Raw genomic sequence first — 55,667 nt, 5'->3', positions numbered from 1 at the left:
TACCCGTAGAATCAAAAGTGTACCGCTCCACAAAGAAGGAGGCCAACTTCATGATCATCTCCCTGCTTCAGCTGGATATAGCATTTGGCAAACCCCAGGTAAATTATGCTGCCGCAGAACGTAAAATCCGTGAAGCCGCAGCTCTGGGGACGGATGTTGTGATCCTTCCCGAATTATGGACGACCGGCTATGATCTGAACCGGCTTGCAGAAATTGCCGACCCTGAGGGGAATGCGACAAAGGCTTTGATGTCAGGACTGGCCCGCGAGCTCGGCATTCATATTGTAGCTGGCTCTATCGCTAGGAAGAACAGCAGCGGCATTACCAACACTATGTATGTGTTCAACCGGACCGGAGCGCTCGCAGGGAAATACAGCAAGCTTCATCTGTTCCGCCTTATGGACGAGCACTTATATCTTCATCCCGGAGAAACCAAGGGTCTGTTCACCCTGGACGGAACACGCTGCGCCGGCCTGATCTGCTACGATATCCGCTTCCCCGAATGGGTCCGTACCCATACAGCGCTTGGTGCCGAAGTGCTGTTCATCTGTGCCGAATGGCCGCTGCCGAGGCTTGCCCACTGGCGGGCGCTCCTGATCAGCCGGGCGATTGAGAATCAATGTTATGTCGTTGCCTGCAACCGCACAGGAAAAGACCCCGCGAACACCTTTGCGGGCCATTCGCTGATCATTGATCCCTGGGGTGATATCGTCTGCGAAGCCTCGGAAGGCGAGGAAATTCTGAGGGGAGAGATCGATTTGCACAGGGTGCAGGAGATTCGGGCGCAGATTCCGATCTTCACAGACCGGAGGCCTGAGCTGTACCGGTAATCCAAGAATGTGGCTGGCTTATCTATTACGACACGTTCATATATTGCCAAAAAAGTGCCGCAGCTGCTGAATCTATCAGTAGCTGCGGCACTTATGGGTTTGCCGGTGATGCTCCAGCACACCGGCTATGGTCCGTGCCGGTTCTCCTGGCCCGGCCAGGGTACAGCTTAGCGGGTGTAGCGTTCACGCAGCACCCGCGCCGCCTCCAGTACACGGGCATCTGTGTACTGGAGGTTATACCCTGCCGCCGCCAGCCCGGCGGCAGGCTGAAGCTTGACGCCGCGGCGGGCCAGGGCCTGGCGGAACCCTTCGGCGAACACGTCCGCCGAAGCCGGTCCGCCAAGCTCGGCGAGCGCGGCCAGGGTCTGCGGGATGACGCGCGGATAGTCCAGCGCGTCATCGCCATCCGCGGCGGTCTCATAGAAGCCTCGGATCCACTGGCCGCGCTCCCGCCCGGAGCCGGAGACGATCACGAACGCGTGCACGAAGTACGCGCTGCTCTGCCTCCGCTGGGCGATGCCGCAGAATTTGCGGCCGCCGATGGCCAGATCGAAGTCACCGGGGCAATACGACCCGGTGACTTCCCCTGCCCGGATCTGAGCCGCTGCCTGCGGATGGCTGACTGCGACGGCTTCTGTGATCAGCGATGCCAACAGCCGGAAATCATCATGAAAGTCCAGCTTGCCCGGACGTTTGCGAAGCAGCAGCGATACGTTGACGATGCCGGCATCCAGCGGCACAGCCGCGCCGCCGGAGTGGCGGACCGCTGTGCGGAAGCCCTGACGTTCCAGCGCGGCCATAGCTTCAGCTGCCCGGGGCAGCCTGCTGTCCCGCAGGCCAAGTGCCACTCCGCCTGGATGGCTCCAGAGATGAACAGACGGCGGAACGAGGCCTGCCCCCACATCCCGGCAGAGCGTCTCCTCGAACGCAAACGGGAGCAGCATATCACCGGCAACCGCCTCAGCCGTCGCCTGCATCGCCTTAGATTCTTCTGCATCTGCTATCCTTCCGGATGCTGCGATATCCGGCGATGCTTCCCCTCCCGCCAAGTGCTCAAAGAGTGCCATAACCGGCGGAAGTAAACCCTCCGCTGCTTGTCCGGAAGATGGCTCCTGCAACGGCACTGGACCCTGATCTTGCTTCTGAACTTGTCCGGGCTGAGACTTACGGGACTGCTCTTGCCCAAGTGCTTGCTCCTCCACTTGTCCTTGTTCCTCTACTTGTCCAATTGCTTGCTCCTCCACTCGCCCTTGCTCCTCTACTTGTCCATGCGCTTGCTTGTTGTATTCCCCGCTCATTCATAATCCCTCCGCTGACCATCGCTTTGCTCTTTTGCATAATTACAACATCTACGTACACTGGCTTCCTGCAGGCTGCCGTCGAACCATCCGTTTTCCTGTACCTTTTTATGATACTGGCAATATTCCCATTGTAACCGATCTGAAGTGCAGGAGCGAAACTATGGGCTGCAGCCTGAATTTGAAAAAGCAGGATGATAGCGTTATCCTTAGGATATAGAAGAACAATCGTCCCGCACCAAGCTCATGCTACACACAACCCTTAAGGAGTGAAGCCGCATGACTGACCTGCTAACAGTGAAGGACCGGCCCATCAGTAAAGCCAGGCAATGGGAGCTGGCATTGAACAAGCTGTATATCAATTTCCGTGACTATAGCAAAGATGCACTGAAGAAGTTCGATGATGAAGATATCCATCAGGCCAGAGTGAACTGCCGCAAACTGCTGACGCTATTGTCCATTCTGGACCCGGAGCATCGGGTTACAGAGAATCTGTACAGCACCTTCAAGAAATCGCAAAAAAGGCTAGGCAAGGTTAGAGACGCCGACGTGCTGATTGAATCCTTCAAGGATAGACGGAAGCAGGCTAAGGAAGCCGGAGCAACCAAAACAGCCAAGCTGCTCAAGGCAGTGATCCTGTACCAGAAGACTGAACGTAAGAAATACCGCAAGAAGCTGGCCCGAACACTGCCCAAGCTGAGCGGCATAACACTGGACGCCGAGTGGGAGGCATTCCTTAGCAGCGATCTTGAAGCACTGGCGGCCAAAAGAGATCCGAATGTCGTCATGCGTGAGCTTGAGGTCGCTTTCGAGCAGAAGAAAAAAACCTGCAAAACCTTGTTTAAGGGTCCTGAGGCCGAATCCAAGGAGGCTTTCGATGCGCTGCACGAGCTGCGGATTGCCGCCAAGGAATTGCGTTATACCGCTGATGCGGCTTCCTTTGCGCTTAACCAGAAATTTCACGCCCATGAGGAAATCTACAAAGAAATCCAGGAGCAACTTGGCGCTATCAACGATAAACGGGGATGGCTGGAAGTGATCCAATCCATTGGCCGTGATGAGCTGAAGGTTGGCCGTAAAGTATGGACTGAATTCACGGACAACCTGAGTGCTGAAGTGCTCGAAGCGCTGCATCATAATGAAGTAGTGCCGTTTCCGTTGAACTCGAAATAACTGCTCTTCCTTGCATTCATAATCCCGTCCCCTATCAAAAAGGCAGGAAGCCATGTATCATACAGCTTCCTGCCTTTCCTTATTTATCGTCTATTCGCATTCGCTGCGGTAAATTTGTCCAGCACACCCTGATAGGCCGATTTCGGGCGCAGTCCTACCAACTTTTCCATAGGCTGCCCGCCGTTATATACGATCACAGTTGGCAGGCCCATAACTCCCGCCTCTGCAGCCAGCTCGGGCAATTCATCGCAATCCACTTTGAGAATCGTGATATTGCCGCCATATTCCTCATCCAGCTCCTCCAGGATCGGCAAAAGACCCCGGCATGGTGCGCACCACGGCGCTCCGTAATCTACCAGTATGGTTCCGCCTTCCTGAAGTTGTCTCCGCACAGTATCGGCTTGCCCTGCATGAATAATCGTCATTGTTCACTCCTCCTTGTCAGCCTGTGAATCCTTTCAGGTCACTCTGATTCCTGCTGCTCCTGCTGTATGGAAGCCATCCGCTCCTCCAGATTCATCTTGATCTGGTTCAGCTGCAGGAGCTGGCGTTCAATATCTTCCAGCTTGCTGCGGTACAGCGGCATTACTTCTGCACAGAAAGCTTCTTTTTTCTTCAGTACACAATTCAAGAAGCCGGCGATTTCCTCGGTCGACAAGCCCAGATTCAAATACAGTTTGATCGTCTCCACGGTCTCCACGGCCAAGATCGAATACTCGCGGTATCCATTGGCCTGGCGGAGCGGAGTGATCAAGCCCTGGCGTTCATAATATCGCAGAGAACGGATGCTGACACCCGTCCGCGCTGCAAGCTCACCTATTTTCATGGTATGTTCTCCCCGGGGTTCATGAGAAATGGTCTGACCTTAGTATAAACCCTGACACTAGTGTCAGGGTCAAGGCTTTTATTACCGATAAGTCGCCAAACACCCAAAAAGAAAAAACCAACAGAAGCCTCCGCTGGTTTTCACACTATAATTCCCTATGAGTTCCTTTAAGTAAAATCAAGCACTACAGCAACCCTGCCGCCCATAGACCGCCTCTTGTAATCATCTGCCGGAACGGCTCTACCGAAAAGGAAGGAAGATGATGACCCGGCATCAGATAGACTACACGTCCCATCCCGAATTCATGGCACCAGGCAGCCGCATGATTGGCCCCCTCATGGGAATACTCGGCCAGAACCGTTGTTTCAAAATGGGGCTGCATATCAAAATAATACGGCTCGTCCTCGATCACAAAGTCAGTAATGCCCTGCATGATCGCATGCCCCGTAGCCGGAACGGTCATGTGAAGCTCGGTGTAGGCCGGATGATGTGTGAAATGTGCTCCCAGCATCACACCCAGCTCCTGGTTACGCTGCAGTGAAATCCCGTTATGCACCACCAGCAGTCCGCCGCCGTTTGCTACGTAGGAGAGCAAAGCCCCGCTTTGTTCAGGAGCTATTTTGTCGTCAGAAAATTCTGTATACGCTATCACAAGCTTGTAATCCGATAGGCTGACCGAATTCAGCAATGAATAATCTTCCGTAGATTTCACCTCCAGCTTTCCGGCAAACAGCTCCTCGAACACGCGGTCAACACCGGAGAACGGATGATATTTAACCTCTGAATAGCTCCCCAGCGCAAGTGCCTTCCATTCTGACATTTTTCATCCACGCCTTTCTTCTAAGTAAAAGTTGCTGTTACCAGGGCCAAGGGATTCCGTCCAGATCAAGAAAAGCCGGTTCCATGCCCATATGCGCCTTATGCTCCTGCACAATTCCCATGATTTTGCGGGCAGATTCTTCAGGGGTAACAGGAGCGGCCTTATTCTTGTCACAGTTCATACAGGACTGGAGCCAGCCTGGATGGAAGACCATCACCTGGCCGCCCATGACCCGCAAATGGTTGTGCAGCAGAGAAGACTGCATATTAAGCGCCGCCTTGGACATACAATAACCGTACATATTAATCCGCTGATTACGGCCAATGCTGCCAGCTTCGGAGGAGATGTTCACAATCAGTTTGTGCTTGCCCTGCAGCAGGAGCCCCATCAGCGAATTGCTGACCCGAAGAGCGCCAAGCGTATTCACATTATAAATGCGTGCCATCGCGGTGTCATTCATGTCTACCAGCATGGTGGCATCATCCGCACGATCAATAATTCCAGCATTGTTAATAATCATATCCAGATGCCCTGTGCATCCTGCAATGGTTCGTGCTGCACGCTTTACACTGTCACTGCTGCCGACATCCATCGGAACCAGAATTAACTGCCCCTTGTACTTAACTGCGAGTGCTTCCAGTGCTTCCGACTCCTCCATGTACCTCCCTGCAAACACCTTATAGTGATTCTCCAGCAGCCAGCGCACAAGGAAAAACCCGAGTCCCCGGTCAGCACCGGTAACACAAGCGACCTTTTTCATGGAATGGGTCACTCCCTTTTATTTGACATCAGTATACAGAAATCGCCAATTCCCTTCCACCTTAGCATGACAATTGTCATTTTACAACGTCCTCTGTTGGACTATCGGGCTATTCAGGGCCTGCTGAATCTTCTTTTTGATTTAATTTTGAACTATGTTACAATCAGGAATATCATTGCTAGCAACCGAATTGTTAGCAAAATAAACTGCCAGGAGCGTGACCTAAATGTCTATACAACAAATCCACAGTCTTGATGAATTGCATGAATACATTACCCAGCCCGGTAAAAAACTGCTCTTCAAGCACAGCACCACCTGCCCGATCAGCGCCAAGGCGAATGAAGAATTCCAGGCTTATGTCCAGAGCTCCGGCACTACCGCTGCTGTGGTTCATGTGATTGAAGACCGCCCGGTCTCCAACCAGATTGCCGAAGACTTCGGGATCAAGCATGAGTCTCCGCAAATCTTCCTGCTGGAAGATGGTGAGGTCCGCTGGAACACCTCCCACTGGAAAATCACCCGCGATGCCCTCAAGGAAGCTGTGAGCCAATGAGCCAGCCTGTGATCATTTATTCTACAGCCAACTGCAGTGACTGCAATCAGGTGAAGCAGCTGATGAAGGAGCAGGACATTCCTTTTGAAGTACGGGATGTAATGACCAGTACCGTTTATCAGGAAGAGGTTGAGAAGCTGGGCTTCATGGGCGTTCCTGTTACTGTATCTGGAGCACATGTCGTCAAAGGATTCAATCTGCCCGAGCTGAACAAGCTTATTGCAGCAGCCAAATAGATCAGATTCATTGGGCTAATTAGAGCAGCAAGATATCCGGGAGAAGTAGTCTCCCGGATATCTTTTTGTCTGGTGCATGAATGAATCCGCATTCATATCAGCGATTCCAAGCCTTATTATCCCCCAAATATAAAAACTGGCGTGCGAATGAGATAATGAGCCGATAAGTGGCAAGATATATGGTTTTACCTGTTTATTTCCTTTGAACTTTCCGATTTCAATGTGAAATTGACGGAACCACTCCCTTTTTCCCTTTTACAAAGATATTCCTGAAAGAGTATGATTCGTTTTGAACTTATTCATGGAAACCAATCAACGCTGAATTCCCGTCATACGGGAAACGGGGGAACCACCAGGCCAAAAGCCTACATGGGGTGAATCCAAAGGAGACTGCAGAGATGCGGCCTCACAAGGCAGGGCGACTCTCACCGCCCGAATCCGACAGCTAACCCCGTAAGCGTATAGAGAGAGAACTTGATCCGCCACGCTTTTGCGCCAGGTTTATTTGAACCTGTACGGAAGCCGCAGCAGAGGTCCTCCTCTGCTGCGGCTTTTTTGCGCAACATATTTGGGGAACGGGGCTTCGCCGGGGGAGCGGCTGGAAGCTGGGCGAACTGGTGTATCTAATCCGAGGAGGAAACTGGAATGGAATCGCGCACGGCGGCTTCCGCATCCGAATTTGCGGAATATGTTGAAAAGTACAGCGAAAATATCCTTACGCTCTGCAGTCTGCTGCTGGGACAGGGTTCTGAAGCGGAGACGGCTGCCGTGAAGAGCTTCACGGAGCTGTATGTGCCTTATCTGCGAAAAGGCTGCGGCCCGCAGAGCTTCTCCATTCTGGCCTACCGCGCATGCATCCGGTATTGCTCCCGGATTGCACAAGACCGCAAAGCCTGCCTTGCAGCCTGCCTGCCCTGGGAGGATCAGGTTGTGCATGCGCTCCGGTATGGCATGCGGCTCTCCTTAACGGAAATCAGTGAGATCCTCATGAAGAGCCTGCCTGAGCTTAAGGCGCAGCTCCGGCAAATGCGTGAACTGCTGGCGGCACATGAAGCTACACTGCCCACATCAAATTTATCTGCCGGATAAGATCGAATAGCATGCAGCATAGTGAATAGATATCATTCAAAAAAGCCGCGGCAACCTACCGCGGCTTCTGATTCGTTCTTATTCTTTTTTGCCCTTTTTGCTTCTTTTGTCTTTTGCACCATTGCCGCCCTTGGCAAATCTCAGGAATGCCATGCAGCATCCTAATAATCCTACACCAAGCAATAACGTCTGCAGCGCACCCAGCCAGGTTGAGCCTTCTGAATGAATTAGACTACTGATGATAATCAGCAGAATCGAAGCCGCAACCAGTAAGGGCGTTTGTCTTTTTTTCATCAACATTACCACTCCTTACTTACTAAGGTACACTATACAGCATGATTTCGCCAGATGAACGGATAACGGATGTCTGGCTTATTTCGCGTCTTTAAAGCCCTTGTTCTTAGCAAACGTCCAGATGGACAGCAGCATTATAGCTATCCCAGCTCCCGCCATTACTCCCTGTACAAAATCGCGCAGATTCGATCCGTCGGAAGAAATCAGCAAACTTCCGGAATTGAGCAGCATACCTGCAAACATCAATAACGCGAATGATTGTTTCTTTTTATCCATCCTGAACTCTCCTCACACAGTTAGTGGGTTCCACTCAAATCTTGTAAGCCTTCATCGCTTTTCTGATCTCCTTGATGCTTGGGCGTTTGCCGTACATCAGAACGCCTGTGCGGTAGATCTTGGCGGCGAGCCAGCCCAGTCCGAAGGTGGTCACGAGCAAGATGATGAGTGATACGGCAATCTCCCAGAACGCTACTTCCCCTATACCGATGCGCAGCAGCATGCTGAGCGGTGAGGTGATGGGCACAAAGCTCGCCACTTTGATAAGCATAGTATTAGGAGCTGAGATGCTAAACAACGGAATGTAGAAGGCCAAAAAGGTACACATCATTACCGGCATCACGGCCTGGCCCAGATCCTCCGTGCGGCTCACAATGGAGCCTACAGCAGCATACATCAGTGCATACAGGAAGAATCCAAGAATATACAGGATAAAACCGTATACCAGGATGCCATAATTCAATTGTCCAAGATCCAGGTCAAAATCAGTCAATATGCTGGCGTTATGCGGAAGCATCAGATTGATGGCGATACTTGCCGAGATAATAGCAATCTGCATCAGGCCGACCAGGAAGATCCCGATCACCTTGCCGAACATTTGCGTGAGCGGCGAAGCGCTGGTAATCAGAATTTCCATGATGCGGGAGCTTTTCTCTGAGGTTACTTCTGCCGAAATCATATTTCCAGTCATGGTAATCGACATAAAGAAGAGGATCAGAAGCACATAGACGATAACATAATTGATAGCTGGCTTCGATTTATCTGCTGCCGCCCCACCGTCTGTTCCATCCGTACTAAGCTGCTGGGTGCCGATGGACACCGGCGCGAACATCGCCGCTACCTGTTCCTGAGTCAGCTTATCACCGGCGATCAGCTGTGTATTGATCTGCTGCAGTGCACTCTGAAGGTAAGTCTGCACATCTCCATCCAGTTCCCCGTCCTTGCTGTGATAGGTGACTGGAGGCACGCCTTCCCCGCCTTTGGCATCAAAGGTAAGGTAGCCTTCGATGGTGTTGTCATCAATTCCCTTCTTCAGGGCAGCATCATCCGCCGAGGTAAAGGCCGTGAAAGCCACGGTGCCCTTATCTTTATCTTTATTTTTATCTGCATCCGCATCCGGATTCACAGGCGGCGCATATGCCAGCAAGAGCTCAGCGGTACGGTTCCCCTGTTCAGCCACAACACCGATCTGTGTGTTCTTGGCCCCATCATCCCCTTGGAATACCTTGATGAGATATGGCACGTTCATACCGATGCTGAGCAAGAGCACCAGAATCAATGTAGTAATCATGAAGGATTTGGTTCTGACTTTGTTCTTAAACGTAAAGCTGATAATTGTCCCCATCTTATTCATGAGATTCACCCACCGCTCTGATAAAGATTTGGTTCAAGGTTGGTTCCTTGATTTCAAAATGCTCAATTTCACTTACTGCCATCGCGTGCTGGAGAATACGCTGTGCTGCACCAATATCGCCGATGGAGAGCACATAACCCCGCTCCTGCTTCTGCACTGCGTTAACCCCAGGAATCTCATCCAGTCCGTTCACTTCTCCCACCGTCCGCAGGACAACCTCTTCGCGCGGGTACCCCTTCTTAATCTCACGAATGTCACCTTGCACTACTGTATTGGAGCGGTCAAGAATCGTGATATTTCGGCACAGCTCCTCAACATGCTCCATCCGGTGGGTGGAGAACAGAATGCTCGTACCTTGGTCACGCAATTCTTTTACGGTATCCTTAAGCAGCTCTACATTGACAGGGTCCAGACCGCTGAAGGCTTCGTCAAGGACGAGAATTTGCGGTTTGTGGACTACTGCGGCGATAAAGCCCATTTTTTGCTGATTGCCCTTGGAGAGCTCTTCAATCTTCTTATTGTAATAATCCGGAACCTCGAAACGGTCCAGCCAGAAGCGGAGGCTCTTATCCGCATCACTGGCCGACATACCGCGCAGCCGGGCCAGATAGATAATCTGATCACTCACTTTGACCTTCGGGTAGAGTCCGCGTTCCTCCGGGAGGTATCCCATCAGATGCTGTAGCTCATCACTGAACGTTTTACCGTTGTAGAGGATCTTTCCATCATCAGGGTAGATGAGTCCAAGCACCATGCGCATCGTCGTTGTTTTGCCGGCACCGTTGGCACCAAGCAGTCCATAAATTTCGCCTTGCTCTACCTTCAGGCTGATTCCGTTTACTGCGGTCTTCTCTCCATACTGCTTCACTACCTGTTCCAGCATCAAAGCTTCCATTCTTCTATTCTCCTCTCTCCTGGTCAATCAGAACGGGGCGATGCCCCTGTGTCCATAAGCCTAAGATCTCATCCAGCTCAAGCATCCGGCTCTTGATAACCTTTACGCCCAAATCCTGGATGCGTTTCTCATTTTGCTGTACTTGCGGGGTAATAAGTGATGCTACACCCGGTGTCTGCATTTCAAAGTGCAGTGCTCCCGTCAGCTCCTGCGCAAGCTCAGCCAGTTCCTCTTCAGTCTCCACCTGAACCCAAATTTCGCTCCAGGAGCCGAACAAGCTGTCCTTTTCAGCCATTCCGAGCAGGCTGCCTTGATGCATCAGCACAATATAATCCGCAAGCCGCCGCACTTCTTCCACAATATGAGTAGAGATCACAACGGTAGCACCGGTAACGTCCATGTACTTGCGCAGCGTCTCGATCATGACCTTCCAGGCGAAAGGGTCCAGCCCCGAAGAGGGCTCATCCAGCAGCAGCAACTGCGGGCGGGGTGCCAGTGCAGCGGCAATCTCGAACTTGCGGCGCTCTCCCTTGGACATCTTACCCAGCTTTGCACCCAGCGGTACTTCTAACTTCGCCAGCAGCTCCTCGAAATACTTCTGGTCCCAATCCGGATACCAGTGGCGGCGGAATTCAGCAGCCTCTCCGGCAGTCCAATATCTCTCTTCCACCTCCGTGGTTTCGGGCACGTAGGCCATGCGCTGGCGAAGTGCAAGCGGCAGGCCGTCCGCGTAAGGTTGCTCGAACCAGCGAATCTCCCCCTCATCGGGGAATGTCAGCTGCAGAAGCATTTGCAGCAGGGTGCTTTTGCCGGATCCATTCTGACCCACTAGTGCGGTAATATAACCTTGCGGGAGATTCAGATCAAGCGGTCCAATCGTCTTGCCCTTCCGTCGCTTCTTGCTTACATTACGAAGCTCTATGGCCTGCTGTACCATTGAACAACCCCACCTTTCAATCCTGTGATCCATATTTATGCTTCACAATTTCTCTGAACAGCTCCATTAGCTCCGCTTCAGAGCATTGCACCGACAGGCCGACATCCACAGCACTTTCCAGCGACTTACGGATAGCCTCCTTCTTGTATCCCTCCATCGCCCCTTCACCCACATGGGAGACAAAGGTACCTGTGCCCTGCCTGGTCCGCAGCAGACCCTCGTTCTCCAGATCCTGGTAGACACGGCGAACGGTGATTACACTGCATTTCAGATCACCGGCAAATTCCCGGATCGAAGGAAGAAGTGTACCCTCGGTGATGACTCCGCTGATAATCAGTGATTTGAGCTGGGTTTCGATCTGGTGGTACAACGGCTCCGCGCTATTCTCATTAATTTGTATCGGTATCCACATGATTCACACCCGCTTTCCACACTCCGGCCACCCGGAGATCCTCCTTGTGCTTCAGTCCCTTCATACGAGATCACGGCTCTTGAGCCGGTATAAGGTCCATTTGGAAAATAGCTGAACAGATACAGTTCCCAGCAGCAAAGTCGCCCACATCAGCGGGGAGGCAAAACCCCAATCCTCTGCAGATTGTAAGGTGTAGAGGAACAGGTTCCCTCCGAATTCCCCGATCAGGAGAGCCACACCCATGGATAGCAACGTAATGAGCATGAGTAGAAAGAAATAGATTTTACCGCTAACCAGCAATTCAATAAAAATGTACAGTCCCGACATCAAAAGCGCGAACCCCGTCCAAATGAGTGCAAAGGTGAGATAAGCGGTTATAGTCAGCTCGCTTCGAATCTGGCTGCTAGTAGCATAAATGAGACCGAAGAAGAGCATACCGTTCAGTGATAACGAGAACACAGCATGCAGCTTCCTCTTACACAGAATCACAGCAGCCGGGACCGGGAGACTCCGCATATAAGCGAGCATCCGGGTATACGAGTCCTCACTGAAATACTTCATCGTACGGCGGGAGAAGGTGAAGCCAAGCGTTGGAGTGATTGTCAGCAGCAGGATATCAGCCACCACCTTCCCATCTCCCGAATTCAGTACATCATCCAGAATCATTCCGCCAAATACGGACATATAGCCCATAAATACAATGGAGAAGACCAGAGTCCACAGCAGCTTTAGCTTATCAGCCCGGAAATCCCCCCGGACAATAACTAAGGCATCTTTTATCGTTGTCATCTCTTCAACCTCACTTTATGGTCTATAACGTGGTGTGCATCAATCATCATTTGAGTGTGCTTATTGTGTGCTTACTGTGTATATCTATATACACAGTATATGCCCTCTATTTTCCAGTGTCAACCCAAAATTATCCTTTCTTTTTCTTCGCAGAGACTGTGTATAGCAAAAAAGGCCTGTGCCCTGCACCCTTACGAAGGATGCAGCGACACAGGCCAATATCTTGTTTCAATTAAAACCCCAAATCGCTTCCCAGAAAGGTTTCGTATGTCCGCCCGGATAAAATATGTACAGCAGCACATATACCGCTACTCCTGTAATGGCTGTAATGAACCAGATCACCGCAGTCACTCTGCCCCATTTCCGGTGCTTGGCATATTGAGCCTTGAAGCCAAGAGTAAGCGTGGTAATCCCAAATACAGCCGCCACCGTTGCGAGCACAATATGAAAAACCAGAAAAACATGATACAAAAGCGACAGACTATCCGGACCGCCCCACGAAGTATTGCCTACAAATACCGTTCTTGACATATATACGATGAAAAACAGCGTTGCTGCGACAGCGGCGGCAATCATCGTCTTCTTGTGCGCCTCGCGTCTTCCTTTAATAATTAGTCTCCAGCCAATCGCTACCAGCACCGCACTGATTACGATGAATGATGTGCTGATCGTCGGAAACACTGTGAAAATATCCATGATTATCCTCCTCGGCGCTCTACCTGCTATACCCGGGTCAAAACACGCTCCTCCAGCTCGGAAGAAGGGGCGGAGAGTTCCGCATCGTCTTGCCCGTTCTCTTTTTTATACCAATGATAGAACACATAAGCAAGCATCGAGGCAAAAATAAATTCCTGGATGAACTTCATAGCGATCCCGCCCACCTGCTGATCTACCTTGGGTGAGAGCCAGCCGAAGAAGGCCGGACCGCCAAAAGTCTGCAGCAGTGCTGTAGGACTTCCAGACACACAGTACCCCATCGCCCGCGCCCAGGTCTGCGGATCACTGTAAGTGGCATATAGCGGCGCTCCAGCAAAAATAATCAGTCCGCAAGCCGGGGTCAGCAGCACCATGTTCAGAAAAATAAACCCGATCTGCCCCAGTCCGTTCAGGCCCCTCAGCTGCGGCAGCGGATTGATCAGGTTCCACCACATGAGTGCAGAAGTCAGGAACAGTACCGCATAGTAAATCCGATGCACAGCAAAATGCAGCATAACATAGTCATGAATTACAGGAATATGATAGAGCGAGAACAGGCCGTTGAACAAAAGTGCCGACACCACGGGCTGAGCCAAAAAGGATAGACGCCGCAGCGGGAATGGTAATGCCTTAAGCAGAGCCCGCCAGGCCCAGTCTGGAATGCCCAGCATGATCAGCGGTACCGCCACCAGATAGGACAAGGCCATGCTCACCATGTGAAAAGAGAACAAAATATGCCCCAGCAGACTGAGCGGCCCCCCCTGAGCCAGATACAGCGCCAGCATACCGATGACGAATGAGCTCCGCCGCCATAGCGGAACTGTGGATGAACCCGGAAAGCGCACGGCAAGGGGACCTATCCCTACAAAGTAGCCAGCCGACAGAAGCAGCATGACCGCAAAAAATAGCGGACTCCACAGTTCCGCAAAGCTGAAAGAGGATAATCCTGGCATGTCTCAGCCTCCTCGTACAGGATTTTTTGTTATTCAGCAACGTCCGCTCTCCTTATAGCAAAAAAAGGCGGCAGCGCCGCCCTGTTCCGTTAATCCCACCATACCCAGTACAGCGCCATCACGATGCAGGTTCCGGCAATAAAAAAGCCGCCCAGCATGAATATAATCGGCAGCAGGTGCCCTTTATCCTTGAGATGCATCCAGAAGCCCATCTGCAGAATAACCTGAAATACGGCCATCACCAGCAGCAGGATCACGGCAAATGTGGCATTGATCCCCCCGGCGGCTACAGCCGCAAAGGCGATTAGCGTCAGGACCACAGAGAGGATAAATACTACGATATGCCGCTGCGGCCCTTCATGCCGGTGACGGTGCTTCACCGCACCATCCGAAGTCGAATGCTGTTCTGTCGTCATGCTTACCCCACCTTTCCGAGCAGGTATACGACGGTAAAGATAAACACCCACACAACATCTATGAAATGCCAGTACATGGCGGACACATAGATTTTGGGTGCGGTTACGACCGTAAGCCCCTTGCGCGCCAGCTGTCCAATCAGTACAGAAATCCAGAGGATACCAAAAGCCACGTGGGCACCATGGAAGCCAACCAATGTATAAAATGCGGAGCTGAAGGCGCTCGTCGTCATGCCGAACTCCTCATGCCTTATATATGCGCTGAATTCGTAAATTTCGAGTACCAGAAAGCATAGTCCCAGAAGCACGGTAACCAGCAGCCAATTGCGCAGCAGCGCCGGTTTATTGCTGTGCATGGCCTGGATGGCAAACACACTGGTCAGACTGCTCACCAGCAGAAGGAAGGTTGCAGCCGCGACTAGCGGCAGGTGGAACAGTTCATTCGCCGAAGGGCCGTCATTGGTCTGATTGCGCAGCGCCAGGAATGTGGCAAATAATGTGCCGAACAGTACGGACTCTCCGCCCAGGAACAGCCAGAAGGCCAGCACCTTGTTACGTCCTTCCAACGTTGCTTTTTCAGGTTCGTGCGGAAGTGTCCCTGCCGCTGATTCAGCATGTGCTGTTGTCATGTGTGCTCACCTTCCTTCCAGCTCTTCAGGCTCGATATGCCAGCCGTGATCATCATAGAGGGACCGTACCAGCATCGACCCGAAGGTAATTAGCAGCCCTAAGCCCGTAACCAGATAATTATTGAATATAAAGCTCATGAATGCATTCCCGAAGTCATCACGGCTGAACATGAAGCCAAATCCGGCAATAAAGATGCCGACCGACATCAGGAACGGCAGGATCGTCGCCGATGGCATATGAATCGGACCGACTGGTTCGGCAGGTGTCATCGCTGTATGTCCAGAGGTTTTTTCCTTCCAGAAGGCATCCAGACCGCGTACCAGCGGTGTTTGCTTGAAATTGTATTCCGGCGGCGGCGAGGAAATAGTCCATTCCAGCGTGCGGCCGTCTTCCCATGGATCGTCCGGCGCATCCGCCGGTCTTCGGGAAGTAAGGAAGATATTCGTGAGGAAAATAAGCATTCCCACACCCATCAGTCCCGCACCGATTGTACTGATTAGATTCAGCAGGTCAAACTGCTGGTTCGGCAGATAGGTGAATACACGCCGCTGCATCCCCATAAGTCCCAAGAAATGCTGTACAAAGAAGGTAAGATGGAAGCCGATAATGAAGGTCCAGAAGGTCCATTTACCCAAGGTTTCACTCAGCATCCGTCCGAACATCTTCGGCCACCAATAGTGTAGTCCCGCGAACAGTCCGGATACCAGACCTCCGACAATAACATAATGGAAATGTGCAACGACAAAATACGTATCATGGAACTGGAAGTCTGCAGGCGCAGAGGCCAGCATAACCCCGGTTACGCCGCCCATCGTAAAGGTTGGAATAAAGCCGACAGCGAACAGATTAGGACTCGTAAAACGAACCTGACCACCCCATATGGTGAATAGCCAGTTGAAGATTTTGATCCCGGTCGGCACGGCAATCAGCATCGTTGATACCGAGAACAGCGCGTTCGCTACCGGGCCAAGGCCCGTTGTGAACATGTGATGCGCCCAGACCATGAAGCCCAGGAAGGCGATCAGAATTGTAGCGAAAACCATGGAGCTGTAACCGAACAGCCGCTTGCGCGCAAAGGTCGGAATAACCTCCGAAATAATCCCGAAGGCAGGAAGAATCAGAATATACACTTCAGGATGACCGAAGATCCAGAAGATATGCTGCCAGAGTACCGGGTTGCCGCCAGCCGAGGTCTCGAAGAAATTGGCACCGAGAATCCGGTCGAACGTGAGCAGCACCAGCCCTACTGTAATAGCGGGAAATGCAAACAGGATAATCGCTGAGGTGATGAAGCTGGCCCAGACGAACATCGGCATCCGCATGAAGGACATGCCCGGTGCGCGCATCGTAATGATGGTAGCCAGAAAGTTAATACCTCCGATCAGTGTTCCAAGACCGGCAATCTGCAGCCCGATAGTGTAAAAATCAACGCCATGCGTTCCACTGTACTGAATAGTGGATAACGGGGTATACGCGGTCCAGCCTGCATCAGGCGCCCCACCCATGATCCAGCTCAGGTTAAGCAGGACGCCGCCGAACAGGAAGGTCCAGAAGCCGAGTGAATTCAAAAAGGGAAAGGCTACATCGCGGGCACCGATCTGCAGCGGAATTACTGCATTCATCAGTGCGAAAATCACAGGCATGACGCCCAGGAAGATCATGGTTGTGCCATGCATAGTAATCAGTTCATTGAAGGTCTGGGCATCCAGAAAGGTATTCATCGGCTTGATGAGCTGGATACGGATCAGAATGGCCTCAAGTCCGCCGATTCCAAAAAATAAGCCTCCGGCCCACAGGTACAGAATCGCTATTTTTTTATGATCGACGGTAGTAATCCAGTCCATCAGTCCAGTATGACGCTTCACGCTGTGGCCATGTCTCAAAGGTGGTGATGGATTCAGGGACTGCGCTGCTTGAGCCAAGGTTCGTACCCCCTTTTCAGATATGCTGCTTCGATTGCAGGTTGTAAGCTCTAGTCCAGCGTATAGCCGGCCAAATACTCCGCAATTCCGTCTATCTCTTCATCGCTCAGGCCCATATCCTTCTTGGGGTCAGGCATCCTGTTGCCCGGCTTAACACCCTTGGTATCATGCAGCCAGGTCTTGAGATTCTCCAGCACCGGTGCGCCGTCCACACCTGTATCGTCATTCAGCAATATCCCGGCCACTGATTCGCGGGAACCAATCCCGGTCAGGTTCGGGGCACTCGACAGGTCCGGCATATCCCCTACTGCATGGCAGGTTAGGCACTGGGACTTGAACGTCTTCGCAAGGGCAGGATCTTCCGGCAGCACCGATGGAGCTTTCATGGAATTGACCCATTCCTTAAACGCCGCTTCGCTGACCGATTTCACCTTGAACTCCATGAATCCATGGGAAGGACCGCACAGCTCCGCACACTTGCCCCGGTAAACGCCTTCATTTGGAGCACTGAAGCTGAAGCGGTTCGTCGATCCGTCAGGGTTAGTGTCCATTTTGCCGGCGAGTGAGGGTACCCAGAAGGAATGCAGCACATCCTTCGTGCTGAGTTCAAAAGCGATATCCTTCCCGGAAGGAATCACCAGATCCTGCGCTGTGGTTACACCGTAATCGGTATACTCGAATTCCCACCAGTACTGGTGTCCTGTCACCTTAACATGTATCGCATTTTTGTCTTCCGAATGATCATTCCCGGCGGCAAACACCGCTTTCACCGTAGGGACGGCCAGCACAACTACGAGAATCAGTGGAATGACTGTCCAGAGCACTTCGAGCTTGAAGTTGCCTTCCACCTGCTCGGGCATTTCCCTCTGTTCCGGTTTACGGCGGAAACGGATCAGTACGTAGGCCGCTATAGAGAAGACGATCAGCAGCACAACGATCATGATGGTGATCGACAGCTTCATCAGATCGAACGAGCTTTCCGCCGCCGGTCCCTGCGGACGAAGCACCGACAGGTCCTCCCGCCCACATCCGGCAAGAATGAGTCCAAGCGCTGCGGTCATGGGGAGAAGCCGCTTTCCAGCCTGCCACGTTTTCATCATTGATCTACCCCGCTTTTCCCGAATTCGTAGTTTAGAGTATTATCCTGTCAATTATAACAATCACTATTAATATAAGTTTGAAGGGTTGTTTTGTCAATCGTTCACAACAAATTCACATATTGAATAAATCATCAGGAAGTGTTGTCCTTATTGATTTTAAAAGCGCTTTCACAAATTGATATATATCTGATATAATAAATAAAGCGCATTCATATCTAATTGTGTCTATTAATTCATTTGACTATTTTAGAAGAATTGTGACGCTACCTGTAATTGGACATACAAAAAAAACCGATTCCTGCGGCAGCAAGCCGCCCGGGCACGGTTTATGAGAATCCTCATGGATGTATTGCTTAATTCGATGTCTTTCGAGTAGCAGCAAGCTTAGAACCACTGTCCGAAGTTCAAGAGACGGATGAGTTCATTCTCACCAGTTCATGCTCCACGACCATAGTCAGCTCTTCTTCATAGCCTCCCGTAATCCGATACTTCCGGACGTACTCCTTCACAAATTTCTTGGGATCTTTGGGCCGGAAAATTCGTGTCATTTCCCGCAGACTTTCCTTAACTTCGTTATGACCTTTACTTGCCATGATCAGTTCCCTCCCAAAACATTGAAAATGAATGCTCCGATAGTAGAGAATGCATGATGAAAAGTTCGCCGTAACCTTGAATGCAAGTTCAGAAACCATACACATACGTGGCTTGCATTATCCGCCAATACCATCATTCCAAAATAGGAACTCCGTCTTGCCGGTGAAGCAGGTTCGTCGTGATTTGGGCTGAGAATAAGGATTGCCCAACAAAAGGGACCCCTTAGACACTTTAGTTACCCGAAGAGCCACTTGCTGAATCACTCCTTTCGGGCCTTATCGTTATATTGTATCATATTCCAGTCCAAGTTCCACCTTTCCATGTAAAATGTACAAATGGATTTTTTTTATTAATTTTACCTTCCCATGCAGAATGGGGGGGGAGATTATTGGACTAAATCATGATTCTCAGGCATTGACTGGTATGCACAGGCGTTTAGCTATATTAGTTATATCGGTGTTAACCGGCAATCCTCTTAGCTATTCCGGGCTGGCATCTACATACTTTGTACGAACCCCTCATAAGCTTGTAAGGAAGCAGGAATAGGGCAATTGCCCTATTCCACCAAGCCCGAGGAGAGTGAACTCTTGTCCCCTATCAAATCCTCCACCGGATTACCGGATCATATCGCTGCTGCCCTCTGTTACTTTTGTCCATTCCTTGGCGGGATTATTTTTCTCGCTCTTGAAAAACGCAGCCGCTACGTGCTGTTCCATGCGCTGCAGTCGCTGTTCGCCTTCGGTGCGCTGATGATTGCCCATGTGCTATGCGGGTTCATTCCGCTGCTGGGTTCCTTCCTCGCCGCCCTTATCTCCCTATGCTCGTTCGCGGTATGGCTGCTGATGATCTATCACGCACTAGGAGGAAGATGGTACAGGCTGCCCTGGGTGGGGGATATTGCAGAAAATCAGCTTCGCCAGCTATAACGGCGCCCAGGCTGCTTGCCTTAACGCCAGCGGGTCTTTGCTGATCCCCGCTAAAAAGATTCCCTTTTGCTCCACTCCTCCGTACAATGGAATCAGGACATACAGGAATCTGCAGGCTGGAGGAACATTCATGTATTTATTCATTATAAATCCCCGCTCCGGAGGAGGGGCAGGACGACGGACCTGGCATGCCGTGGAGGCTATGCTTCAGGCTCGCGGAACCGCTTACGAAGCACTGTTCACGCAAAGCGCGGACAGTGCGGAATCCCAGGTTCTGCACGCGCTCGTGCACCGCGAGGACTGGCGCGCCGCTATCGTGATCGGCGGCGACGGCACGATTCACAGCGTGCTGGGCGCACTGCGGCGCAGAGGTGTAGCGCTGGCGGTGATCCCCGCCGGCTCCGGCAACGACACGGCCAGGGGCTTCGGCATCCCGCTGGCCCCAGAGGCCGCGCTGGACGCCGCGCTGCAGGACCGCTGCCTGACAGCGGACCTGCTGTCAGGCGAGGACGGTCTGACGCTGACCGCCGTGGCCAGCGGGTTTGACGCCCAGGTGGCCGTCAATGTGAACCGCAGCCGCTACAAGCGGCTGTGCAACGCCATCGGAGCCGGCCAACTGGCTTATCTCATCGGCATTGTGCATACGCTGATGACCTTCAAGCCCTGCCGCGTCAGCGTGACCTGCGACGGTAAAGAGCAGGCCTTCGAGACAGCGTGGCTTGTCTCGATCTGCAACCTGCCCAGCTACGGCGGCGGGCTCCTGATCTGCCCGCAGGCGAAGGCCGATGACGGCCTGCTAGACGTCTGCGTCGTGCACGGGATCAGCCGCGGGCAATTGCTGCGGCTGTTCCCGACGGTCACAAAGGGCAAGCATACTGCGCTGCCCTACGTGACCATGCTGCGCGGACGCAGCGTAGCCGTCCGCTTTGACGAGCCTCGCGAGGCTATCGGCGACGGCGAGGGTCTGGGCACGGCGCCGCTCGCCGTGCGCTGTGAGCCGGGCGCGCTGCGCGTGCTCTCGCCGCTGGCCGCAGCGCAGGCCGCCGATGGCGAAGCTAGCTCCTGCACCGCGAGCGGTTAAGCGGGTACGGCTGCGCAGCGACACCCAGCCGCACCCGTCAAGCGGATGGCGCTACGAACCACGGGTACTCCGTAGCATTGCAGCTTCTATGCTTAACAAACAAACGAACCCTATTCCACGGTAAAGTGGCGATAGGGTTCGTATTGGTTTGTTGCTATTTATGCAGTATTGGTATGGTTTGATCATCCGCAAATACCTCAGTCCGAGAGCTCTGCATCCTCTTCTACAAAAGTGATGACACCCTCATCCAGCGAAGCAATGCGCACGAGCGATTCCACGCGGTAGCCGGCTTCCTTAAGCAGGCGGTTGCCGGGCTGAAATGCTTTTTCGATCACGATGCCGATTCCGACCACGGTTCCGCCTGCCTGCTCAACGATCCGGGCCAGCCCGAAGGCAGCCTCACCATTGGCCAGAAAATCATCTACGATGAGTACCCGCTCACCTGGAGTGATGAATTTTTTGGAAACCGTGATTTCATTACTTTCTTTTTTCGTAAACGAATATACTTTTTCCACGAATATATCTTCCGTCAGGGTCAGGGACTTCTGCTTGCGGGCAAAAATCAGCGGGACTTCAAGCTCCAGTGCAGTCATAATGCCAGGCGCAATCCCGGAGGATTCGATGGTCAGCACCTTCGTCACTTCTTCCCCTGCGAAACGGCGGGTAAACTCGCGGCCAACCTCCCGCATCAGAAACGGGTCCATCTGGTGATTCAGAAAAGAATCCACCTTGAGCACACCCTGTCCGAGAACAATTCCTTCACTGATGACCTTTTGCCTCAACAACTTCATCTGTGCTCCTCCTTCTCTCATCCCTTGGACCCGTATTCTTATGACTTACAGCCCCGTAGGCTTCTGCGGTAGCAGGTTCCCAACAATCGACTTCAGATCATGATCCTCTTTGCTGTCCGTCTGTCCATTATCAAAGCTGGTGATACGGATCTCCGAGTAGGTTTCTCCGGGATTTACAGGCTTGAAGATCAGCTTCTCACGGTCATCCAGCCGCACATCAAATTTCATGTCCTTGAACATGTCTACCAGCTCTTTCTCTCCGGGGATCTGTCCCTCGTCCAGAAATAGAAGGCCTCGCAGCGACTTGGGACCTTCCGCATGATTTACCTCAAAATGAACGATACACTCCATGCTTTTCACCTCCCTAAGCTAATATCTCCGCAGGGTCTGCTAATCGGAATCATCCTCCGACCGTATTTCCCCCGCTACCTGCTCTGCAGGCAAATCCATTTCTTCTTCACCATCCTGGTCATGCAGTACATATTTACCGAAAATGCGGCTGTAACGTTCACCATAACGTCTGGTCAGTTCCGTCCCCATATCTTCTTCCAGTTCAAATAGCACCATTTCCTGTGTAAAGTGGTTCAGCAGAAGCTCCACCAGCACCGGATGCTCTGTGACCACCGCTTGCGCGGACCCATCCTCATAGCGCATGCCCAGCATGCACCAACCCCTGTCGATCACAAAAGAAAACTTGCGTCCTCCGCTTCCCGGCAGCTTCCCGCCAAGCGGGGGCCAGGCCGGATAGGGAGCAGGAACCGAATTACCGCCGTCAAAAGCCCACAGCAGCTTCACTCCGCGCAGTTCCGCCTGCTCAAGCTCCTTGCGCAGCAGCGAAGCCTCCTCGCGCCATACATCGACTACGATCTCCTGCCGGGCGAGATTCAGCTGGCGGATCAGGGCCCCCATCACATTGCGGTCTCCCTCGACATTGTAAAAGGACGGGCTTACCGGCCCGCCGCGGGGCATTTCACTTTCCATATAAGCCAGCGATGCCTGTACCCGGCCGGAAATCATTGTCGCCAGCTCCTCTGGGTCCAGTACGCTGTAGCGTGCCGGTTCCCCTTCACCGCATCTTACATATCCTTGCTGAGTCAGGCGCTGCAGCGCCGCATATACGTTGGATCTGGATACTCCGAGTTGTTTGGCGACTTCGTAACCCGAAGCCTGGCCTTTGGTGGCCAGCTCGATCATGATCTTGGACTCCATCTCCGTGAAACCCAAATTGCGCAGATGCAGCAGCAACTGTTCCATCTATGTTGTCCCCCTAAGCTGTCTGTGACTCCTGTCTATATTTGCTCTGAACCGCAGCGCGGGCACCACATGGAACCCTTGGGCAGATCGGCCCGGCAAATCTGGCATTTCACGATGTCACGCACACCACTGTCTTCGCTGACCGCCGCTTCTTCCGGTTCACTCGCCTTCCAGTCCCGGATTCGGCGGTCCAGCTCAAGCTGCCGTTCGCGTTCACGCTCTAGTTCATCGGCTTCACGGCGGCTGCGTTCCTCATTCTGGACATTTCCGGCATAGTTCTCCAGAGGGAGCTCTTCCTCTTCATGAAGCACCTCCGTATACACAGCGCGTTGTTCGTGTCTCATCGCGAGTTCTTTCTCTTCTTCCGTCAATTCATCCTCGCCGTAGTATTCATCCTCTTCCTCTTCGTGCTCATGAACGGTATGTACGTTCACTGCCGCCGCTTCTTTTCGAGGGGAGGGTTCCTCCAGTTTGCGTCCGCAGTGCGGGCAGAAATTAGCATCCAGGGCGACTACATGGCCGCAGGCGCAGAGCCGTTCATTCTTCAGCTCGGCAATCCGTGCACGCAGCTCGTCGATCTGCTCCTGATACTTGAAGCAGCCCCGCGAGAGTTCCACCATTTTGCCTTCTGCCACTGACATATCCCTTGAACGGAAGCCATCGTAGAAAAGCTTGCCCATTTTCATGAATTCCATTTCCATCTCGCGTTCGATATCCGATATTTGACCATTCAGCTTACCGATCTCCACCGAGCTTTGCGCTTTTTCGCTCACCCGGCTGGCACCGTCCTTAATCCGTTGCAAAAAATTCATTATAAGTTCCTCCTTCTCCAGAGTGAGAACAGGGCTGATTGCAGCCTCGTATAGTGTAGTTAACCCTTTACGCTCCTTGCAGAAGCGGAATTGTCCTTCTATCATACCAAATGTCCAGGCCAGATTCATTATTTGTCATCCTGTGTATAATACTAAGTGAAAATAGCTTCTCTGTCCTTTACCGTGTCGAACCTTACCTTATGATGGAGGGATTATACTTGAATGGCGATGACAAGAAACGCTATTTCGTGTCCGTGACTCACGGCCTCATTCAGGATGTGCGCAATGACTCTGGTGAATATGAAGTTCTGCTTACCGCAGAAGAGCTGACAGGGCTTCAGGACATCCTTAACGGGCTGGCCAAGGAGGATGAGTATGCCTTCCGGCGTGCTTTCGTACCCTATAAATCAGCAGATCACGATGAAGCCATTAACCAGTTCGACGATCAGACCATCCGGGTATTCCAGTACCTTCACCGTTACGGCACTGCAGAGACCCGTCAGACGATAGAACAGCTGCATGTTCTGCCGAAGCTTGACAATACCGGCTATGAGGATAAAGGCTATGGCGGAGGCTCGCCTACCAACAAATAACTACGCGCCCGCCTAAAACTTTATGTGTGCTAATACGCGGATGACGCCAAAATGTTTCTGCATAACTGGCCACGGGCTGCTATTCTCTAATTTCAGGACAGGGATTCTCCGGCATTCTGCCAGAGGGACCGTGTCTTTTTTTTGCTTCAAGGGCTCTATATGGGTTAAAATATAATCAGGAACCAGTCACAAATAATATAAACCGGGAGAGTCTCAGTGGAAGAAAATGATAGTACGCAGGTTACGCTGAATCAGTTGCAGGTACATGTCAAGGATTTGAAGAAGTGGCAGACGAGCGAGGATTTCGCCAAGCAGATGGAAAGCTTCAAAGCACTGCCGGCACTCTACCGCCATGCGCTGAATGAGCTTGAGAATAAAATTGATATCATTAAGACAGAATGGCAGGTGCGCGACGGCTTCAGTCCGATCGAGCATATCAAGTGCCGGATCAAGGAGCCTAAGAGCATCCTGCAGAAGATGGAACGCAAAGGGCATGAATTCACGCTGGACAACATGGAACAGCACATTCATGATATTGCCGGCATGCGGATTGTCTGCGCCTTCGTGAAGGATATCTACCGTCTGGTCGATCATCTGTGTGCGCGCGAAGATATGCGGGTGCTGGAGATCAAGGATTATATTGCCCACCCCAAACCCAATGGTTATCAAAGCCTGCATCTCATTGTGGCTATGCCGCTGGTGCTGCTGGATGGAACCCGCTGGGTAAAGGCCGAAATACAGCTACGCACACTTGCCATGGATTTCTGGGCCAGCATGGAGCATATCCTATATTATAAATTCGACAAGCAGCTCCCTCCGCATGTTGCTGAAGAATTGAAGGAAGCGGCCCGCGCCGCCGATGAACTGGACCAGAAAATGCTCCGCCTCCGCAGGGAGATTCTGGAGCTGGCGGAAGGCCCCTCCACGAATTAAACTCTCTGTTTACACACAATACGCTCTTATCTCTTCTAAAAAAAGGCAGCATATGAACAGCGGTAACCTGTTCATATGCTGCCTTTCATTCATTTCAGCATCACTGTTACATCTTGCTTAGACCGGCTGCCCGGCGGGCTGCGGCGTCAGCCACTTCCCGCATGATCAGCGCCAGCCCTTCGGTCGCTCTGGGGGTCTGTGGAAGAAGAGACTTCCAATCCTCCGTAGGTACGGCTACCACCGGGGATACCGGAAACGGGCGGGCGGCGATTTCGTGAAACAGCGGCCCCGGCTGGTGAAGCGAGCCCTCGGCAGCAGCTTCGGCCAGCCATTCTCCTGAGGTGACCGCAGGACCTTTGCGCTCCAGCCGGGCAAGCTCCGCCGCCAGCGTACCAGAAGCGTCAGGAAGCGCCGCTTCTTCATCTTCAGTGCCTGCTTCGGCCCACAAGGCAAATACGCCTGCCAGCAGCTCTTCCTTACCCAGGCCTCGCAGCGACAAAGCCAGCAGCGGTTCTTCGCTCAGCCGCTGTGTCAGCAGGGTCTGCAGCTGCGCTCTGTCTGCAGCCCCGGGCTCTTGCTCGAAGACCGCAGAGGCAAGCTCATCCTCTGCCGGAAGCAGACCCAGCCCGGCAAGTCTTACGCTAAGCTCTCCTTGCAGAAGCCCGTACAGCTCTCCCGGATGCTCCGCCAGTTCTTGCAGAACCGCCCTTTTCTGTTCAGCCGTCCATGGCGGAACTTCCAAAGAAAGAACTGCTGCGGCTTCCGGCTCCTGAACGGCCGCCGCCGCTTTTCGCATACTCTTTACTTCTGGTGTTGTCCCGGACTTTTGAAGACTTCTTGCCTTTACCATACCAGGCTGAACGTCCAGCCGCAGTTCAAGTCCTCCGCTCATTGCTCATTCCTCCTTCATTCCGTCCTTCCCGCTACATCCAGTCCTGTCCCTGCAGCTCGATGAGCTCTTTAAGCTCATGATTCGACATCTCGGTCAGCCAGTTCTCGCCTGAGCCGACGACCTGCTCTGAAAGGCTTTTTTTGCGTTCAATCAACTCATCAATTCTCTCTTCAAGCGTTCCCTGGCAGATCAGCTTATGCACCTGCACATTCTTGTGCTGCCCTATCCGAAAAGCCCGGTCGGTTGCCTGATTCTCCACTGCCGGATTCCACCAGCGGTCATAATGCAGCACGTGGTTGGCCCGGGTCAGATTAAGCCCTACACCTCCGGCTTTGAGCGAGAGGACGAAGAAGGCAGGGCCTTCCCCCTCTTGAAAAGCATGCACCATTTCATCGCGCTCCCGCTTGGGAACCCCGCCATGCAGAAAGAGCGGAGCTTTACCATACCTTCTCGCCAGCCTGCTGACCAGAAGTTCGCCCATCGCCACATATTGGGTAAAGATAAGCGCAGATTCTCCTAGCTCGGCGATACTGTCCAGCACCTCGAACATGATATCCATCTTCCCGGATGCCTCACTGCGTTGTCCCCGCCCCTCATCCTTGCGGAACAGCTGCGGATGATCACAGATCTGCTTCAGCTTGGTCAGGGAAGACAGCACCAGCCCCCGGCGGGCCATGCCCGAGCGTTCTCCGATTACGCCAAGCATCTCATTGACGACTCCCTGATACAGGGCTGCCTGAGTTTCCGTGAGCGTGCAATACTGCTTCAGCTCCAGCTTCTCCGGCAGATCCTTGGAGATATCCGGATCACTCTTCAGGCGCCGTAGCAGGAAAGGCGATACCAGTCGGTGAAGCTCACGCAGCCGGTCCCCGCCTTCAGCGGAAACATAACGCTGGCGGAACGAATGATATGTCCCCAGGTATCCTGGATTCAGGAAATGAAAGATGGACCACAGCTCACCCAGCCTGTTCTCCACCGGTGTGCCCGTCATGGCAATGCGGTGCGGCGCCGACAGCTTCATTACACTCTGCGCCTGCTTGGTACGATGATTTTTGATGTACTGCGCCTCGTCCAGGACAACCGTCGACCACCTCACACCTGCCAGATCCTCACTATCCCGTCCCGCGAGATGATAAGTGGTCAGGACGATTTCGTGACTGTATGCAAGCTCTGCAAAACCTTCACCGCGAATCCGGCGACCTCCATGATGAATGTGCACCCGCAGGGAAGGCGCGAAGCGCTGAAGTTCCCGCTGCCAGTTCCCCAGCAGTGAGGTGGGGCACAGAATCAGCACAGGCTCATGTTTTTGTTCAGGCTGCGCTGTGAGCGCACGGTCCAGCAAACAGGTAATGACCTGCACCGTCTTCCCCAGACCCATGTCATCCGCAAGACAGACACCGAACCCCAGCCCGCTTAGCGAGGTCAGCCACTGAAACCCGCGTTCCTGATACGGTCTTAGCGTTCCGTGCAAGGCAGGAGGGACCGGACGCAGCGGGAGATGCCGCAGCATGTCTCCCTGCATAAGCGAAGCCAGCAGGCCGGAAGTTTCCATTCCGGTCACCGACATCCCCTTCCACAGCCGTTCCTCACCGGCTTCGGCTTCCAGACGCATCCAGTCCGCCGCCGACATCTCTCCGCTCTCATTACGCTTCATATACCTGAGCACCTGGCGGAGCTCCTTCGGATCGATCTCAATCCATTCTCCGCGGAAGCGAACAAAAGGTATTCCCGCTTCCACCAATGCGTTCAGCTCGTCCTCGCTGACATCCGAATCTCCCAGCGAAGCTTCGATCCGGAAGGAAATCAGCTGCTCCATACCCAGCGCTGCCTGGGCGGGTCCGTCGTTTCCGCCAGCCGGAGGCTGCATCTTCATCTTCATTCCAATCCGCCGCCGGCCCTCACGGCTCCAGCGGGATGGCATTTGCACAGTAATTCCCCGCTCCCGCAGCGGCTGTACACTTTCCTTCAAGAACAAATAGAGCTGTTCCGGCGTAAGCCCCACACTATCCGGGGCAGGTGTAGCCAAGGCCCTCTGAATATCCGGAGACAACTTGCCTGCCCGGCCTAGCGCAGACAGCAGCTGCTGCTGAATATTGCGGTACCGCTTGCCCCAGAGGGTGAATTCACGTTCACGGCTGCCCCAGATAGCCGCGGCCGGAAGCCAGAAATCGCCTTCCTCGCGGTTTTCCACCCAGAAGGACAGGCGCCACTCTTCATTCTCGTCTGCAGGCGGCTCCAGACGAAGCCCCAGACTCAGCTGTCCGCTGCGCGCTTCCTCCGTCTCTGCGTGCGGAACTTCATTGCCGGCAGTCCCATTCACTGCAGCCAGAAGCTCCTTCACTTCGGCCTGTGTGCCCTGTACCGGAATATCCCGGCTGCCTGTGAGCAGGCTGTTCCACCACAGCTCTGTCAAAGGGGAATAGCCGCGCCGGTAGTTCGCTTTGTACGGTGCAAGCTTCCCTTCGTTCTGCGCAACAACCCGCTTGATCTCGGCAGTCATTACCGACTGCAGGAAGGAATAGAGCACGTACGCTCCGGCATCTTCACGGGAAGACAGGTCGCCCTCCTCTGCCACATGCGTTCCGAGTGCCAGCACCGGCATGGACGCCGCCATTTGCAGGAACAGTTCCTTGTCTGCTTCCTGCCGGAATGCCGGAGACCAGGCAGCCGATGCTGCTTGCTCTCCTCCCCGGCGGCGCGAGCCTATGGGCCGCGGCGGCAGCGCACCCGGCACAATACCGCCTGTGCCCATCAGTTCCAGCGCGAACCGGGCGGCGGCGGCCCAGTAACGCAGCTCACCGCCAGGTTCCAGGCCCTGGCTGCGGCAAAGTTGCTCGTCCCAAGCGAGCAGCAGCTCGAACGCGTCCTTGGGCGCGAGGGAGAGCCCCTCGAGCGTCCGGCCCGGTAAACCGCGCCGTCCCGTTTTCCCTTCCACAGAGGCGGCAACGGGATATTTCACTTCCGTGAGCCTCAGCGCAGCACCCGCAAAAGGACGCCAGCCGCTCCGGAGCTCCAGCCGTTTGACCACACGCGTCCATGCGTCTACCTTGGGCTCCGAGGTTTCGCCGGAGAAGCAGAAAAATACGTCCCCTAACCATATTGCATACAGATGCTTAATCATTGATGATCTCCATTCTTTTTGAGCAAACAGAAAGAGCCAGTCCGTCTCCCTAAGGACAACGAAACTGAATCCTTCTCCGCAAGAAATATAGTTACAGGTAAACCGGTGAGTCTGAAGGAACGGCTCCCGGATTGCCAGCTGTTTTTTTCTTCATCCCTTCATCTTATACGAAAAAGACGATATTTAAAAACCCTTCTGTATTTTTTCTGCAGATTTATCTGCTTTTTGCCCATTTATCCGCTCTTCTTCGGTCGAACACCTCCCTTCTAGTCCAATTCATGCCAAAAAAACCGCCATTTAGCGGTTAAGTTGGCATTGCTTCTTTGAACCTATTCCTCCGAGGCCAGAATACGCAGCTCCCCGCCATCAGGGTCATCATTCACCTGGATAAGGAGTGCGCCATTTCCGCCGTTGCGTGCCCAGCCTGTACGGCCCTCTTCCAGCTGCTCCAGACTGATCTCAGCAAGCCCGTCTACTGAAGCGGCAGCGAATTCCGGATAACAGAGCGCAAAGCGAAGCATTTCCCTGCGCGGCGCATACTCACGGACCGTATAGGTCCAGCCCAGGCGCAGCTCACCCTCTCCGCCCTCCGCATGTACGCTGATCTCCGAGTAATGCCCTTTCTTGTAGCTGAAGCTATGTCCATCGTCCTCATAGAGGGAAAAGGAGGCCAAGAACCCGTTCTGTGCCCTGGCACCATACAGGTGAAAGATCATCGTCTCCGCCGTATCCTCCAGCGCATACTGCTTAAGCGGGCCTTCGGCCACAAAAGTCCCGGCCTTGATGTACATCGGCATAATCCGCAGCGGGGCAGCGGCCAGAATATGCCGTCCGCCTTCATGAACCTCCCCATCCCAATAGTCGATCCACAGCCCCTCCGGCAAATAAACGGAACGGTGGTCTGTATCCGGGCGGTACACAGGAGCAATCAGCACATTCTCTCCCAGCAGGAACTGATCACACAGATTCGTAACATGCGGATCACGCGGGTATTCCAGAATCAGCGGGCGGATCACGGGCATGCCCGTCATTTCAGCTTCATGGAAAAGATTATAGATATGCGGCATCCAGCGATACCGCAGTCCGATGAACTCCCGCAGAATTCCTTCCACCTCTTCCCCGAACGACCAGGGCTCCTGGCGCAGCGTGCCGATGGAAGAATGATTGCGGCAATACGGGAAAAACACACCCATCTGCGTCCATCGTACCAGCAACTGGGCAGAAGTGTGGTGGGCGAACCCTCCGATGTCCGGTCCAGCGAAAGCGAGACCGGACATCCCCATGTTGAGCACCATCGGCATAGCCATCGCCATATGCTCCCAGAAGCTCCGGTTATCCCCGGTCCACACGGCGGCGTAACGCTGAATTCCCGCATACCCGGCCCGTGTCAATACAAAAGGGCGCTCGCCGCCCATATGCTCCGCCAGCCCTTCATAGGTCGCCTTGGACATCATCATTCCGTACAGATTGTGGTATTCCTCATGCGTGACTGGGCGGCCGTTGTTGAAATGCATCACATCGAGGTCCATGGTCTTCGACTCATTGAACACTGCAGGCTCGTTCATATCATTCCAGATGCCTTGAATGCCAAGGTCGGTATAGTATTTGTGCAGATCGCCCCACCACTCGGCAGTCCGGACATCACTGAAATCAGGGAACGCACTGATCCCCGGCCAGACTTCACCGAAGAAGATATCTCCCTCCAGAAAACGGCAAAAGTGTTTCTCTAACACTCCTTGCTTGTACACTTCATAGTTAGGGTCTTTTTTGACACCGGGATCTACAATCGGCACAATCCGCACCCCTAGCTCGCCCAGCTCGGCAATCATCTTCTCAGGCTCGGGGAAATTGACCGGATCGAAGGTGAACACCCGGTATTCATCCATATAGTGAATATCCAGATAAATAACATCGCACGGAATATTCTTCTCACGGAAGGTCCTGGCAAGCTGAAGCACTTCCTGCTGATTCATATAACTATAGCGTGACTGGTGATAGCCAATAGCCCATTTGGGCGGAAGTGCAATCCTTCCGGTCAGGGAGGTGTATCTTTTGACCACATCCTTCATTTCGGGGCCGTTGATAAAATACACATCATAGGCGCCCGTAGAGCAGCCAATGGTAAACGCCACCCCGTGGGAGCGCATATCAAAATCACTTCTGCCCGCATTGTCCAGAAAGAGGCCATAGGACAGCTCGCCGTGCATATGGATAAGCAGCGGGATAGACTCGTATAGTGCTTCAATTTCCGGCAGATGGGGGGCAAATACATCGGTGTTCCAGTTGGTGTAGCGTTCCCCGCGTTTGTCCAGAAAGCTTGCCTTCTCCCCCAGTCCGTAAAAGTGGGAATCCGGCTGCATATCATATTCAGCATGACTCGCACCGCGCGGATTCCAGCTCGTCAGATTCTGCTGCATAACAACCTTTCCTTCCGTGTTCTCCACACGCAGCAGTAGGGAGGTTTTCTCGATGATCAGCTTGATGGCACTGGTCGTAAAGGTCAGCTGATCGTCACTCTCCTCCACAGGGAACAAGTGCGGGATACATCTCTCAGCCAGCACGGCCGGCGTCGTCGTCAGATCAGGCACCTTGTCCCGAAACACCTTCATCCTGAATATGTCATCATTCAAAAATACAAAGACAATTCCTCCGCGTTCTCCCCGGACAATATATATGTTCTCAGCGCGTTCCCAGGATACAAAGCTTCCGGGTGTATTCCAGGTCTCCTTCATAACCAGCGGACCCATTTTCTCGGGACGAATGGCTTCACTGCTCTCCATGCTTGCTTTCCCCCTTCAGCTGTCACAGCTTCTACTTTTAATACATATTACCCAGGGGGACCGGACTGCTATCCGCAAACTTTATGACCCCCAGGTCATTTTTTTGCCCAAAACGGTCTGATTTGCAGTGAATGCGGGTATATTCTATATAGACGTCGGCCTCAGTACCAAATAATCAGGTTTAGGGAGTGGATAATATGAGACAGAATAATCCTTATAAATGGTGGAATCTGCTGTTTTTCCTTGGTGTACTCCTCGTAAACACACTATCGGTGGCTCTGCCGCTTGGCGGGAACAGCACCGGTGAAATTTCGGACAGGTATCATACATTACTTACACCCGCCGGCTACGCCTTTTCCATCTGGTCGCTGATCTATCTGCTGCTCGCCGGCTTCATCGTGTATCAATTTAGGCAGGATACCGGCTCACGGGAATCCGTGCGCTCGATCGGCATCTGGTTTGTGCTCAGCTGTATTTTTAACATGGGCTGGCTGTTTCTCTGGCATTATCTTTATATTGAGATGTCGCTCGCAGTTATGGTGCTTATGCTGATTACACTGATTGTCATCTACCGCAAAACGCGCAATATCTCTGACCCCACTACGGGCGAGAAATGGCTGGTCAAGCTGCCGTTCAGTCTTTATCTGGGCTGGATCTCCGTTGCCACGATTGTTAATGTCAGCGTTGTTCTGGAAAAGAACCATTGGGACGGCTTCGGGTTAAGTGATCCTACCTGGGCCGTAATTATGCTCTGTGTCGGCACCTTGCTTGCGGTTATTGTCAGTTTCCCTTACCGGGACAGTATCTATCCACTGGTCTTCGTCTGGGCCTTCATCGCCATTGCCTTGGAGCACAAAGATACCGGCAGCGTATTTATTACCGGCCTAGTCACTGCCGGCTTACTTCTGCTCTACTCCATATGGCTGCTGCTGACACCTCGCCGGAGCAAATATTAAAGGTTTATTTCTCTATTTAGACGTCAAAAATCCCTGAGCGCTTCCTTCCTACGGAAAACACTCAGGGATTTTCTTGTTTACCAAGCTTATTTCTTACGAGCTACCGCTTCAATCTCTACCAGTCCATCTTTGGGCAGACGCGCAACTTCGACAGCACTGCGTGCCGGATATGGCTCTGTGAAGAATGTACTGTATATCTCGTTCACAGCCGCAAAATCATTCATGTCCTTCAGGTACACGGTTGTCTTCACTACATGCTCCATGGATGCGCCGGCCTCTTCAAGAATCGCCTTCACATTGCTTAGCGATTGACGTGCCTGCTCTTCAACGCCTTCTGCCAAAGCTCCTGTCTCCGGATTCAGACCCAGTTGACCTGATGTGTATACCCAGTTCCCGGCCATGATCGCCTGACTGTAAGGGCCGATTGCACCTGGAGCTTTTTCGGTTGCTACCTGTTTTTTGCTCATGTTCTCCTCCTGTTTGCTGTACAAAGGCAGTGATCACGCTATGTACGTATGATTATGTCCCATTGTACGACCTGAGCCAAGCTTATTGCAAACCTCAAGCCTTCACTTTGCCAATCACATGAATCACTTCGTTCGTATAGACATGCACACCGTGCGTATCGGCAAGGGCAATGTTCATCATTGCTCTTGCCACCTTCGCTGCGGGTATTGCCCGGTACTTGGCCGCATTTCCGACCATGGCGAAATCCAGCGCTTTCATCACGACGGACGCTGCCCGCTCGCCAAACCTGAATTCTTCACGTTCTCCCAGCAGGAGAGAAGGGCGGAACAGATGGAGTCCCGGAAAACCTGCAGCTATCAACCCTTCCTCCACTCTCCCTTTGGTTCGGGAATAGAAATTGCGCGATTTGGCATTTGCCCCCATCGAGGAAACCGCCAGAAACTGCTTCACACCGCAGGCTTTGGCCAGCGCCGCAGCAGCAAGTGGATATTCCAGATCCACACGTTCGAACTGTTTCTGCGAGCCGGCTTTTTTGATGGTTGTTCCAAGACAGCAAAAGACGGCAAAAGCACCAGCAAATTGCTCCTTGTACTGTGCGAGCTGCTCCCAATCAATGATCACCTGCTTCAGTTTGGGATGCTCTAGCTTCAATGGATGACGCACCAGCACGCGTACCTCATCCCAATCGCCGTTCAGCAGATCTTCCGTTAACGCCCTGCCTACAAGGCCCGTAGCCCCCAGTACTACTGCAATTCTTGTCATTGAATGATCTCCTATCACGCGAAGTCAGAGGAAGGCCGGGCCTTCCTTTGCATTTAGTCCCTTAGAATACGCCGGCCCAGCAGCAGTGCCAGAACAAGCATCAGCAGACCAACGATAAGCTGCATCCCGTATACCTGCATCCATTGCGGCCATTCCTGTATCCACTCATAGATCCGCCCTCCGATAAGCGGTCCAAAAAATGCGGCAAGTCCTGTCAGCGCCGCATACATTGCCATGTACATAGGCCGTTCTTTCTTCGGCGTATCGCCAATGATGAAGTTGAAGGCCAGCTGGTTAAAGCCCCCCACACCTACACCGAACACAATATGGGCGGCAAAGAGCACAAGCAGCATCGGCAGTACAGACAGCAGTCCCCAGAGCAGCGAGGATATGGCGATAATCGGCAGTGTCCAGAGCAGCAGCCGCTTATTGCTGTACCTGGCATTCAGATTTCCCCATACATAGAAGCTCGCCATCATGAAGATCGTCTGCGATACGTTCAGCAGGGACAAGGTCTCATAATTGATATCCAGCAGTTGCAGCATGACATAGGAATAAAGCGGAACCGTCAGGTTCTGCAGCAACAGCCATGCGGACAAGAACAATGTAGATTTCATGAACAGCGTATCATGCAGAGGCTTCTTCAGCATCGGCAGAAAATCCTTTTCCTCCGATTTCTCAAACGGCACGTCCGGATAGAAAAAGAACACGATGATATTGGAGATGGAAAAAATCCAGACCACAATATACAGAATCAGAAACCCGTGTCCTCCGGGATAACGGTCAAGTATAAGACCGCCGCCATACATTACCAGACTTCCCAAGGCATTCAGAACCGTATTGCGGATTCCAAAATAACGGCCCCTTACGCGTGCAGGAACCAGGTCGCTGATTACAGAACTCCACAATACACCACCTGCTGTATTGGCAATGAAGGCAATCGTATATAAAACGATAAATGCGGTGACCCAATACTCTTGCGGAAAAATAAACGGGACCAGCCCGGTTGAGCCCCAGAGCAGCCTGTGCAAGCCGATAAAAGTCACCATGGCCCATTTGCGGCTTGGCAGCTTTTGAATCAGAAAAGCTACACCTATCTGCGCTACATTCACCAATGTAGTAAGTGCAATCACAAAACCGATCTGACTGGAGCTTGCTCCAAGATATAACAGAAAGCCTGTCAGGAACTGCCCTTGGAGCAGTACCTGAAATATCGTTGATGGTACCCCCTCAAACGTAGCGATCTGCAGATTCTTACGATGTACCGAGGCTTTGCGGAGAGGTTTTGAACTCGAACCGCCAAGCCTGTTTCTCATGATGTTCATGGGGGGAATTACACTCCTTTGATGCGGCTTTTGCTTCATTCTACTCTGCATCAAGCTCCTGTCAATACGCCAAAATCACAAATAAAATTGGATTCCCATGAACTTTCCTGTCCTGACAATTAGAGTGGTAAATATAGGGAAAATAAGCTTCCATGTTCTTCCTTGCTGGATAGTGTAATGAATCCGCCCAGGAGCTTGGCCAGATCACTGCTGATGGATAGTCCGAGGCCTGTCCCTCCATACTTCCGGCTGATGCTGCTGTCCGCCTGCTGAAAAGCCTCAAAAATGATCATATGCTTGTCGGCGGCAATTCCAATCCCGCTGTCCTGCACATCAAAGACCACCCAGCGTTTCAGGACAGGTCCTTCTAAGCGCTCAACCAGCCGAATATTCAGCGATACAAAGCCGTCCACCGTAAATTTAAACGCATTGGACAACAGATTGCGGAGAATCTGCTGTACCCGCTGAGGATCCGAATGAATCACCTGTGGCACGTTCTCGCTGAGTGTAATATTGAATTCCAATCCCTTCTGTCTGGCTGCTACTGTAAACTGAAGTGCGAGCAATTCTGGAATCTCACTGACATTAAGCTCCTCATTAACCACATCCAGCTTGCCCGCTTCTACCTTGGAGAGATCCAGAATATCATTGATCAGCGCCAGAAGATCATTGCCGGACCGGTGTATGATTGCGCCATATTCAGCGATCTCCTCCCGGGCAAGCTGCAGATCATTTTCTTCAATAATCTGCGATAAATTAATGATACTGTTAAGCGGTGTCCGCAGTTCATGCGACATATTAGCCAAAAACTCCGATTTGAATTGGGAGGCCAGCATCAGCTGCTTCGCCCGTTCCTCCAGTACAATCTTATTCTTATGCAGCTCTTCCGCCTGTGCGGAGAGCAGTTCATTTGCCCTTACCACCTGTCCGGTGCGCTGCAGATCAAGCTGAAAATCACGGATGATCAGCGAAAACAGTATGCTCAGAGCGATCCCTGCAGGTAACGTGGCAGGCATAATGTGCGTTAGGTACACTTGATCCGGTATCACTCCAAATACAATGATATTCACCGCATTCAACAAATTAACAACCAGAATAACTAGGAGGCCCTTGCCCACAATCGTAACCGTCGTACGGCGCACCCAATAGCTGAGCCCGGCACACACGAATCCCAAAATCGATAAATTCAGCACGCCTGCCACCGCCGCCTCGTTCACCCCGAAGAAGAGACGGGTCAAGCCTATGCCCACTCCAATTATTATAAGAATAAAGGGCTGGGGAAATGCGAGGGTGGAGATAATCAGCGGCACAAACCTAAGATCAAAGATGGCATTCTCATGCAGTCTGTATCCAAACAATATGGTGATCCAGCCGGCAAAAATGGAAAGTATGACCCAGCTTACCTTTTTGACAGTCTCTGGGGCATGAGAAATCGTATGTTTATATATTAAATTCGCCAGATAAGCGACAGTAATCAGCAGAGCTGTGTTCACAAAAAAACTCTTCAAATACTCCATAGCACACTCCTTCGATAGTACAGGTAGGTAATTCTTAACAATCATAGTACCATAATAAGTAGAATCAATACATGAAATCAGAGTCCTAATAGTTCATGTGAACCAGGCATAAAAAGAGCGCAAATCAGATACGATTTGCGCTCTTTTTATGCTGCGGAAACCAAGGCCTCATAAGACTCCAGCGTCTTTTCATGCTCCGGTCTCCGCTCTGCTTATGCAATATCATTACAGACTCCTCTTTCAGGTCACATTCCTCAGGTGTCCATGTCTCAACATCCGGAAGCATATAGTACCGGGGATGAAAGCTGCAGAACATCTCACCCTGTTGTGTAAGTACCCGGTCAGTGTTGATCTCGATAATCCTGCCGCTTACAACATGGGATTTATACATAGACATCGCCTCTCCTGCTCATGTGATTATCCTGTTTTGAGCCTGTTCTGAAGGTGTGCTTTTATATTAGTGGCGGATCGATTGTTCCCAATTGCGGTATTCCGCTTCTGCATCATCTTTGGTATGGCCATAGCGCTCCTGGAGTTTGCCTACCAGCTTATCCTTCTCACCGTCGATAACATCAAGGTCATCATCCGTGAGTTGTCCCCATTGTTTCTTGGCTTCACCTTTAAGCTGCATCCACTTACCTTTGATTACGTTGTTATCCATTACATGCTCATCTCCTTAGGTGTCTTTTTTAGTAGTGACCAGAGGCTCATGTCTTAAAAAAACATTACCCCTGTTCCTTTAAATTGAATCTAATACCGTCCGCAGAGGAGAACAGCAGATTACGTCGTTTTTTGTCACATAATAGTCTCTTAAAACCGTATCCAAGTATTTTAAAATTTGATATAATTCATGTGTTGATAAATTAGTTTACTTTCAAGTGATTTTTTTCACTTGTCTATTGGTTTAAATATGCTAGAATGCCACCGGAGATAAAACAAGATAATTAAAATTTTTTCTATTATCTGTCGATATAAGTCATATAGCGGATACAAAAAGGGTCTTAAGACCGATTCAAAAGTGATATATGTCATTTATAAAGTGATTTTTATCACTTCCAACAGCTATTAAAATGTTTTACATTTTAATATATATATTTTAAACTATTTCTTTGGAGGTCACATTAAAATGAAAAAAGCTTCTGTAATTTTGTCGAGTGCTCTTGTACTTGGTACTTTGCTGGCAGGCTGCGGCAACAACAATGACGGGAAGAACGCGGCGGCTACGAATGCTCCTGTAGAATCCACTGCACCTGCGGCAACTGATGCCGGCACTGCAACTGCTGAAACAGGTAAGTATCAAGATGGAACATATTATGGAACAGCACCTGCTGATGAAAAAACCGGCTGGCAATCGTTCGTTCTGCTGACTGTAGAAGGCGGCAAAATCACCAAAGCGGATTGGGACGCTTTCAACGTTAAAAACGCTGGCGACCTGAAGAAAAAAGTATCTGAAGATGGAAAATACGGCCTGGTATCCAAAGGTGGCGGCCAAGCAGAATGGCATGAGCAAGCAGCTAAAGCTGAAGCCTTTTTAATTGAAAAACAGGATCCTGCAGCAGTGGTTGTAAATGCTGAAGGCAAAACCGATGCAATCTCCGGCGTTTCCGTTGGTGTAAGTGACTTTGTTGCTGCTTCTCAAGCCGCTCTGGCTGCAGGCCCTACAGAAGTTGGTCCTTACAAAGATGGCGGATACACTGCTGAAGGCGAAATGGATGCAGAATCCGGCTGGAAATCTACTGTCGCTATTACGGTTGCAGGCGGAAATATCGTAGCTGCTAATTTCAGCGGCGTGAATGCTGCCGGTGACGACAAGAAACAATATTCTGTAGACGGCAAGTACGGCATGAAAGCCGGCGGCGCTGCTGCTGAATGGCACGAAGAAATCGCTCTGGCCGAAAAATACTTCCTTGATAACAAGGGCGCTGCTCCTACTATGGATGCAGAAGGCAAAACCGACGCTATTTCCGGCGTTTCCATCCATGTTGGCGAATACTTTACACTTGCAGAAAAAGCACTTGAAGGCGCGAAATAATATTCGCTTCCCTCTTGCAGCTAATCAGAAGAATGAGGTGAGTTTCCCTTGAAGAAAATAGTCATTTTGGGCGGCGGCTACGGCGGCGTACTCACGGCTAAGAAACTGGCAAAGAAGTATAAGAATAATAAAGATGTAGAGATTAAGCTGATTGACCGCAATCCTTATCACACTCTCTTGACTGAACTGCATGAGGTGTCCGCGAACCGCGCGCCTGAGGATTCAATCAAAGTGGATTTGAAGAAAATTTTTGCCGGCCTGAAAGTGGATGTTGTACTGGATGAGATCAGCAATATTGACTTCAAAAGCAAGAAGCTTAAATCTGACAAAGCAACCTATGCTTACGATTACCTGGTAATCGGCACAGGCAGCAAACCCACATTCTTCGGAATTCCCGGAGCGGAAGAGAATACCTTCTCCTTCTGGTCGTATGATGATGCGGTTGCGCTCAAACGCCAGATCCGCGATATGTACACCAAAGCCGCCAAGGAGAAGAACCCTGCTGTACGCCGCGCAATGTTGACTTTCGTCATCATCGGTGCCGGATTCACGGGTGTCGAACTGGTTGGTGAAATGGCCGAGCAACGCGAAGAACTGTGCAGAGAATTCTTCATCGATCCTTCCGAAGTGCGTCTGATCGTTGCCGATATGGCTCCGAAGATTCTGCCTATCCTTCCGGATAAGCTGATTCAGAAGGCTGAAGCCCGTCTGCGCAAGCTGAACGTCGAAATCGTTACCGGTGCCAAGATCACTGAAGTAGGTAACGGCAGTGTAGCGCTCGGCGAGAAGAACATCGTAGATTCCCAGACTATTGTCTGGACTGCCGGTGTGGAAGGCTCCGAAATCGTTGGCGGCCTTGAAGTACAACAACAGGGACGTAAACGCATCGTTACCAACGAGCATTTGGAAAGTGTTGACCACAAGAACGTCTACGTAGTTGGGGACAATATTTTCTATATTCCTGAAGGTGAAACCCGTCCGGTTCCACAGATGGTTGAAAATGCTGAACAAGCTGCTCCGGTCATTGCCAACAACATTGCTGCAGACATCAGCGGTACCGCCAAAAAAGCCTACAAACCAGGCTTCCACGGCACGATGGTCTCCATCGGCAGCCGGTACGGTGTTGCGAACGTAGGTCTTCCAGGCAAGTTCTTCATGCTTACCGGATTCATGGCAATGCTGTCCAAGCATTTTATCAATATGTTCTATCTTTCTCAAGTAGTAGGTTTTAACAAAGTATGGACCTACATGATGCATGAATTCTTCCATGTAGAGAACCGCAAGAGCTTTGTCGGCGGCTATTTCTCCAAACGTTCGCCGAACTTCTGGCTGGTTCCGCTCCGTATGCTGCTTGGGGGCATGTGGTTATATGAAGGTATAGACAAGCTCAGAAAGATCTGGGAAGATCCAAATAAGATTTTCCTGATTCCTGCTCCTGCACATCTTACGGATGCTGCCTCCTCGGCCAGCGTTGCCGTCGATGCCGTCAAAGATACAGTAGATGCACAGTCCGCAGCCTCCGCAGTATCAACTGCCAAGGAAGCGGTTGAAGCTTTGTGGGTTCCAGGATGGATTTATGATATTACCCACTGGTTTATGAACTTGATGTTCTATAACAGTGGCGGAACAGATTATACAGCACTGGCAAAATGGTTCCAAATCGGCATGGTATGTGCCGAAATCGTCTTCGGCGTTATGCTTATCGTGGGTCTGTTTACTGCGATTGCTTCAATAGCGACCATAGCAATGGCCGTTATGATCTGGTCTACCAAGATGGCTTCTACAGAAATGCTCTGGTATGTTGGAGCAGCTATCGCGTGCATCGGCGGATCCGGCAGCGTCTTCGGTCTGGACTACTATGTCCTGCCTTGGCTCAAAAAGCAGTGGAAACGAATCCCGCTTGTGCGCCGGTGGTATTTATATACCGACTGATATATATACCCGTTGTTTCGCATTTCTAACATCGTGTAATCAATAATATCAGCAACTTATGTGTATTGTATGTTGTTTCAGCTGAATATGATGTTCTTAAGAGTAATGTGTCCGTTGGACACATTACTCTCCTTATTTATTAAGGTACTAGCATAATCCATCGCAGATTTGTTTGGATTTTTAACAAAGGGTTTTGTAGGGATAATCAAGGTTATGGTTTCTTCCGGCAAAACCGACAAGAAGGAGAGAATCTTGTGAACAGAAAAATCATTGAAAACAGCATCCGGTTGCTTCAGGCTGAAATGTCCCCGATCGCCGGAATTCAGCTGCGTCTCTCTCCGGCAGAATGTGAGCAACTGCTCTCGGTACTGGAACGCCATGATCTGGAATATGACCGCAAAGTCCATTTGCTAGGTATATATATCATTCTTACTGTAGCGGCTGAGCGCCATATGGAATGTGCTCCACATCATCCTGACCTTACCCGCAACATTTTGGATGGAGATTATTTGTACAGCTTTTATCTGCAATTTGCGGTGAAATGCCGTGAACTGGACCTTGTTGCTTATCTGGCTCCTTCGATTAAAAAAATGCAAATCGCGCGGTCAAATGGAGACTTCGCAGAACAAAATCCGGCGGCGGGCATTGAAGAGTTCCTGATTCAGGAGCGGAGGCAGCACAGCCGTACCAGCAAAGCCATTTGACAGGTGGGAACCATAAAGATGAAGCTGCACGAAGCCTTAAACATAGACCTGAATGAAATTAACCATGAAATCCAGAATATTGTGGTCCGTGATAAAGATGTACCCAAAAAGTCACAGCTGGCCCAGAGTATCCTGGAGCTGACCGGCTCCGGAGGTAAAAGGCTCCGTCCGCTGATGGTCATCGTCGGCAGCCGCTTTGGACCCAAGCCTGTGGGCCGCAGAACTCTTCAGTTATCTGCTGCTGCTGAATTTATACACGCCGCCTCACTAATTCATGATGATATTATTGACAATGCTGAACTGCGCAGGGGGGCTCCGGCCTTGCATACCAAGACTGGCGTACTCTCCGCGGTGCATATCGGGAATTATATGTCCGCCCGCGTAATTGAGCTGCTCAGCAAATACACAGGTGACAAAAACCGTTATGTTCATGATCTATCAGCCGTAGCTACCGCTCAACTATGTCTGGGAGAATACCAGCAGATGGAGCATGCTTACGATTACAACCTTACCCACGAAGAGTACCTGGAGAAATCCCGGAATAAGACTGCCCTGCTGATGGCGACCTGTTTGCGGGTTGGTGCGCTGTCTACGGAGAGCACCAAAGACGTCGCGGACCTGCTCTATAGCTTTGGTGAAGCGCTGGGGATGTCCTTTCAGATCCAGGATGATCTGCTCGACTTCACCCAGTCGGCTGATGTGCTGGGCAAGCCTGCCGGAAGTGACCTGCGCCATGGCCAGGTTACCCTCCCTGTACTCTTTGCCCTGCAGAACCCCGAACTGGCTCCAGTGATTCGTACCATCGGTCCCTCTTCTTCCGATGAGTCGGTCGCTCATGTGCTGGCCCTGATAGGCCGCAGTGACGCCCTGGCCCGTACGGAGGAAGTTAGCCAGGATTATCTGAAGCAGGCCGCTGGAATCATCCAGCAGCTCTCCAGCTACCCGGCACATGCTGATCTGGAGACGCTGCTGCAGTATTTTGCCGGCCGGGATCGTTAAGGCTGCTTGGAATGGTGTAGTTGGTACTGCATAGGTGCTTTTTGCAACTTGGAAGATGGCCAGCTAGGTAGCTAATTCCAAGCCAAACGCTGAAGAGTAACCACAGGCTGGCTCATATGGGGTCGTTGTCAAAGACAGACAGCCAGCGATCCACCGCGGCCCGCCTAATAACGCAAAAAGAAGGTCCAGTTAGTCTGGGCCTTCTTTTTGCGTTTTCCTAATCCTTTGCTTATTGGTATTTTCCTTTTTGCGTTTAGCATTCTTCCGTTAGAGCCTCTACAGAGGAGTGCGAAGGGTTAGATGATTGCCTTTGCCTTGCCTTGCCTTTGCCTTATTTCGCTAAACAGCCGAACGCAGCGAAGCGCCCGTGAGTAAGTTTAGCTCTATTGTTATGTGGTTGTGGTTGATGTTGTTGGAGTTGATCTTTCTAGCTCTTAGCTGTTTCTCCTTGAACCATGGCCCTAGTGGGACTGAGTTCACGGCAATGACTACCAAGCCAAGGAAAGCCGCGTAAGCCAGCTTTCCGCGCCAGTGGTTCGTGCCCGCCCCCTGCTGGGCGGGCATGTTGTCTTTTTTGTGTTAGTTTTTTTGGGGTGGGCCCAGCAAGGTTAGGACTTCGCTGCGGGGAAGTTTGGAACTGTAGGAGCGATAGCGTCCGCCTTTGTCTCCAGATGTTATCGCTAATAGCGATCTAATCCAAAACATCTGGAGACAACAGCGGCCGGAAATCCAAACATTCCCCGGAGCGGAGCCTCTCCTAACCGCGCCCTCACACACCCCTAACGAACATAAAAATAATCAATCATCGTGCACAGCAATATCACCATACTGATCACCTGATTCAAATTATAAGAAGCCACCTTCATCAGCCGCCGGTTATGAGGCTTAATAATGCGGTGCTCTGTCATCAGCAGCAGTGTAGCAATGCCGATGCCTACCAGGTACATCCAGCCCAGATCACGCCAGAGGTACAAGAACAGCAGCAGCATAATCATAATGAAATGCAGACCTTTGGAAATACGCAGCGCATTCTCCAGCCCGAAGAAGCTGGGAATCGACCAAAGGCCGTTCCGGCGGTCAAAATCGATATCCTGCGTACCATAGATAATATCAAACCCGGCGATCCAGAGCATGACAACCGTACCAATCACAAACGGCGTGAACGCAATATTCCCCGTCACGGCGAACCAGGCACCTATCGGCGCCGATGCAATGACAAAGCCCAAATACAAATGGCTTAAGAACGTGAATCGTTTGGTATAGGAATAGGATGAGATTAGAACGATAGCTACAGGCGACAGCAGCAGGCAGAGCAGATTCAGCATACCGGAAGCTACAATGAACAAAGCATAGTTGATGATGATGAAGAAAATGACTTCCTTCTCTGCAAGCAGCCGCTGCGGGAGATGACGGTGTGCGGTACGCGGATTCTTACCGTCAAAGGTCCGGTCAACCAGACGGTTAAAGGCGTTAGCGCCGTTCCGCGCACCGATTAGAGCAATTAGCCCCCACAGCATCATGTGTCCGGATGGCCAACCCCCTGCCGCCCAGACCATCGAGATGATAGCAAAGGGCAGCGAGAACAGCGTATGGGAAAACATCACCAGCTCGCTGAACATTTTCAGCTTGAGTGCAGAGGTTTTGACAGCATTTAAGATGGCCATATTATTCTTCCTTTTCTGTAGAAACTTGTAGCAATACTTCATTCAAAGCAGTCAGCATGCCGTCAATATCCTCGGCTGTAATAACCAGAGGAGGCTGGAAGGCCAGCACGTTGCGGCCTATACCATTTTTACCGATCAAATACCCGCGGTCCTTCATCGCTTCCAGCACATCGTCGGTCAGCTCAGCCGAGCCGGCAGCATTTGGTGCCGCCAGCTCTGCGCCCAGCATCAGGCCGGTGCCACGTACATCAACGATCATTCCAGGATAACGCTCCTGAAGGGTATGAAGGCCTCCCTTGAGACGAGCTCCCAGCTCGGCTGCACGCACCGGCAGCTGTTCGTCGCGGATATAATCCAGCACCGCCAGCGCCGTAGCTGCAGACACCGGATTGCCCCCGAAGGTCGAAGCGGAAGGACGGTTCAAGGACGCCGCAATGTCATCCGTAGTCGCAAAGGCAGCTACCGGAACCCCGTTGCCCAGCGCTTTGGCCATACTGATAATATCAGGCACAACGCCAAAATGCTCCATAGCGAACATAGCTCCCGTACGGCCGTAGCCTGTCTGAATCTCATCGTCGATCAGGAGCACCCCGTACGCGTCCAGCAGCGCTTTGACCTCCCGGAAATACCTGAGGGCAGGCATAATCATGCCACCGTTCCCCTGAATCGGCTCTACGATCATTGCAGCGATGGTGTGGCCTTTTTCCTTCAGCACCCGTTCCAGGCTCTTCAGAGAAACGACCGCAGCCTCCTCCAGCGTAAGCTCCGGATGATAGGGCCGCTCAATAAAGGTTACATCTTCATCCAGGTACTGATCCGTTCTCCACATGGACAGCCCGGTTACACTCATCGTCAGATTGGTACGCCCGTGCAGCCCGCTCTCCAGCGCAATGAACCCTTTGCGGCCGGTATGCATTCTGGCCAGCAGAAGCGCCCCCTCATTGGCCTCGGAGCCGCTGTTGACGAAGAAGCTTCGCCGCAACTTCCCTGGAAGCACCTCTTCCAGACGTTCGGCCAAATCCACATTTGGCTGTGTAAGATATACCGTTGAGGTGTGCTGTAGCTGCTGTAGCTGCGCAATCGTGCGTCCTGTAATCGCAGGGTTGCAGTGGCCGCAGGCGACAACCGATACACCAGCAAAGAAGTCCGTGTACTGCTTGCCGTTCTCGTCATAGACAAACTGCATGCTTCCACATACAAGCTGCGGCGCATCCCGGTAAAAGTGTGCAGTACATGGATAGAAATATTGCTTTCTTTTGGCGGCAACCGCTGTTCTTCCAATGGCTGTCTCTTGTTGCTTCATGAAGGGTTCCCTCTCTTTCAGGCGCCCGTCCGGGCGGTGCAGTATGGATTATGAATCCTCGACAATGTTTGTGAAAAAAGTAACTTATCAGTCATGCGCTTACCGTTATTATACGCTCTATCTCAATATTTTAAAATTTAAATAGTTCAATTAAACTGTAGCGCACCCAGCGTATAACCCGCATACACAGGTGTAAGTCCGCCCAATAAATCTTCCTGCGCATGATCGCCTCTAATAGCAGCCTGGTAGGCAGCAATGATGGTCCGCAGCTCTCCCGTGCTGTATGTGGCGCCTTCGATCCGGAAGCTGGCAATGCCAAGCCCGCGCATCTCATTCAGCATAGGCAAGTAGCAAAGTTCTTTGGAGAACAGCAGATGGCAGCGGCCATATTGGTCACGGTAGACCGGATTTTCCCCTTTATCTGTCTTTAGGACCAGCACATCATTTTTGACATACAGATTATCTTCTTCCGCAATAGGCTCCATAACCTCGGTATTCTCGTACAGATCATGTTCCATATACATCAGCGCCGGTGTGCCGTGAACAACAACCTCCAGAGGCAGATCACAACGCGAGGTGAAGTCGGCAAAATGTTCCATCGTCATTTCCGGCGATACGGTTAGCTTCTCCAGTCCCAGTCCGGTATACAGCTTCGCAGCAAGATGATTGTAGATATTCAGATTGGCATCACCGATCAACGGATAACCGGCAGCTCTGTAGCGACGAATGGCTCCAAGGTTGGTAATCATCAGTCCGTCAATCGGCAGGCGTTCTCCACTTAGCAAATGATCATACTGGTTAAAATGAAGCTCTGTCATCATCCGTGGCATTCCGAGGTACAACCGGGTTTTCCCTTTAATGGCCCCAAGCGCCTTAATATCCTGCTTTGTAAACGGCCGGTCCGGCTCAAACACATCTCCAGGTAGATACAGGCTCTCTACACCCATTTCGATGACCAGGCGGGCTTGTTCCATATTATTCACACGCACAGCTAGTTCAGGTGCAGCTTTGGGATCCTTCTGAGCTTCCGCCAGGCGTTCGCGCAGCTCCACCACCCGGGTTTCGGACAGCTCGCGTTCGGCAGTTGGTGTACTGAACACTTTGCCCGTGCTGTAGAATTTGCCTGTGCCTTCGAAACGGCGGTTAATGTTCGATAAGCCCGGTTTGCCAAAAGCGTAAGCGGTGGAGAAATCGCGTTTGCGGTTTTTGTATAGCTCTTTGGAGTCCACGGTCCGGTCAAAGCCAATCGGATCTTCAATGTAGCGGTCAATGGCGTTGCTGTAGCTGTTCACCAGGGAGACCATGAATTCCTTATCGCGCATACGGCCTTCAATTTTGAAAGAGATTATTCCCGATTCGATCAGTTCCGGAAGATGCTCATACATGAACATATCTTTGACGGCCAGCGGATATTCTGCCGGGAATACATAACCATCCTTCTTAATCCGGTAATCCCAGCGGCAAGGCTTCATGCATTTGCCCCGGTTGCTGCTCATCCCGAAGACCTGGGAGCTGAAATAGCAATTTGCCCCATGAACAGAACACATATCGCCATGAACAAAATACTCCAGCTCCATTCCGCTCTGCTGCCCTAGCAGCTTAGCCGTCTGCAGATCCATTTCCCGTGAGGTAACCACCCGGCTTACTCCGAGATCACGCAGTGCATGGATCATCTCCAGATTGTGTACATTCATCATGACGGAAGCATGGATAGGAACGGTAAGCTTCATCTCGCGGATCAGCTCCAGCACAGCCATATCCTGAACAATCAGCGCATCCGGACGGACCTCGTCAAGAAACTTCAGATAGGCTCTGGCTTCCTCCACATCCTCTTCGCTGAACAGATTGTTGACGGTGACATATACTTTTTTATCCAAGCTGCGGGCTATGGCCAGGGCTTCTATGATTTCTTCATGCGATAGATTATAGCCTTTGCGCATCATTCTCATATTGAGTACAGGACCGCCCAAATACACCGCATCACAGCCCGACTCGATCACTGCCTTGAAAATATCAAATGTACCTGCAGGTGCGAGAAGTTCAATTTCTTTTCCATTAAAAAATCTTGCCATTGCCAATTCCCCCTAAAATATTACAATAGTGCCACTACAACTCCCATGATAACGAACATAGCAACAAAAACAGTATCGGCAGCGCCCCACCTCAAGCGGTGATACCGGCTGCGCGGAGCATCCATGCGGAAGCCTCTGGCTTCCATGGAATAGACCAGATCCTGTGCCCGCCGGAAGGCGCTGGAGATCACCGGCACTAGCAGCGATACGAGCATCCGCGCTTTTTCTTTCAAAGGCAGTTCCTGCAGATCCGCTCCGCGGGAAGCCTGGGCTTTCATAATAATCTGCGATTCATCCAGAATCGTAGGGATAAACCGCAGCGCAATGCTGATCATCAGGGTAATCCGGTCCGGCGACAGCCCTAACCTTTTGAATGGAGCCAGAATCCCCTCAAGCCCTTGGTTCAGCTTGCCAGGGGTGGTGGTAAAGGTAAGGAGCGCAGTGAACGTGATCAGAAACAGCATGCGGATGACAGAGAAAGCTGCCAGACGCAGACCACCCTCATGCAGCGAGAACGAGCCGGCCGACCATAGCACATCTCCCTCTTTGACGGACAGGAGCTGCACAATGAAGATGAACAACATCAAATAACGCAAAGGCTTGGCCGCCTTGATAAAATACTTCAGCGGAATGCGCGTCGAGGCCATGACCGAAATCGAAAATACAGCCAGCAGCGCCATCGACAGCCAGGAATCCGACAAAAGAATTACAACTACATACAGCAGCATCCCGGTAAGCTTGGAACGCGCATCCAGCTTATGCACCCACGAGCCGGTCTCAATGCTGCGTCCCAGCAGCAGCCGCTCATTCATGGGCATCCCCCTGTTCTGCCGCTGTGCCAGACCGGAGCGTCCCCGGCAATGAAGCAATCAGCTCGGCAAGGCTCTCAGCGGTCAAGCGGGGTTTCTCGCCCGTAAGTCCGAACTTGCCAGCAATGGCCTGCCAGTAACGGAGAGAATGCGGCACGCCAAGACCGCAGCGTGTAAGAATGCCGGGATCGGCGGCAAGCTCACCGCCGCTGCCCTGAAAAGCAATCTTCCCGTCCTTCAGCAGAACCCAGCGGTCGGCAACCGGCAGCAGTTCGTCCATCCGGTGGGTTACGATAATGATCGTTCGTCCCTGTTCGCGGCAGAGACGTTGTAGTTGTGAGATTAGTTCAGCACGGCTGACCGGATCCAGCGTAGCTGTCGGCTCGTCCAGCACAACTATCTCCGGGTCCATGGCCAGTACGGAGGCAATGGCTGCCTTGCGCATCTGTCCTCCGCTTAAGCGGAACGGGTTACGTGAGAGCAACGCGAGATCCAGCCCCATTTCCAGCATGGCCTTGCGCGCACGCTCCTTAGCCTCCTCCGGACTCATGCCAAAATTGAGGGGTCCGAAGATCAGGTCCTTTTCCACCGTATCTTCGAACATCTGCTGCTCCGGAAATTGAAAGACCAGTCCGACCCGGCGTCGCAGCGGCAGCAGCTTGGGCGATTTCTCACCGGCGTGTATGGTTACATCCAGAACTTTTATAGTCCCGTGCGTTGGTTTGAGGATACCATTGAATAGCTGCAGCAGCGTGGACTTGCCGGAGCCAGTTGCACCAGCAATCCCAGTCAGCGAGCCCTTGGGAATGCCTAGGGTAATATCATGCAGCGCCGTCTGTTTCCATAGACTATTCTCGGCATAAGTAAAACCTACTTGCTCTAGTTGAATGGCCATAGTGTTTCTATTAGCTCCTTTTCACTGGAAGGCACATCCACCCTGATTCCCCGGCTTTGAAGTTCCCGGGCCAGGCGCCATGGATACGGCTCCAGCAGATGGCATTTCTCCAGAAGCTCTGTATTTCTGAACAGCTCCTGGGGGGTAGTATCAGCAGCAATGCCACCGCTGTGCAGAGCCAGTACCCGGTCGGAGGCCAGAATCTCGTCAGCATCGTGCGTGATCATCAGGATAGTGTATTGCCCATCGGCCCGCATCCCCTGCAGGATGCCCAGCAGTTCATCCCGGCTTGCCTCATCCAACATGGAAGAGGCCTCGTCAAAGATGACGATGCCTGGCTTCATGGCAAGAATGGAAGCGATGGCGACACGCTGCTTTTGTCCACCCGACAGCTCGCCCGGATGCTTGGCCAGCAGATCCTCAATCCCCAGCTTCAAGGTGTAGGTTCTAAGCCGTTCCTCCATCTCAGCGTAGGGCAAACACAACCCCTCCAGGCCAAACAATATATCTTCTTCAACCGTAGCCCCGATAAACTGATTATCGGGATTCTGGAACACCATGCCGATACATTGCCGGATCGTTCCAATCGTTTCTTCACCCAGCCGATGGCCGCATATAGTGATCTCCCCGCCGCTCTTAGGCAGGAGCGCATTCAGCAGCTTAACCAGCGTCGACTTGCCGCAGCCATTCGGACCCACGATACTCACCCACTGGCCCTGTGGAATGGATAAGTTGATATTGTGGAGAATGGAACCGTCCGGATCATAGCCAAAAGAGACTCCGTCCAGCTGAACCACAGCCGGCACTCCTTCTTCCTCCAGATCTTGATATGCTTCAATCATGTTAGTCATCCTTCCGCTGTTGGACCCGCTTTAGCCCAAAAACTCTTCGAACAGCGATATTTTGGACAGCGACGCTACCAGATAACGTACGGCGAAGCCAACGGCAATCCCCGTTACAATCCCGGTAATAAGCAGCACCGGCAAGTAGTAGAAAATACTCATGGATTTAAATACAATGGCTGCCGCGAACAGCTGCCCTGTATTATGAGCCAGTCCGCCCGCTATACTAATACCAATCACACTAAATTTCTTGCCTCCCCATTTCACCAGCAGAAACATCACTACAAAGCTGAGCAGTGATCCGAACAGACTGAAGAGAAGACTCGAAAATGTGCCGAGCAAAAAAGCGGTAAGCAATGTCTTCAGAATGACCAGCATAAAGGCGTCACGGCCCCGCAAAAAGAAAATACATGTCAGAATCATGATATTGGCAAATCCGAGCTTGGCGCCAGGCATCAGTCCAACCCCAACCAGCGGAATCTGTGCTTCTACCAGACTTAGCACTACAGCGACTGCAGCGAATATGGCCACAATTACCGTTCGTTTCAATGCTGTTGCCGATTCACTACTGGACATAGCCATCTATCTCTTCCTCCCCGGACACGCCGCCTGCTATTTCTACTAATACCCGGTGCGGCAGGCACACAATGGTCTGCTTGGGACGGGTAATATGGCCGAAGCCCAGACATACCTTGTCCGGACAATCCGCATCGTACATTTCAATCCCGTAGTCATACACCTTCAAAATGTTATAACCGCGCTCTGTGCGGATATCAATGGTTTGTTCTTCTTTTGTAAGCTTCACTGTCTTATACAGCTTGCCATCCACCGTTATATTGGCTACTAGGTTGTTGCCGGGTCCCGCCTTGTCGGTATCGTTCGAGAGCCATCTCGGCACGATAAAAGCAAGCGCGGCAATGAGCACGATGGAAATCAGCAGCACATCTGCGCGTTTCATAATGATCTCCCTTATTTTTTAGTTAAAATCCAGACTTATTAATTATAACGGTCTGTTTGCAATCCTTCAATGAATGTACTCGGGATTTGTCGGTTTTAGGGAGCAGTTCACAAAATAGGCACGCAAGCAGAAGCGGATACCGATCATAAATGGATGGCATCCGCTTCAATAAGAAATATTAGGATAAAGTCGTTATTCACTGCCCGCGCTTCACCGCTAACCAACCCGGCCCGGATAACCTGCTCCATCGGATTTCTCAGTTTTTCCGAAATACGCCAGAAACAAACCGGTAAATTCAGGGTCCCACTGGGTGCCCATGCCCTGTTCCAGAATAGCCAGTGCACGCTCATGATTCATCCCTTTGCGGTATGGCCGGTCCGAGGTCATGGCATCATAGGCATCAGCCACGGCTATAATCCGGCCATGCAGCGGAATAACCGTTCCGGCCAGGCCGTCCGGGTACCCTCTCCCATCATAACGTTCATGATGCGAACGAACCCCGCCCAGATATGGCGCCATCTTTTCCACAGGCTCAATCTGACGCAGAATATTCTCACCAAGGACGGGATGGCTCTTGATCTGGTCGAATTCCTCGTCGGTCAGCGCTTCTTCCTTGAAGAGAACACTGTCCCTTACGCCGATTTTACCGATATCATGCAGCAGGGCAGACTTGCGGAGATCATCCAGCTTCTGCCCGCTAAGCCCTGCGAGCTGGCCAATAATCACCGAATATTCTGCCACCCGCAGCGAGTGACCGGCCGTGTAAGGGTCCCGGGCATCAAGTGCGACGGCTAAGGTGGTGAAATAGCTGTCTAGCAATTGTCTGTTCTGCTGTTCCCGGGTCTGCAGACCCCGGACCATCATATTAAAACCGGCAACAAGCTTCGAGAATTCATCAGAGTACTCGTCTTGCACCTGCAGTAGCCGTCCGTCTTTGACATTGTTCATGGCTTGGTACAACTCGTTGATCGGATGCTGCACACTTCGGGTCAGAAGCCAAGCTGCTATGGAAGAAAAGAGGGTACCGATTAACAGCACAAGCCCTGCCCACTCCCAATAGTTCTGCATCCCGTCCACTCCTCCGTTACGCAGCGTTTCCAGCCTGATCTGGGTTGCCATAATGAACAGAAAGAGCGGGAAAGTACCGATCAGCATACAAGTGACGAGAAATTTGGGGCGAATGGGTACAAACACATGACCTTCCAGAGAAAGGTCCACCTTATAGATTGCCAACGCCCGGTTCCTGAATTCTTTTATCAGCGGGATGATTGCCGAGGAGGTCAGAAAAAATTCAATCAGCGCGTGCATGCATGCCACCAGAATGGCCCCCGCGACCGCAAGTATTAGATAAAAGTAAGGCAGACTGATCCATCCGGTACGAATCATCCATAGGGTCAGGAGTGTTGCCGGCAGAGACAACCCGAGAAAATGCGGGCCCATTATCCGCTGTACCGCAAGCTTCGGCATCCGGTGAGTATGCAGATAAGCTTCATCCAGCATGGCCAGTGTCGGTTTTTGCTCCGTAAGCGCCATCCGGATTGGCCGGATCTGTCTGACAAAAACACCGATTTCCGCAACAGCCATAATAACAAACGAGATCAGCAATATGAACAGCAGCCGAAGGTACTCTTTGGGGCTTATTTCAAGCGAGGAGAGAAGGATCAGGCTTCCCACCGCAAGTACAGCAACCACGGAACCAAATATGTAGTTAAAAATCTGTCTTTTCAAAAAAGCTCCGTATACCTTCATCGGTTCCCTCGTTTCCAACGTTCCTGTTGAGCCTAACTATTTGCATTTCTTTACATTCCGTGATATACTTAGTGAATATTTGTTTGCAGTATATACTATCCCCATCAAGAAGATGTCAGGCCGATTCGTTGCGCATTTATCTATATCGGCATTTTGGACACAAAATCTTACGTTTTCTTGCAGTACTCTTCCTTTTTATGAGATTAAATTCGAACATAGTTTTCCGATTCGCACTGGCGCGGCCACGGAGCCGCAAGGACAAAAGAGAGGTAGGGCTTTTGTCGTTTTGGAAGGATTATTCTCGCCACACGGCTGCTGGAAATAACAAGGATCAAGACACCCGTTTTTCTCATGGACGGCGGGGGATTAAATATACGCATAAGACATGGTTTCGCTGCTTTCTTGTAGATAGGATGCAGTCCCATGTGTGGAACATATTAGCGCCCGATAACCGCATTCCGCGGATATCGGGCGCGTCTACGTTTCCGGGGCTTTTTTGCAAGGTCAATGGATGTACCGGGTAACAAAATTAGCCACCTTCGCTATATACGATGCTTTATCTGTGTCATACGCGAGGCCGTGTCCCGCACCATGCACTACAAGCTTATCCTTAGGACTCCTGCAAGCTTGATAGAGCTCCTCCATCATATGGAACGGCACGAACCTGTCGGCATCACCATGTATGAACAGTATGGGCACGCGGGCTTTGCGGACCTGCTTCAGAGCGGAGGCCTCTCCGAAGAAATACCCGGCTCTGATGCGGGTGATGAGGCTTGCCATATGCACAAAAGGAAAGCTTGGCAGATGATACATCCGCCAAAGCTGGTAAGATAACTGCGCTTTGACCGAGGTATATCCGCAGTCGGCTACAATAACTTTTACCTGCGGCGGAAGCTCTTCTCCCGAAGTCATCATCACGGTTGCTCCGCCCATAGATATCCCGTGCAGCACAATCTGTGCTTCCGGTCCATTCTCCGCCAGGATGTACCCGATCCACTTCAGATAATCCCGGCGCTCCGGCCAGCCGAACCCGATATAATCCCCCTTGCTGTTCCCATGTCCACGGGCATCGGGAAGCAGTACATTATAGCCCATAGTCTCATAATAGATTTTGGCACATGCCCCCATATCCTTACCTTTCGCGGAATATCCGTGCGCTATAATAGCAGTTCGCCCTGCGGCACGCTCTGACGGAAGATAGTAGCCGCGCAGCATCAGCCCATCATCAGACATAATATCAACATTTCTGAAGCTGTGACGGGATACCCACTCTGCTCCTTCGCCCCAGGACGCCCCGGCAACCGGCGGGTCCACCTTTAGATCAGGCGTCTTTGCCAGAAATTCCTTCGGTGCCCGCTTGATCGCGATGCCATAAAAAAAGAATCCTGCATAAGTCACACCGCCGGCAATAATCATCACTACGGCAAGTATAATTACACTCCACATGAACGTCTGCCGCCTTTCCTTCTATAAGAATTGAATCACCTGGCTTGGCGCCAACCAATTTTCAGCATAGTATACCATGGCTTAGGGAGCGACTGGAAATCCATACCCAAGTTAATACAAAAGAACAGGGTCTCTCCACTAAGAGAGATGCCCTGTTCTTTTGTTTGTCTACTATTTCCAGCTTCACTTACCGTTTGCGTCGGCTGCTCCTAGCTGCTCTACTGAGCAGCAAACCCAAACCTGCAATTCCCAGACCAACGAGGTAATACGGTGCTGGACTGGCTTCCCCGGTCTGCGGCAGCTTGCGGGGTATATCCACACTCCCCAAAGGAATCTCATCGTCTATGATCACTTCTTCCTCAGACTTCGTCGTTGCTGGTGCTGACGGAGCAGGGGGAGGCGCCGGTGTAGTCTGGGGTGAAGCTGTCGGCTGCGCTAGAGCTACCGTTGCCGCTGGCCCCAAAGGAATGGGATCCTCATTGATCACCGTATCGTCCACAATTGTACCGATTACCGTTGTTGGTGTTGGCGTTGGTGTTGGCACGATTACCGGTACATAAATGATTGTAGTGCTTGGCGTTGGTGTCGCCGATGCGCTCGGCGTCGGCGTAGACGATGCGCTCGGTGTCGGCGTAGACGAGGCGCTCGGCGTCGGCGTTGGCGACGCGCTCGGCGTCGGTGTTGACGATGCGCTCGGCGTCGGCGTAGACGACGCGCTCGGCGTCGGTGTAGACGACGCGCTCGGCGTCGGTGTAGACGACGCGCTCGGCGTCGGCGTAGACGACGCGCTCGGCGTTGGCGTAGACGACGCGCTCGGCGTTGGCGTAGACGACGCGCTCGGTGTCGGCGTTGACGACGCGCTCGGCGTCGGTGTAGACGACGCGCTCGGCGTTGGCGTCGCCGATGCGCTCGGCGTTGGCGTCGCCGATGCGCTCGGCGTCGGTGTAGACGACGCACTCGGCGTCGGCGTAGACGACGCGCTCGGCGTTGGCGTAGACGACGCGCTCGGCGTCGGTGTAGACGACGCGCTCGGCGTTGGCGTCGCCGATGCGCTCGGCGTCGGGGTAGACGACGCGCTCGGCGTTGGCGTCGCCGATGCACTCGGCGTCGGTGTAGACGACGCGCTCGGCGTCGGGGTAGACGACGCGCTCGGCGTTGGCGTCGCCGATGCACTCGGCGTCGGTGTAGACGACGCGCT

The 55,667-nt window shown here is 52.0% G+C and carries 59 protein-coding genes and 1 riboswitch; of the genes, 14 read left to right on the top strand and 45 right to left on the bottom strand.

The window, feature by feature from the left end; genetic code table 11:
- Positions 1 to 50: 50 nt before the first annotated feature.
- Positions 51 to 830, top strand: a complete 780-nt coding sequence (locus AC0MA3_RS20615) for a carbon-nitrogen family hydrolase (RefSeq protein ID WP_474657553.1) — start codon at positions 51 to 53, stop codon at positions 828 to 830.
- Positions 831 to 997: 167 nt separating this feature from the next.
- Here AC0MA3_RS20615 and AC0MA3_RS20610 read toward each other — a convergent pair whose 3' ends face one another.
- Complete coding sequence (locus tag AC0MA3_RS20610; protein ID WP_474657552.1) at positions 998 to 2,128, bottom strand: lipoate--protein ligase family protein; 1,131 nt, start codon at positions 2,126 to 2,128, stop codon at positions 998 to 1,000.
- Between the two features lie 279 nt (positions 2,129 to 2,407).
- On the opposite strand from AC0MA3_RS20610, the gene AC0MA3_RS20605 reads away from it, so the two are divergent.
- Positions 2,408 to 3,301, top strand: a complete 894-nt coding sequence (locus AC0MA3_RS20605) for a CHAD domain-containing protein (protein WP_474657551.1) — start codon at positions 2,408 to 2,410, stop codon at positions 3,299 to 3,301.
- Positions 3,302 to 3,384: 83 nt separating this feature from the next.
- Here AC0MA3_RS20605 and AC0MA3_RS20600 read toward each other — a convergent pair whose 3' ends face one another.
- The 4 genes from AC0MA3_RS20600 to AC0MA3_RS20585 form a co-directional block, all read right to left on the bottom strand.
- A complete protein-coding gene (locus AC0MA3_RS20600) occupies positions 3,385 to 3,726 on the bottom strand; it encodes a thioredoxin family protein (RefSeq protein ID WP_474657550.1) in 342 nt (113 codons plus the stop codon).
- Positions 3,727 to 3,764: 38 nt separating this feature from the next.
- Complete coding sequence (locus AC0MA3_RS20595) at positions 3,765 to 4,127, bottom strand: MerR family transcriptional regulator (RefSeq protein ID WP_379158467.1); 363 nt, start codon at positions 4,125 to 4,127, stop codon at positions 3,765 to 3,767.
- Between the two features lie 184 nt (positions 4,128 to 4,311).
- Entirely contained in the window at positions 4,312 to 4,947 is a 636-nt protein-coding gene (locus AC0MA3_RS20590) for a ThuA domain-containing protein (protein ID WP_474657549.1), read from the bottom strand.
- 37 nt (positions 4,948 to 4,984) lie between these two features.
- Positions 4,985 to 5,707, bottom strand: a complete 723-nt coding sequence (locus tag AC0MA3_RS20585) for an SDR family NAD(P)-dependent oxidoreductase (RefSeq protein WP_474657548.1) — start codon at positions 5,705 to 5,707, stop codon at positions 4,985 to 4,987.
- Positions 5,708 to 5,933: 226 nt separating this feature from the next.
- Here AC0MA3_RS20585 and ytxJ point away from each other — a divergent pair, with 226 nt between their 5' ends.
- The 3 genes from ytxJ (at position 5,934) to AC0MA3_RS20570 (ending at position 7,585) form a co-directional block, all read left to right on the top strand.
- Complete coding sequence (gene ytxJ, locus AC0MA3_RS20580) at positions 5,934 to 6,260, top strand: bacillithiol system redox-active protein YtxJ (RefSeq protein ID WP_474657547.1); 327 nt, start codon at positions 5,934 to 5,936, stop codon at positions 6,258 to 6,260.
- A complete protein-coding gene (locus AC0MA3_RS20575; protein ID WP_379158456.1) occupies positions 6,257 to 6,496 on the top strand; it encodes a glutaredoxin family protein in 240 nt (79 codons plus the stop codon). Before ytxJ ends, AC0MA3_RS20575 begins: the two co-directional genes overlap by 4 nt.
- Before the next feature lie 306 nt (positions 6,497 to 6,802).
- A riboswitch (cyclic di-AMP (ydaO/yuaA leader) is annotated at positions 6,803 to 6,972 on the top strand.
- Between the two features lie 169 nt (positions 6,973 to 7,141).
- Positions 7,142 to 7,585 (top strand): hypothetical protein, encoded by a 444-nt coding sequence (locus AC0MA3_RS20570; RefSeq protein WP_474657546.1) that lies wholly within the window; start codon positions 7,142 to 7,144, stop codon positions 7,583 to 7,585.
- 78 nt (positions 7,586 to 7,663) lie between these two features.
- Here the strand turns inward: AC0MA3_RS20570 and AC0MA3_RS20565 are convergent, their stop codons facing one another.
- From AC0MA3_RS20565 to AC0MA3_RS20500, 14 genes are all read right to left on the bottom strand, one after another.
- The gene (locus tag AC0MA3_RS20565) at positions 7,664 to 7,879 is read right to left on the bottom strand and encodes a hypothetical protein (RefSeq protein WP_474657545.1); all 216 of its coding nucleotides are present in this window, start codon (positions 7,877 to 7,879) and stop codon (positions 7,664 to 7,666) included.
- 78 nt (positions 7,880 to 7,957) lie between these two features.
- Entirely contained in the window at positions 7,958 to 8,155 is a 198-nt protein-coding gene (locus AC0MA3_RS20560; RefSeq protein ID WP_379158447.1) for a hypothetical protein, read from the bottom strand.
- A gap of 34 nt (positions 8,156 to 8,189) precedes the next feature.
- Entirely contained in the window at positions 8,190 to 9,509 is a 1,320-nt protein-coding gene (locus AC0MA3_RS20555; protein WP_474657544.1) for an ABC transporter permease, read from the bottom strand.
- On the bottom strand, positions 9,502 to 10,404 hold the full coding sequence (locus tag AC0MA3_RS20550) for an ABC transporter ATP-binding protein (protein WP_379158441.1): 903 nt from the start codon (positions 10,402 to 10,404) through the stop codon (positions 9,502 to 9,504). The genes AC0MA3_RS20555 and AC0MA3_RS20550 overlap by 8 nt, the downstream gene beginning before the upstream one ends.
- 4 nt (positions 10,405 to 10,408) lie before the next feature.
- Complete coding sequence (locus tag AC0MA3_RS20545) at positions 10,409 to 11,341, bottom strand: ATP-binding cassette domain-containing protein (protein ID WP_474657543.1); 933 nt, start codon at positions 11,339 to 11,341, stop codon at positions 10,409 to 10,411.
- Positions 11,342 to 11,357: 16 nt separating this feature from the next.
- Positions 11,358 to 11,753: a GntR family transcriptional regulator gene (locus AC0MA3_RS20540; RefSeq protein ID WP_379158435.1), complete on the bottom strand. Its 396-nt coding sequence runs from the start codon at positions 11,751 to 11,753 to the stop codon at positions 11,358 to 11,360.
- Between the two features lie 60 nt (positions 11,754 to 11,813).
- The gene (locus AC0MA3_RS20535) at positions 11,814 to 12,542 is read right to left on the bottom strand and encodes a hypothetical protein (protein WP_379158432.1); all 729 of its coding nucleotides are present in this window, start codon (positions 12,540 to 12,542) and stop codon (positions 11,814 to 11,816) included.
- Positions 12,543 to 12,770: 228 nt separating this feature from the next.
- Positions 12,771 to 13,238 carry a DUF420 domain-containing protein gene (locus tag AC0MA3_RS20530; RefSeq protein ID WP_474657542.1) on the bottom strand — a complete coding sequence of 156 codons (468 nt, stop codon included), beginning with the start codon at positions 13,236 to 13,238 and terminating at the stop codon, positions 12,771 to 12,773.
- 26 nt (positions 13,239 to 13,264) lie between these two features.
- Positions 13,265 to 14,191, bottom strand: a complete 927-nt coding sequence (gene ctaG / locus AC0MA3_RS20525) for a cytochrome c oxidase assembly factor CtaG (protein WP_474657541.1) — start codon at positions 14,189 to 14,191, stop codon at positions 13,265 to 13,267.
- Positions 14,192 to 14,280: 89 nt separating this feature from the next.
- A complete protein-coding gene (locus tag AC0MA3_RS20520) occupies positions 14,281 to 14,607 on the bottom strand; it encodes a cytochrome C oxidase subunit IV family protein (RefSeq protein WP_474657540.1) in 327 nt (108 codons plus the stop codon).
- Positions 14,608 to 14,609: 2 nt separating this feature from the next.
- A complete protein-coding gene (locus tag AC0MA3_RS20515; protein ID WP_379158420.1) occupies positions 14,610 to 15,236 on the bottom strand; it encodes a cytochrome (ubi)quinol oxidase subunit III in 627 nt (208 codons plus the stop codon).
- A gap of 6 nt (positions 15,237 to 15,242) precedes the next feature.
- Positions 15,243 to 17,081 (bottom strand): cytochrome c oxidase subunit I, encoded by a 1,839-nt coding sequence (ctaD, locus tag AC0MA3_RS20510; RefSeq protein ID WP_379158763.1) that lies wholly within the window; start codon positions 17,079 to 17,081, stop codon positions 15,243 to 15,245.
- Positions 17,082 to 17,209: 128 nt separating this feature from the next.
- Complete coding sequence (coxB, locus tag AC0MA3_RS20505; protein WP_474657539.1) at positions 17,210 to 18,259, bottom strand: cytochrome c oxidase subunit II; 1,050 nt, start codon at positions 18,257 to 18,259, stop codon at positions 17,210 to 17,212.
- Between the two features lie 404 nt (positions 18,260 to 18,663).
- The gene (locus AC0MA3_RS20500; RefSeq protein WP_019913840.1) at positions 18,664 to 18,852 is read right to left on the bottom strand and encodes a hypothetical protein; all 189 of its coding nucleotides are present in this window, start codon (positions 18,850 to 18,852) and stop codon (positions 18,664 to 18,666) included.
- Positions 18,853 to 19,440: 588 nt separating this feature from the next.
- Here AC0MA3_RS20500 and AC0MA3_RS20495 point away from each other — a divergent pair.
- Positions 19,441 to 19,779 (top strand): DUF4870 domain-containing protein, encoded by a 339-nt coding sequence (locus AC0MA3_RS20495; RefSeq protein ID WP_474657538.1) that lies wholly within the window; start codon positions 19,441 to 19,443, stop codon positions 19,777 to 19,779.
- On the opposite strand, the gene AC0MA3_RS20490 is transcribed toward AC0MA3_RS20495, so the two are convergent.
- On the bottom strand, positions 19,774 to 19,923 hold the full coding sequence (locus AC0MA3_RS20490) for a hypothetical protein (RefSeq protein WP_474657602.1): 150 nt from the start codon (positions 19,921 to 19,923) through the stop codon (positions 19,774 to 19,776). The genes AC0MA3_RS20495 and AC0MA3_RS20490 overlap by 6 nt on opposite strands.
- Between AC0MA3_RS20490 and AC0MA3_RS20485 the strand changes: the two genes are divergently transcribed.
- A complete protein-coding gene (locus tag AC0MA3_RS20485) occupies positions 19,910 to 20,860 on the top strand; it encodes a diacylglycerol/lipid kinase family protein (protein ID WP_474657537.1) in 951 nt (316 codons plus the stop codon). The genes AC0MA3_RS20490 and AC0MA3_RS20485 overlap by 14 nt on opposite strands.
- Before the next feature lie 197 nt (positions 20,861 to 21,057).
- Here the strand turns inward: AC0MA3_RS20485 and AC0MA3_RS20480 are convergent, their stop codons facing one another.
- From AC0MA3_RS20480 to AC0MA3_RS20465, 4 genes are read right to left on the bottom strand one after another with little or no spacing between them, the layout of a single operon-like run.
- On the bottom strand, positions 21,058 to 21,651 hold the full coding sequence (locus AC0MA3_RS20480) for a xanthine phosphoribosyltransferase (RefSeq protein ID WP_474657536.1): 594 nt from the start codon (positions 21,649 to 21,651) through the stop codon (positions 21,058 to 21,060).
- A 45-nt stretch (positions 21,652 to 21,696) separates the two neighbouring features.
- Entirely contained in the window at positions 21,697 to 22,002 is a 306-nt protein-coding gene (locus tag AC0MA3_RS20475) for a hypothetical protein (RefSeq protein ID WP_379158405.1), read from the bottom strand.
- 39 nt (positions 22,003 to 22,041) lie between these two features.
- On the bottom strand, positions 22,042 to 22,905 hold the full coding sequence (locus AC0MA3_RS20470) for a TrmB family transcriptional regulator (RefSeq protein WP_379158402.1): 864 nt from the start codon (positions 22,903 to 22,905) through the stop codon (positions 22,042 to 22,044).
- Between the two features lie 35 nt (positions 22,906 to 22,940).
- Positions 22,941 to 23,717 (bottom strand): zinc ribbon domain-containing protein, encoded by a 777-nt coding sequence (locus AC0MA3_RS20465; RefSeq protein WP_379158399.1) that lies wholly within the window; start codon positions 23,715 to 23,717, stop codon positions 22,941 to 22,943.
- Positions 23,718 to 23,935: 218 nt separating this feature from the next.
- Between AC0MA3_RS20465 and AC0MA3_RS20460 the strand changes: the two genes are divergently transcribed.
- Both AC0MA3_RS20460 and AC0MA3_RS20455 read left to right on the top strand, forming a co-directional pair.
- Complete coding sequence (locus AC0MA3_RS20460; protein WP_474657535.1) at positions 23,936 to 24,310, top strand: hypothetical protein; 375 nt, start codon at positions 23,936 to 23,938, stop codon at positions 24,308 to 24,310.
- Positions 24,311 to 24,625: 315 nt separating this feature from the next.
- On the top strand, positions 24,626 to 25,243 hold the full coding sequence (locus AC0MA3_RS20455; protein WP_474657598.1) for a GTP pyrophosphokinase: 618 nt from the start codon (positions 24,626 to 24,628) through the stop codon (positions 25,241 to 25,243).
- A gap of 106 nt (positions 25,244 to 25,349) precedes the next feature.
- Here AC0MA3_RS20455 and AC0MA3_RS20450 read toward each other — a convergent pair whose 3' ends face one another.
- The 3 genes from AC0MA3_RS20450 to AC0MA3_RS20440 form a co-directional block, all read right to left on the bottom strand.
- A complete protein-coding gene (locus AC0MA3_RS20450) occupies positions 25,350 to 26,135 on the bottom strand; it encodes a hypothetical protein (protein ID WP_474657534.1) in 786 nt (261 codons plus the stop codon).
- A 31-nt stretch (positions 26,136 to 26,166) separates the two neighbouring features.
- A complete protein-coding gene (locus AC0MA3_RS20445) occupies positions 26,167 to 29,256 on the bottom strand; it encodes a DEAD/DEAH box helicase (RefSeq protein WP_379158391.1) in 3,090 nt (1,029 codons plus the stop codon).
- A gap of 329 nt (positions 29,257 to 29,585) precedes the next feature.
- Positions 29,586 to 32,036 carry a glycoside hydrolase family 31 protein gene (locus tag AC0MA3_RS20440; protein ID WP_474657533.1) on the bottom strand — a complete coding sequence of 817 codons (2,451 nt, stop codon included), beginning with the start codon at positions 32,034 to 32,036 and terminating at the stop codon, positions 29,586 to 29,588.
- Between the two features lie 197 nt (positions 32,037 to 32,233).
- Here AC0MA3_RS20440 and AC0MA3_RS20435 point away from each other — a divergent pair, with 197 nt between their 5' ends.
- On the top strand, positions 32,234 to 32,992 hold the full coding sequence (locus AC0MA3_RS20435) for a TspO/MBR family protein (RefSeq protein WP_474657532.1): 759 nt from the start codon (positions 32,234 to 32,236) through the stop codon (positions 32,990 to 32,992).
- Positions 32,993 to 33,078: 86 nt separating this feature from the next.
- Here the strand turns inward: AC0MA3_RS20435 and AC0MA3_RS20430 are convergent, their stop codons facing one another.
- From AC0MA3_RS20430 to AC0MA3_RS20405, 6 genes are all read right to left on the bottom strand, one after another.
- A complete protein-coding gene (locus AC0MA3_RS20430; protein WP_474657531.1) occupies positions 33,079 to 33,459 on the bottom strand; it encodes a RidA family protein in 381 nt (126 codons plus the stop codon).
- A gap of 94 nt (positions 33,460 to 33,553) precedes the next feature.
- Positions 33,554 to 34,222 carry an NAD(P)H-binding protein gene (locus tag AC0MA3_RS20425; protein WP_474657530.1) on the bottom strand — a complete coding sequence of 223 codons (669 nt, stop codon included), beginning with the start codon at positions 34,220 to 34,222 and terminating at the stop codon, positions 33,554 to 33,556.
- 53 nt (positions 34,223 to 34,275) lie between these two features.
- A complete protein-coding gene (locus tag AC0MA3_RS20420) occupies positions 34,276 to 35,547 on the bottom strand; it encodes an MFS transporter (RefSeq protein ID WP_379158376.1) in 1,272 nt (423 codons plus the stop codon).
- A gap of 119 nt (positions 35,548 to 35,666) precedes the next feature.
- Positions 35,667 to 37,064, bottom strand: coding sequence for a sensor histidine kinase (locus AC0MA3_RS20415; protein ID WP_474657529.1), 1,398 nt, complete (start codon positions 37,062 to 37,064; stop codon positions 35,667 to 35,669).
- Positions 37,065 to 37,188: 124 nt separating this feature from the next.
- Positions 37,189 to 37,455 (bottom strand): hypothetical protein, encoded by a 267-nt coding sequence (locus tag AC0MA3_RS20410; protein ID WP_474657528.1) that lies wholly within the window; start codon positions 37,453 to 37,455, stop codon positions 37,189 to 37,191.
- Between the two features lie 66 nt (positions 37,456 to 37,521).
- The gene (locus AC0MA3_RS20405) at positions 37,522 to 37,725 is read right to left on the bottom strand and encodes a CsbD family protein (RefSeq protein ID WP_379158366.1); all 204 of its coding nucleotides are present in this window, start codon (positions 37,723 to 37,725) and stop codon (positions 37,522 to 37,524) included.
- A gap of 465 nt (positions 37,726 to 38,190) precedes the next feature.
- On the opposite strand from AC0MA3_RS20405, the gene AC0MA3_RS20400 reads away from it, so the two are divergent.
- From AC0MA3_RS20400 to AC0MA3_RS20385, 4 genes are all read left to right on the top strand, one after another.
- On the top strand, positions 38,191 to 39,096 hold the full coding sequence (locus AC0MA3_RS20400; protein ID WP_379158363.1) for an FMN-binding protein: 906 nt from the start codon (positions 38,191 to 38,193) through the stop codon (positions 39,094 to 39,096).
- A gap of 48 nt (positions 39,097 to 39,144) precedes the next feature.
- Positions 39,145 to 41,028 (top strand): FAD-dependent oxidoreductase, encoded by a 1,884-nt coding sequence (locus AC0MA3_RS20395; protein WP_379158360.1) that lies wholly within the window; start codon positions 39,145 to 39,147, stop codon positions 41,026 to 41,028.
- A gap of 254 nt (positions 41,029 to 41,282) precedes the next feature.
- Positions 41,283 to 41,732: a hypothetical protein gene (locus AC0MA3_RS20390; protein ID WP_474657527.1), complete on the top strand. Its 450-nt coding sequence runs from the start codon at positions 41,283 to 41,285 to the stop codon at positions 41,730 to 41,732.
- Positions 41,733 to 41,750: 18 nt separating this feature from the next.
- Entirely contained in the window at positions 41,751 to 42,731 is a 981-nt protein-coding gene (locus tag AC0MA3_RS20385) for a polyprenyl synthetase family protein (protein WP_474657526.1), read from the top strand.
- 779 nt (positions 42,732 to 43,510) lie between these two features.
- On the opposite strand, the gene AC0MA3_RS20380 is transcribed toward AC0MA3_RS20385, so the two are convergent.
- The 12 genes from AC0MA3_RS20380 to AC0MA3_RS20325 all read right to left on the bottom strand — a co-directional run.
- Positions 43,511 to 44,395, bottom strand: a complete 885-nt coding sequence (locus AC0MA3_RS20380; protein WP_474657525.1) for a UbiA-like polyprenyltransferase — start codon at positions 44,393 to 44,395, stop codon at positions 43,511 to 43,513.
- 1 nt (position 44,396) lies between these two features.
- Positions 44,397 to 45,698 carry an aspartate aminotransferase family protein gene (locus tag AC0MA3_RS20375; RefSeq protein ID WP_474657524.1) on the bottom strand — a complete coding sequence of 434 codons (1,302 nt, stop codon included), beginning with the start codon at positions 45,696 to 45,698 and terminating at the stop codon, positions 44,397 to 44,399.
- Positions 45,699 to 45,844: 146 nt separating this feature from the next.
- The gene (locus AC0MA3_RS20370; protein ID WP_474657523.1) at positions 45,845 to 47,770 is read right to left on the bottom strand and encodes a peptidase U32 family protein; all 1,926 of its coding nucleotides are present in this window, start codon (positions 47,768 to 47,770) and stop codon (positions 45,845 to 45,847) included.
- Positions 47,771 to 47,790: 20 nt separating this feature from the next.
- Positions 47,791 to 48,582 carry an energy-coupling factor transporter transmembrane component T family protein gene (locus AC0MA3_RS20365; protein WP_474657522.1) on the bottom strand — a complete coding sequence of 264 codons (792 nt, stop codon included), beginning with the start codon at positions 48,580 to 48,582 and terminating at the stop codon, positions 47,791 to 47,793.
- Positions 48,575 to 49,474, bottom strand: a complete 900-nt coding sequence (locus AC0MA3_RS20360) for an energy-coupling factor transporter ATPase (RefSeq protein ID WP_474657521.1) — start codon at positions 49,472 to 49,474, stop codon at positions 48,575 to 48,577. The genes AC0MA3_RS20365 and AC0MA3_RS20360 overlap by 8 nt, the downstream gene beginning before the upstream one ends.
- The gene (locus AC0MA3_RS20355; protein ID WP_474657520.1) at positions 49,459 to 50,316 is read right to left on the bottom strand and encodes an ATP-binding cassette domain-containing protein; all 858 of its coding nucleotides are present in this window, start codon (positions 50,314 to 50,316) and stop codon (positions 49,459 to 49,461) included. Before AC0MA3_RS20355 ends, AC0MA3_RS20360 begins: the two co-directional genes overlap by 16 nt.
- Positions 50,317 to 50,346: 30 nt before the next feature.
- Positions 50,347 to 50,898: a Gx transporter family protein gene (locus AC0MA3_RS20350; protein ID WP_379158333.1), complete on the bottom strand. Its 552-nt coding sequence runs from the start codon at positions 50,896 to 50,898 to the stop codon at positions 50,347 to 50,349.
- Complete coding sequence (locus AC0MA3_RS20345; RefSeq protein ID WP_379158330.1) at positions 50,882 to 51,274, bottom strand: NusG domain II-containing protein; 393 nt, start codon at positions 51,272 to 51,274, stop codon at positions 50,882 to 50,884. The genes AC0MA3_RS20350 and AC0MA3_RS20345 overlap by 17 nt, the downstream gene beginning before the upstream one ends.
- A gap of 216 nt (positions 51,275 to 51,490) precedes the next feature.
- Positions 51,491 to 53,023 (bottom strand): HD domain-containing phosphohydrolase, encoded by a 1,533-nt coding sequence (locus AC0MA3_RS20340; RefSeq protein ID WP_474657519.1) that lies wholly within the window; start codon positions 53,021 to 53,023, stop codon positions 51,491 to 51,493.
- Positions 53,024 to 53,527: 504 nt separating this feature from the next.
- Positions 53,528 to 54,469, bottom strand: coding sequence for an alpha/beta hydrolase (locus tag AC0MA3_RS20335; protein WP_474657518.1), 942 nt, complete (start codon positions 54,467 to 54,469; stop codon positions 53,528 to 53,530).
- 187 nt (positions 54,470 to 54,656) lie between these two features.
- Complete coding sequence (locus AC0MA3_RS20330) at positions 54,657 to 54,932, bottom strand: LPXTG cell wall anchor domain-containing protein (protein WP_474657517.1); 276 nt, start codon at positions 54,930 to 54,932, stop codon at positions 54,657 to 54,659.
- 13 nt (positions 54,933 to 54,945) lie between these two features.
- The coding region (locus AC0MA3_RS20325) for a hypothetical protein (RefSeq protein ID WP_474657516.1) at positions 54,946 to 55,667 on the bottom strand (722 nt) is incomplete at its 5' end.

It is taken from the genome of Paenibacillus sp. LS-5 (assembly GCF_056121505.1).
The sequence above is the reverse complement of the archived record's forward strand: the minus strand, read 5'-3'. Positions and strand labels throughout refer to the sequence as shown.

What these genes read in the sequence shown, in the direction of transcription:
- AC0MA3_RS20615 (WP_474657553.1), top strand. Translation starts at nt 51, where the DNA reads ATGATCATCTCCCTGCTTCAGCTGGATATAGCATTTGGCAAACCCCAG.
- AC0MA3_RS20610 (WP_474657552.1), bottom strand. Translation starts at nt 2,128, where the DNA reads ATGAGCGGGGAATACAACAAGCAAGCGCATGGACAAGTAGAGGAGCAA.
- AC0MA3_RS20605 (WP_474657551.1), top strand. Translation starts at nt 2,408, where the DNA reads ATGACTGACCTGCTAACAGTGAAGGACCGGCCCATCAGTAAAGCCAGG.
- AC0MA3_RS20600 (WP_474657550.1), bottom strand. Translation starts at nt 3,726, where the DNA reads ATGACGATTATTCATGCAGGGCAAGCCGATACTGTGCGGAGACAACTT.
- AC0MA3_RS20595 (WP_379158467.1), bottom strand. Translation starts at nt 4,127, where the DNA reads ATGAAAATAGGTGAGCTTGCAGCGCGGACGGGTGTCAGCATCCGTTCT.
- AC0MA3_RS20590 (WP_474657549.1), bottom strand. Translation starts at nt 4,947, where the DNA reads ATGTCAGAATGGAAGGCACTTGCGCTGGGGAGCTATTCAGAGGTTAAA.
- AC0MA3_RS20585 (WP_474657548.1), bottom strand. Translation starts at nt 5,707, where the DNA reads ATGAAAAAGGTCGCTTGTGTTACCGGTGCTGACCGGGGACTCGGGTTT.
- ytxJ (WP_474657547.1), top strand. Translation starts at nt 5,934, where the DNA reads ATGTCTATACAACAAATCCACAGTCTTGATGAATTGCATGAATACATT.
- AC0MA3_RS20575 (WP_379158456.1), top strand. Translation starts at nt 6,257, where the DNA reads ATGAGCCAGCCTGTGATCATTTATTCTACAGCCAACTGCAGTGACTGC.
- AC0MA3_RS20570 (WP_474657546.1), top strand. Translation starts at nt 7,142, where the DNA reads ATGGAATCGCGCACGGCGGCTTCCGCATCCGAATTTGCGGAATATGTT.
- AC0MA3_RS20565 (WP_474657545.1), bottom strand. Translation starts at nt 7,879, where the DNA reads ATGAAAAAAAGACAAACGCCCTTACTGGTTGCGGCTTCGATTCTGCTG.
- AC0MA3_RS20560 (WP_379158447.1), bottom strand. Translation starts at nt 8,155, where the DNA reads ATGGATAAAAAGAAACAATCATTCGCGTTATTGATGTTTGCAGGTATG.
- AC0MA3_RS20555 (WP_474657544.1), bottom strand. Translation starts at nt 9,509, where the DNA reads ATGAATAAGATGGGGACAATTATCAGCTTTACGTTTAAGAACAAAGTC.
- AC0MA3_RS20550 (WP_379158441.1), bottom strand. Translation starts at nt 10,404, where the DNA reads ATGGAAGCTTTGATGCTGGAACAGGTAGTGAAGCAGTATGGAGAGAAG.
- AC0MA3_RS20545 (WP_474657543.1), bottom strand. Translation starts at nt 11,341, where the DNA reads ATGGTACAGCAGGCCATAGAGCTTCGTAATGTAAGCAAGAAGCGACGG.
- AC0MA3_RS20540 (WP_379158435.1), bottom strand. Translation starts at nt 11,753, where the DNA reads ATGTGGATACCGATACAAATTAATGAGAATAGCGCGGAGCCGTTGTAC.
- AC0MA3_RS20535 (WP_379158432.1), bottom strand. Translation starts at nt 12,542, where the DNA reads ATGACAACGATAAAAGATGCCTTAGTTATTGTCCGGGGGGATTTCCGG.
- AC0MA3_RS20530 (WP_474657542.1), bottom strand. Translation starts at nt 13,238, where the DNA reads ATGGATATTTTCACAGTGTTTCCGACGATCAGCACATCATTCATCGTA.
- ctaG (WP_474657541.1), bottom strand. Translation starts at nt 14,191, where the DNA reads ATGCCAGGATTATCCTCTTTCAGCTTTGCGGAACTGTGGAGTCCGCTA.
- AC0MA3_RS20520 (WP_474657540.1), bottom strand. Translation starts at nt 14,607, where the DNA reads ATGACGACAGAACAGCATTCGACTTCGGATGGTGCGGTGAAGCACCGT.
- AC0MA3_RS20515 (WP_379158420.1), bottom strand. Translation starts at nt 15,236, where the DNA reads ATGACAACAGCACATGCTGAATCAGCGGCAGGGACACTTCCGCACGAA.
- ctaD (WP_379158763.1), bottom strand. Translation starts at nt 17,081, where the DNA reads ATGGACTGGATTACTACCGTCGATCATAAAAAAATAGCGATTCTGTAC.
- coxB (WP_474657539.1), bottom strand. Translation starts at nt 18,259, where the DNA reads ATGATGAAAACGTGGCAGGCTGGAAAGCGGCTTCTCCCCATGACCGCA.
- AC0MA3_RS20500 (WP_019913840.1), bottom strand. Translation starts at nt 18,852, where the DNA reads ATGGCAAGTAAAGGTCATAACGAAGTTAAGGAAAGTCTGCGGGAAATG.
- AC0MA3_RS20485 (WP_474657537.1), top strand. Translation starts at nt 19,910, where the DNA reads ATGTATTTATTCATTATAAATCCCCGCTCCGGAGGAGGGGCAGGACGA.
- AC0MA3_RS20490 (WP_474657602.1), bottom strand. Translation starts at nt 19,923, where the DNA reads ATGAATAAATACATGAATGTTCCTCCAGCCTGCAGATTCCTGTATGTC.
- AC0MA3_RS20480 (WP_474657536.1), bottom strand. Translation starts at nt 21,651, where the DNA reads ATGAAGTTGTTGAGGCAAAAGGTCATCAGTGAAGGAATTGTTCTCGGA.
- AC0MA3_RS20475 (WP_379158405.1), bottom strand. Translation starts at nt 22,002, where the DNA reads ATGGAGTGTATCGTTCATTTTGAGGTAAATCATGCGGAAGGTCCCAAG.
- AC0MA3_RS20470 (WP_379158402.1), bottom strand. Translation starts at nt 22,905, where the DNA reads ATGGAACAGTTGCTGCTGCATCTGCGCAATTTGGGTTTCACGGAGATG.
- AC0MA3_RS20465 (WP_379158399.1), bottom strand. Translation starts at nt 23,717, where the DNA reads ATGAATTTTTTGCAACGGATTAAGGACGGTGCCAGCCGGGTGAGCGAA.
- AC0MA3_RS20455 (WP_474657598.1), top strand. Translation starts at nt 24,626, where the DNA reads ATGGAAAGCTTCAAAGCACTGCCGGCACTCTACCGCCATGCGCTGAAT.
- AC0MA3_RS20450 (WP_474657534.1), bottom strand. Translation starts at nt 26,135, where the DNA reads ATGAGCGGAGGACTTGAACTGCGGCTGGACGTTCAGCCTGGTATGGTA.
- AC0MA3_RS20445 (WP_379158391.1), bottom strand. Translation starts at nt 29,256, where the DNA reads ATGATTAAGCATCTGTATGCAATATGGTTAGGGGACGTATTTTTCTGC.
- AC0MA3_RS20440 (WP_474657533.1), bottom strand. Translation starts at nt 32,036, where the DNA reads ATGGAGAGCAGTGAAGCCATTCGTCCCGAGAAAATGGGTCCGCTGGTT.
- AC0MA3_RS20435 (WP_474657532.1), top strand. Translation starts at nt 32,234, where the DNA reads ATGAGACAGAATAATCCTTATAAATGGTGGAATCTGCTGTTTTTCCTT.
- AC0MA3_RS20430 (WP_474657531.1), bottom strand. Translation starts at nt 33,459, where the DNA reads ATGAGCAAAAAACAGGTAGCAACCGAAAAAGCTCCAGGTGCAATCGGC.
- AC0MA3_RS20425 (WP_474657530.1), bottom strand. Translation starts at nt 34,222, where the DNA reads ATGACAAGAATTGCAGTAGTACTGGGGGCTACGGGCCTTGTAGGCAGG.
- AC0MA3_RS20420 (WP_379158376.1), bottom strand. Translation starts at nt 35,547, where the DNA reads ATGAACATCATGAGAAACAGGCTTGGCGGTTCGAGTTCAAAACCTCTC.
- AC0MA3_RS20415 (WP_474657529.1), bottom strand. Translation starts at nt 37,064, where the DNA reads ATGGAGTATTTGAAGAGTTTTTTTGTGAACACAGCTCTGCTGATTACT.
- AC0MA3_RS20410 (WP_474657528.1), bottom strand. Translation starts at nt 37,455, where the DNA reads ATGTATAAATCCCATGTTGTAAGCGGCAGGATTATCGAGATCAACACT.
- AC0MA3_RS20405 (WP_379158366.1), bottom strand. Translation starts at nt 37,725, where the DNA reads ATGGATAACAACGTAATCAAAGGTAAGTGGATGCAGCTTAAAGGTGAA.
- AC0MA3_RS20400 (WP_379158363.1), top strand. Translation starts at nt 38,191, where the DNA reads ATGAAAAAAGCTTCTGTAATTTTGTCGAGTGCTCTTGTACTTGGTACT.
- AC0MA3_RS20385 (WP_474657526.1), top strand. Translation starts at nt 41,751, where the DNA reads ATGAAGCTGCACGAAGCCTTAAACATAGACCTGAATGAAATTAACCAT.
- AC0MA3_RS20380 (WP_474657525.1), bottom strand. Translation starts at nt 44,395, where the DNA reads ATGGCCATCTTAAATGCTGTCAAAACCTCTGCACTCAAGCTGAAAATG.
- AC0MA3_RS20375 (WP_474657524.1), bottom strand. Translation starts at nt 45,698, where the DNA reads ATGAAGCAACAAGAGACAGCCATTGGAAGAACAGCGGTTGCCGCCAAA.
- AC0MA3_RS20370 (WP_474657523.1), bottom strand. Translation starts at nt 47,770, where the DNA reads ATGGCAAGATTTTTTAATGGAAAAGAAATTGAACTTCTCGCACCTGCA.
- AC0MA3_RS20365 (WP_474657522.1), bottom strand. Translation starts at nt 48,582, where the DNA reads ATGAATGAGCGGCTGCTGCTGGGACGCAGCATTGAGACCGGCTCGTGG.
- AC0MA3_RS20360 (WP_474657521.1), bottom strand. Translation starts at nt 49,474, where the DNA reads ATGGCCATTCAACTAGAGCAAGTAGGTTTTACTTATGCCGAGAATAGT.
- AC0MA3_RS20355 (WP_474657520.1), bottom strand. Translation starts at nt 50,316, where the DNA reads ATGATTGAAGCATATCAAGATCTGGAGGAAGAAGGAGTGCCGGCTGTG.
- AC0MA3_RS20350 (WP_379158333.1), bottom strand. Translation starts at nt 50,898, where the DNA reads ATGGCTATGTCCAGTAGTGAATCGGCAACAGCATTGAAACGAACGGTA.
- AC0MA3_RS20345 (WP_379158330.1), bottom strand. Translation starts at nt 51,274, where the DNA reads ATGAAACGCGCAGATGTGCTGCTGATTTCCATCGTGCTCATTGCCGCG.
- AC0MA3_RS20340 (WP_474657519.1), bottom strand. Translation starts at nt 53,023, where the DNA reads ATGAAGGTATACGGAGCTTTTTTGAAAAGACAGATTTTTAACTACATA.
- AC0MA3_RS20335 (WP_474657518.1), bottom strand. Translation starts at nt 54,469, where the DNA reads ATGTGGAGTGTAATTATACTTGCCGTAGTGATGATTATTGCCGGCGGT.